Genomic DNA, 50,350 nt, shown 5'->3' with positions numbered 1-50,350 from the left:
TCCATCTTCTGCTACTGTTGCTGTACTTTGTACTTCTAATGTTGGCGCATCATTTACATCTGAGATTGTTATTGCACTTGTTTGTGTTGTTGTTGCTCCATCATCATCTTTTGTTGTTACTGTGATTGTATCTGTTCCATTATAATCTGCATCTGGTGTATATGTGATTGTTCCATCACTATTTACTACTACTGTTCCATGCTCTGCAGTTGCTGTTGTTTCTACTATTGTTCCATCTACATCTGACGCATTAAATGTTATTGTTGTACTTCCATCTTCTGCTACTGTTGCTGTACTTTGTACTTCTAATGTTGGCGCATCATTTGTTCCAGTAATTGAGATAGTCAATACAGTAGTTGTTGTTGCTCCAACATCATCTGTTACAGTTAAAGGTATTGAAAAAGTTTCTTTTTCTCCTTCAGATAAATAGTCATATGAATTTGCATCAAAAGTATAAGTTCCGTCAGGATTAATTGTAAATCCTTCTGGTGCTACATTTCCAGCTGTTATTCCAATTGTTGCTGTTCCATCTATATCTGAAAATGCCACTTTTCCATTAACTATTTCATCTTCTAAAACAGCATCGCTTTTTGCTGTTGCTGTAGGTGCAAAATTACTACTATTTGTACTTGAGAATGATTGTTCATCATCTCTTATTGATCTTTGTCTCTCATCATTATTTTCATTTTCATCATTAGGATTGATAGGTTCATCAGTTAGAGGTATTTCGTTTCCAAGAATATTTAATGATGATGCTTTATTACCAGCAGCAGCTTCTTCAATTAAAGCTAAAAGTTGTTCAAAAAAGCTTACTTCTTCATACTCACCATCTTCATTCATAAAGGCAATAGCTGTTATGTCTAATTTATCCATTAGTCCATTGCTTACATCACCACTATTATCACTTATTAAATCAACTATATTTTGAACTACTACATTATGCCCGTCAGGAAATGTAATTTTTAATGAACCATCAACTATTTCAAGATTTAGAGAAGTTGCCAATTCAGGAACAAATACATAATCACCTTTTTGTACATTAATTAAATCTGTTTCACTTATTTGGTATGATGAACTTTCACCATTTGGACTTTTAACTGTAATTTGTGATGCCATAATCAATCCTTTAATTATCTTTATACATTAATTTTAATCTTTTTTGACAAGTATATTTCTTAAGTTAAACTTAAAGTAATGTTTTTTATAGCTTTTTTTGTAGGTAAGTATGTTTTAAAACATACTTATAACTACTGTTTTGTAGGGGTTGTTTTTGAGAAGATTATGTATTGTTTATTTAGTGTAGTTTTAAACTCACAAGCTTTTTCTCTAAGTATACTGTAGCTTTGTTCGAGCTTTTGAGAATCTCTCCATTTGGTATCTATAAAAATAATATTTTTAGAATCATATGCGATTATATCGATTTGAGTATCTTTATTATTCCACCAGCTTCCAATATTAGTTGGAGTAAATCCTAAAAATTTATATGGGTCTTTTTTTACCAAGTTTAATATGTATGTTTTATATGCGCCTCGTTCTATACTTCTAGTAAAGTCATTTCTTATATAGCTAATCACACTGTATATATCATCTTTTTGTAAAGCAGAATAGTTTGGATAGATATAACAAAACCAAAACTTTATAAAATTGTCCTCTATCTCATATCTTCCAAATTTACTTTTTTTGATATTTTCATTTAAAGGCACATGCTTTTTTATAATCATGATATCAATAAGTTTTTGCAAGTATCTAGTTAGATATGTAGATTTTAGATTTAAAAAGTTTGCTATGTCACCTATTTTATTATTACCTAAAGCTATAGCATAAAGTATTGAAGAGTATGTAGATATTTCATTTAAATCTTTTTTCAAGAAATCAATACCTTCACTAAAAAAGAGTCCTTCATAACTTAAAAAGTTCTCTTTTATATTTAAAAGAAAATCTTTTTTGGGATTATATAGCTTTAAGTATTCTGGGTTTGTCCCCAAGGCACTAAAGATATGAATTATATCTCCAGCTTCTATATCAGGAATAAACTCTTTGATACTTGAATATGGTAGATTATTTAGTTTTATTATATTTGAAGATTTTTTATAAATATATTCATCATCTTTATCGCTTGAATATATTGAAGATAAAAAAATTATTTGTATATTTATTGCAGATAGCTCTTTATTCCATGTTTTATAAAAAGTATTTAGTGCACCTTTTTCTACTTTTAATAGGTTTTGAAAATCATCAAGAACTAAAACCAATTTTTCTTCTATTTTTTCTTTTGTTAATATTTGAAGAAAAGACTCAAAGTTATCAAATTTTTCTATTTTTTTATCAAAAAAGTTTTCTAGGCTTTTATGTATGTTTTGAAAAGCAATAGAATTAGTCATCTCTAAAAAAGAGATATAAAAAGCTTTTTTACTATTTATGTAGTTGTTTATAAAGGTAGTTTTACCTATCTTTCTTCTTCCAAACACAAAATTAAATGAAGAGTTTGGTATAGAGAAATCATTTTCTAATATTTCAAGCTCATTTTCTCTATATAAAAACATTAATTGCCCTTTTTAAAATAATATTTTATTCTATGAACTTATGACTTAATAAAGTCTTAGATTACCTTAGTTTTTTAAATTTAGTTTTATTTAACTTAAATAATTTTGATGGAACATCTTCATAAAAGCCATTTTTATCTATTACTATAACATCTACTACACTCTTTGTATACTCTTCATCAAAGTTCTTTTTTGCTTCATTTGCTGAAGATGAATATAAGACTTTAAACTTCTTTATAAAGTTATAAAAATCAGAATCTTTTTGTATAAGCCTAAAAGACTCACCCTTTGGGTAGATAAAAGTACTATTTTTTGAGTTTCTAACTCTTTTTTTATGTTTATTGGGAATTCTTGTAAAGTTTTGTAGTGTTTTAAAAGAGTCTACTGTTCTAAGTATCTTTTGCTCTTTTGGTCTTTTTTTTATAACTGCTAGCTTTTCATTATCATTTGATGAAAAGCCAACAGTTGTATCTGTTTGTACTAAAAAAACAGAATCTGGATTCATTAGCTGTTTAAAAACTCTTGGATAGATTTAGGTGACAATCCATCTTTCTTTTTGATTTCTCTCATGGCTTCAAGACAAGCTAAAGCAGCAGCAGCTGTTGTTACATATGGTATATTCATTTTAAGAACACTTCTTCTAATAGATTTACCATCTTCTTTTGATGACTCTTTTCCATCACTTGTATTAATAGCAAGGGCTATTTCACCATTTGTTATTGAGTCAGTGATATTTGGTCTACCTTCAGAAATTTTAAGAACCTTTTCACACTCAACTCCAGCATCAACAATAGCTTTATGAGTTCCACCAGTAGCAACTACTGAGAAACCTTCTTCAACTAATCCACGAGCTATTTTAGGTGCAAACTCTTTATCTAAATCACAAAGAGAAATAAATACTTTCCCCTCTCTTGGAAGGTCATTTTTAGCTGCACTTTGAGCTTTTGCATATGATTCACCAAAGCTATCAGATATACCCATAACTTCACCCGTTGATTTCATCTCAGGAGTTAAAATCATATCTGAACCACTAAGTTTGTTGAATGGGAAAACTGCCTCTTTAATAGCTACGTGATTTTTAAGTATTGGTTTTAAAACACCATTATCTTCCCAAATAAGTTCACTATTATATGTGTCAAGGGCATTTCTTAAACTCTCTCCCCACATAACTCTAGTAGCCACTTTTGCAAGTGGCATACCTGTTGCTTTAGATACAAAAGGAACTGTTCTTGAAGCTCTTGGATTTACTTCGATTAGATAAATTTGTCCTTTATGAATAGCATATTGTGTATTCATAAGTCCTACAACACCAAGACCTAGTGCCATATTTTTTGTTTTTGTTTCAAGCTCTTTGATTAACTCATCACTAATAGAAACAGGAGGTAAAGAACAAGCAGAGTCACCTGAGTGAACACCAGCTTCTTCAATATGTTGCATGATACCACCAATATATACTTCTTTACCATCACAAATACAATCAACATCAAGCTCAATTGCTCTATCAAGGAATTTATCTATTAGTACAGGTGCATCATTTGAAACAGAAACTGCTTCGTCCATATATTGTTTTAACTCATTTGTAGAGTATACGATTTTCATCCCTCTTCCACCAAGTACAAATGATGGTCTTACAAGTACTGGATAACCTATTCTTTCAGCGATTTCAATAGCTTCTTCAACTAAAACTGCTGTTCCATTTTCAGGTTGTAATAATCCCGCATCTTCAACGAATTTTGAGAATTTTTTTCTATCTTCTGCTAAATCAATAACTTCAGCAGTTGTTCCTATGATTTTAGCTCCTGCTGCTGTTAGGGCATTTGCAAGTTTAAGTGGAGTTTGTCCCCCAAAGTGTACGATAACACCGTCTGGGTTCTCTTTTTCTACTACACTTCTAACATGTTCAAAATCAATAGGCTCAAAATATAAAATATCTGAAATATCATAATCAGTAGATACAGTTTCAGGGTTACAGTTGTACATAATAGTTTTGATACCCATTTCAGCTAAAGCAAATGAAGCATGAACACAACAATAATCAAACTCAATACCCTGTCCGATTCTGTTTGGTCCACCACCTATAATCATAACTTTCTTTTCGTTTGTTATTTTATTAACTTGTGGGATTCTATTTACGTTTGTAGTTGAGTAAAGATAAGGAGTCAAGGCTTTAAACTCAGCAGAACAAGTATCAACTTCGTTGTACTCAAAATCTACTTCTAATACTTTTCTTGCTTGATAAACATCTTCTTCAGTTTTTCCAACAAGTCTTGCAATCATAGCATCAGAGAAACCATTTGATTTGGCTATTCTCATATCTACTTCATTACTTAAAATTGATTCATCAATTGATTTTTCTATATTTATTATTTGTCTAAATTTAGTTAAAAACCATGGATCTATTTTTGATAATTCAAAAATATCTTCATTGGTAAGACCTAGTCTCATACCATCCATTAGGTATTGAAGTCTTTTGTCATTTGGTCTTCTAATCTCTTTTTTGATTAAGTCCATATCAGTAGAAATAGAATCAAAACCTATAAGTCCTGTTTCAAGTGAACAAAATGCTTTTTGAATAGACTCGTTAAATGTTCTACCCATAGCCATAACTTCACCAACTGATTTCATAGAAGTTGTAAGTGTAGAGTCTGCTTTTGGGAACTTTTCAAAAGTAAATCTTGGGATTTTTGTAACAACATAATCAATTACTGGCTCAAAAGATGCAGTTGTTCCTGTAATATCATTTTCAATCTCATCAAGTGTAAATCCAACAGCAAGTAGTGTTGCAACTTTTGCAATAGGATAACCAGTTGCCTTAGAAGCTAGTGCCGAAGAACGAGAAACTCTAGGATTCATCTCAATAACTATCATTCTTCCAGTTTTTGGACAAATAGAGAACTGTACATTTGAACCACCTGTATCAACTCCGATTTCTCTAAGAATTGCAAATGAAGCATTTCTCATATCTTGATACTCTTTATCTGTAAGAGTAAGTGCAGGAGCTACTGTAATACTATCTCCTGTATGAACACCCATTGGGTCTAAGTTTTCAATAGAACATACGATGATACAGTTATCTTTGTTATCTCTGATAACTTCCATCTCATACTCTTTCCATCCAAGCATAGATTCCATTATCTCAATTTCATTGATAGGAGAGGCTTCAATTCCAGCTTCTGCAAGTAGTTTAAACTCATCCATGTTGTAAGCAACACCACTTCCTCCACCTGCAAGGGTAAAAGATGCTCTAGATATAACTGGGAAACCAATCTCTTTTGCAAGTTTTATTGCTTCATCAACGCTATAAGCATTTGCACTTTTTGGTAAATCCATTCCGATTTTTATCATTGCTTCATTGAAAAGATGTCTATCTTCACCTTTTTTAATAGCATCTGGATGAGCTCCTAAAAAGTGTACACCTTCTAACATACCTTTGTCATACATAGAAGTAGCAACATTAAGTGCTGTTTGTCCACCCATTGTAGGTAAGATTGCATCGATGTTCTCTTTTTTGATTATTTTAGCAATCATATCTTCTGTAATTGGCTCGATATAAGTTCTGTCAGCAAACTCAGGATCTGTCATAATAGTGGCTGGATTTGAGTTGATTAAAACAACTCTATAACCTAACTCTTTCAATGTCTTAGTAGCTTGTGTTCCTGAATAATCAAATTCGCAGGCTTGCCCAATGATAATAGGACCAGAACCGATTAATAATATAGATTTTATATCTTCTCTTTTTGGCATTTATTAGTTCCCCGTATATGTAGTAAAATTTGGAAATAATATCTAAAAAGTACTTAAAAAATGGTTATCTGAGAAAAATTATTTTGAAGTTTATTTTTTTTATAGAGCAAGAATTGCTCTATAATTTATTCTGTAGGAAGTTTGAAGTTTTTGTAATTAATTACACCTTCTTCATCAAATGAAAGATAATATAAAACATCTTTTTTAACTGGCAATCCAGCAAGATATCTTAAGGCTAAATTTGCTTGAAGAGAACCCACATGCATCACAATAGGACAAGCGATACCATTTGGTTTTCTATCATTTACTTGAAAAACTGCTTCATAAGATGCTTTTTCGAAAAAGCAAACTTGACCATGAAACTCTTCAACACTACCATATATCCAAGCTTGATTGTTATTTATGCAGTATTCATTGATATCAGCTCTTGTAGGAAGATTGTCTGTTCCATCAATGATAAGGTCAAACTCTAAACCTCTTTTTGCAAAATCTTGAAAAGACTCTTTATAAGCAGTAACTTTTGTATAAGGACATCTAGCTTCAATAAGCTCTTTTAAAACCTCACACTTATATTTTCCATCATCACCAACTTTGAAACCAATTTGTCTATGGATATTGTGAACTCCCACAGTATCAAAATCCACTAAAGTAAACTCCCCTATTCCAGAAGCCCCAAGTGCGATACCAAGTGTACATCCTAGCCCTCCACTTCCTATGATAGCTACCTTTTTACCTTGAAGTGAGTCTTGAGTCTCTTGCCCCCAAAGTTTTATCTGTCTGTTAAAGTATTCGTTAAATTCTTCTTGCATATCAAATCCTTACTGTATAAGTATAGTTTATCTTTATTATTTTATTTTGTAATCATAGCAAATTTAGTTTAAATTAGTTTGACTAGAGCCAATTATTTTATGTTTAAAATCTTTTCTCTTGAAAATCTGAGATTTCCGCTTCTTCACTTTTTGGTGGCAAAAAGTAAAACAAAAAGCCACCAACGGCTGCGAAGCCAAAGGTTCCCTCACTTATTATTTTTATCTTTTCTGCTTGGTAAAACTCGCTTATTAAAACTTCCATTTAGGAACTTTTAAACACTCAAACAGTTAGCAATCTTGTTTAGAAAAGAGAAAAATAAACGCTCAGCTTCTGTAGATGTTGGGATTTTAAATAAATTATCTTTTAGCTGATACTTTGATACCATATTTTTCTCTTAAAATTTTTGCTTCAGCAATAACTTCTTTTGAGGGCTCTTTATATCCTTCAATACTTTGAGTTGTTTTTATAACTTTTTTTAAATAATCTTTATCTAAAATTCTTTTAGTCATCAATACTCCTTTAAAGCTATATTATATCAAAAAATTCAATTATACTCAGGTTTTGGTTGGGCGACTAATAAGTCATTATCATAAGTATTATTTACTATATCTTCATATAAATACTTTTGAAACCCTATAAAAGTTTCTCGGATACTTTTTATATCACCTATACTTTTTTTTGCATCTTCTAGAGCATCATATTTTATAATTAATAAATCTTTTAATCTAGCATCATCAAGTTCATTTACACCATTCTCAACATACTGACTCAACACAAAGTTTAAAAACTCTTGTTTTCCTTCATCATATCCACTAATTTTCATCTTAGCTTTTGTTGCTCTTTCTAGTCTTGGAACTAAATCTTTATGATAAGCGATATATGACAACACATCAAAAAGGTCACTATCTTCACCATGTATTACTTCTTTTAAGTTTTCAAGTTGTTCTACACTATAACCCGCTTCGCTCAACTCTTCAATCAATCTTTTTCTTGTATCAGGTAAACTCCAAATTCTTCTTAGTTCTTCTTCATTTCCAAAAAACTCTGGTATTTTATCAAAAAGTTTACTCACAAACTCAGATGAAGAGATAGGTTTTCCCTCTGGTGAATAAAATAGTGTTTGAACCATAGAGTCAAGTTCTCGTGCTTTTCCATTTGAAAGTTTTACTCTTATCATTGTTCTTGGATTATCACAAACACAAGGTAAATTATCGCATATAGGACAAGGGACTGGTTCAGGTTTAGGACAAGTACAAGGTAACTGACCGCATAGTTTACAAGGCTCTTTTGGTGGCTTTGGAGTTGGTTCTTCTGGGTCTATTTGTTCACCATCCCAATCAGGGTCATGAAAATGTGTATGATTTTTATAAAAATCAAAAATAGTAAAATAGTCTTTCCCATCAAAAAGTCGTGTTCCTCGACCAATGATTTGTTTGAACTCTACCATTGATTTTACTTTACGCATTAGTACAATATTTTTTATCTCAGGAGCATCTACACCAGTACTAAGTTTTCTCGATGTTGTGAGTACTGTTGGGATTGATTTTTCATTATCTTGAAATTGCAATAAAAACTTCTCTCCACGACTTCCCTCATCAGCTGTAACTCTATGACAATAATCTATGTTTTTACTTTTAGCTTTTTGATTGATAAGGTTTCTTATAGCAGAAGCGTGAGCTTGGGTTTCACAAAATACCAAAGTCTTTTGACTTTGATTCATCATCTCCATAAAAAGTTTTACTCTGTACTTCTCTATTCCCATGATTTCTATGATTTTATTTTGTTCATCTAGTGTGTATTCTTTTCCCTCTTCTATTTCACCTTCTAGTACTTCATCATCTTTAGTAAAGATATAACTATCTCCTGTAGTTGAGATGTTTTTCACTTTAAAGGGGGTCAAGAAACCGTCATTTATCCCCTCTTTTAAGGAGTATTGATAAACTGGCTCTCCAAAGTAATCATAAGTATCTCCGTTGACATCTCTTTTTGGAGTGGCTGTTAGTCCTAGCTGATAAGCTGGGCTAAAATACTCTAAGATAGCTCTCCATTTACTCTCGTCATTTGCTCCACCTCTATGACACTCATCTATGATGATAAAATCAAAAAAGTCATTTGGATACTGTCCAAAATTTGGTGTGTCACTCTCTCCACTCATAAAAGTTTGAAATATAGTAAAAAATACATTTCCATTGGTTGGAACTTTATTCTTTTTTCGTATCTCACTTGGGTCGATTCTAACTAAAGTCTCTTCATCATCGAAAAAATTAAATTTATTGAAAGCTTGATTTGCCAATATATTTCTATCTGCTAAAAATAGAATTCGTGGAATTCTTGAAAAATCTTTTTGAATATTCCATTTTGCATGAAAAAGTTTCCATACTATTTGAAAAGCAATATCAGTTTTTCCTGTACCAGTTGCAAGGGTGAGTAAGATTTTTTTCTTATCTTGTGCTATTGCTTCAAGAGTTTTATTTATTGCGTTGTTTTGGTAATATCTTGGATACCAAGTTCCACCTTTATCGTTTAGTGGTATATCGTAAAACTTGTCTTGGAGAGTATCTTCTTTTGGGAAAGTCATATTCCACAATTCATCTGGTGTTGGAAAATGTGCTACATCACCCTCTAGGCTTTCATCCATATCTATTTGGTAGATAGCTTTTCCATTGGTTGAGTAGGTAAATCTTATCTTTAAGCGCTCGGCATAATCTTTGGCTTGTGTTACACCATCGCTGTAGTGCAGGTCTCTTTTTTTAGCTTCTACTACTGCTAAATTTCTATTTTTGTAAACAAGAACATAGTCAGCACTCAAAGGTTGTGCTCGTCTTCCATTTCCAAGAAGTCTCCCTTTTGAGATAGGAAACTCTCTTCTGATACGACTATTTTCCACTACTCCCCAACCAGCTTTTACTAGCTGTGGGTCTATGAGTTCGGCTCTTGTTTCTGTTTCATTCATGGTATAAGTTCTCCACTAAATGCTTTTTGTAAGATTGATTTTTTTAGTTCTTCTAGATTTTCTAGCTTTTGTTTATAATGTTCTTTTAGTTGTTTTGTTTGTTCATTTAATTTATCAATATTATTAATTAAAATTGTTTGAATATCTATATTCGGATAAGGGACAGGAATTAAATTTAATTTAGTTTGATTTAATTTTGGTTGAGCCATTCCACTTATATAATCATCAAGTTTAATAGAATTCAAATAATACTCAACAAATTTTTGATTTATCTTATTTTCAAATTTCAATATATGTGCATGATTATTTACCCAACATTTGCCACTAACTGAAAAAGCAATAGGATAAGTTCTAGCTAGTAGATTTGCACCATCTTCAGAAACCAATAATAAATCTTCATCAAATATATAATCTTCAACATAATCAACAATACCTGATGCACCGTAATAAGGAATTTTTCCTTCAGTTCTTTTACTCTTAGTAATAGGTATTCTTTTATTATCAAGATTTAAACTAATCTGATTTAATTTTTTTTCTTCCCAACCATCACCTTTTTGAGAAAATATTTCATTTAATCTACTTTGAAAAAGCTCTTTAGTATTTTGTATATTTTTTTCAATGTTTGTTTTTGCTTGTTCTATAGATTCAAAAGCTTTATCTAAAATCTCTACAATTTGTTTTTGCTCTTCAATTTTAGGAAATGCTATTTTTATTCTTCTTAAATCATCATTGTAGAGCCTCGAAATTGTAGCACCTCTTGAAGGATTCCAATCGCAAAAACCATAAAATTTATATAAATATTCATTCAATACTTTTTTTCCATCATTATCAATCCAAACTATATTTGAATCTTGAAAATAAGCGGGTTCTCCATCATATATTACTCTTCTACCAATAGTTCCTGAAGCAGATAAAAGAATATCTCCTTTTTTAGGAAAAGAATATTTTTTTTTAAATTCATTATAAATTTCTTCAGATATAAAGGCATTTGCATGTTTTCCAAATGTTCCGATTTTATAAAATGGAATTCCACTTACAGCATTTGTTTGTTTTTTCAAAATTCGCTTACACATAGAAACTTTACCTATTTCACCTAAAGTTTCTTCTCTCCAACCTTGTTTCATACCAACTCTTTAATAGAAGCTAAAATTTTATTTGTCTCTTTATCTAAAGTTTCCATCTCTTCTAAAATCTGTCGAGGAGTTCTTAGTTCAGCTTCATCAGGAGTATTCGCATTTTTTACACTTAAGTCATAAGTGGTTTCATCTATATTGTGAATATCTACACTCCAAGAGTTTTCACTCTCTTGTTTACTTTTTTGTAAAGTTTTAAAGTCCAACATATCCTTATCATTTAAAGGATTTGTTTTCCCCATATTTCGCCCAGCATTGAGTGAGTAGTACCAGATTTTTTTAGTAGATTCACCTTTTGTGAAAAACAGTACCACTGTTTTCACTCCAGCCCCAGTAAAAGTACCTGCTGGCATATCTAAGATGGTATGAAGATTACAACTCTCTAAAAGATGTTTTCTCAAAGTTATAGAAGCATTGTCACTATTACTTAAAATAGTATTTTTGATTACAATTGCTGCGCGACCGCCAGCTTTGAGTGACTTAATAAAGTGTTGCATAAATAAAAAGGCTGTTTCACCTGTCTTTATATCGAAGTTTTGTTGTACCTCTTTCCTCTCTTTTCCACCAAAAGGGGGATTTGCTAGGATTACATGGTATCTGTCTTTTTCTTGTATATCACGGATAGGCTCACCCAAAGTGTTTGTATGTTTGATATTTGGTGCTTCTATACCGTGCAGAATCATATTCATAATACCTATGACATAAGCTAAGTTTTTCTTCTCTTTTCCAAAAAAAGTTCGCTCTTGTAGGATTTTTAGATTATCTACATTTTTATTCATTCTCTCATACATATAATCATACGCTTCACATAAAAACCCAGCACTTCCAACTGCACCATCATAAACTTTTTCACCAATTTGAGGGTTTATTATATCTATCATAGCTCGAATAAGTGGTCTTGGAGTATAGTACTGACCTCCATTTCTTCCTGCATTTCCCATGTTTTTAATTTTGGTTTCATAAAGGTGGCTTAGCTCGTGTTTATCTTTTGATGAGCGAAAAGGGAGTTGGTCGGCATACTCTAAGATTTCTCGTAAGTTGTATCCACTTTGGATTTTGTTTTTCAGCTCAGAGAATATCTCACCGATTTTGTACTCAATAGTTTGAGCATGTTCAGCAGTTTGTTTAAACTTTGCTAGATAAGGGAAAAGTTTACCATCTACAAATTGAACTAAATCAACCCCAGTCATAGCTTTATGATGGTCAATCTTTCCATCAACTTTTGGCATAGCCCAAGAGTTCCAACGAAACTCTTCATCTAAAATATAAGTATATTCTTTGCCTTCAAGTTCTGCTATTTCTGCTTTTTCATTTTCAAGTTCATCAAGATATCGTAAAAACATTATCCAAGAGGTTTGCCCTATATAATCGAGCTCACTATCAGCACCAGAGTCTTTCCATAAAATGTCGTCTATATTTTTAAAAGTTTGTTCAAACATTCATTTCCATTTATATATTATTTAATTTTGTAAGATAGATATTATAGCAATATTATATTTATTTCTTGTTAGAGTTTGTAAAAGAGAACTTTTAAATCAAAAAATTTCAATATCCCAGCCCAACATCTACAGAAGCCGAGCGTTTATTTCTCTTTTCGGAAAAGACTTGCAACTGTTTGAATATACAAATATGCTAGAGAGCATATTTGTATATGAGTTTTGTAAGGCAGGAAAGATAAATAATAAGTGAGGGAACCTTTGGCTTCGCAGCCGTTGGTGGCTTTTTGTTTTACTTTTTGCCACCAAAAAGTGAAGAAGCGAAAATCTCAGATTTTCAAGAGAAAAGTTTAAAAAGTCTAAGACGGTTAAAGAAGAGTAAAAGCGGAGATATTTATATCTTCAAGAGCAAATTTCAAGCATAAAAAAAGGGCACCTTTTCAGTACCCCTGCCATCGGCGAGCCCGCCACAAATGTGACCGCCCAAATTCTTTATGTGATATTATATAAGAATTAAGAAAAAAAATCAACCATAATGAAATACCTCTTGAACTTTTTTTAATATTAAATTTTTTAATGTTTTATTGATATACTTTTTCTCAACTTTTAAAACTCTTGATTTATCTATAAATCTAAGTTGGTCAAGTTTTATAGTACTCTTTTTAATCAAATTTAAACCAAAATCCTTTTTTTCTAAAACTATATTTACATCAGGATAGTCATTGTCTCTATCTTTATATTCTGTTATAGGTACAACAGCAACAACTTTATTAACCTTATTAGTTAATAAAAATGCCATATGATAATACGAAAACTCATGCAAAAGGTTTAGCCCATGAGGGTAATCTTCTAAAGAGAAACATTCTTCTTTTAATTGTCTTTGCATTTGTTTTAAAAATATATGTTTAGTTTCCCCAAATTCTACCCAAACTATGAACCTATTTCTATATCATAAAGTTTTATTCTTTTATTAAACATCTTCACAATACGCCCTCTTCTTGTAAACTAACAAAGCCCTCATTTGTAAATATCACATGATCAAGAAGTTCTATACCTAGAATCTTTCCTGACTCTTTTAGTCTTTGTGTTACATTTATATCTTCAGTACTTGGTTTTAATATTCCACTTGGGTGATTGTGAGCTACTATTATGCTGGCACAGCGTTTTTCTATAGCATGGCTAAATACTTCTCTTGGGTGAACTAGGCTTTGATTTAGAGTTCCTATTGTGATGATTTTAGTTTCTAGTAGATTGTTTGCTCCGTCTAAATATAGAGTTAGGAAGTATTCTTGGCGTTTGTTTTTGTAGGGTTTTAGCTCTTCGTATACATCATTTGCGCAGTTTATTTTGTAGTTTTGTGTATCTATTAAATATCTTTTTGATAGTTCTATTGCGGATATTATTTGACTAGCTTTTGCAGTTCCTAGTCCGTGTATTTTAAGTAGGGTTTTTAAATCTATATTTTCAAAGTTTGAGTCAAAGAATTTTTCTATTTCGTGGGATAGTTTTATGACATCTTTGCCTTTTACTCCACTTCCAAGTAATACAGCTATAAGCTCATAGTTTTTTAAAGAACTAAGACCATACTTTAGTAGTCTTTCTCTTGGTTTATCTATACTTTGTAATTGATTTATTGTCTTCATAAACTCCTCCTAACCCTTAAGAAAAGTTTATCAAATATTTTTAATAGTTACAAAAAATATATCAAATTGTTATATTTTTACTTGTCAGATAGTTCTTCGAATTTTAATTTTGCAGTTTCCAGTAGTTTTTGAGCATCTTCTATCTCTTTCATACCATTTTTGTATATTTCAACAGAAGAACTTAAAGTAATATCTGGGTTTGATAACTTTTCTAACAACTCTTTAGCACTTTCTATTTTTTCTTCGAAGCTTAACTCTTCTTTTGTCTCTTCACTCATATTTTTCCTTCTAATATATCAACTACATAGTCTTTAAATTTATCAAGTTCCACTAAAAATGAATCATGTCCATGAGATGATTCTACCATTTTATAGGTTACATTTTCCATATTCATATCTTTCATCGTTGTATATATCTCTTCCATCTCTTTTGGAAAAAACAAAACATCATCAGAAAATGAGATAAGATGAAGAGTAGATTTTATCTTTGCTAGGGCATCAGGTAACTTGTCTGTACCCCTTGCTGCATCAAAGATATTCATAGTTTTACAAACATATAAATATGATAAGGGGTCAAAGATTTTTGGGAAATTGTAGGCGTTATATTCTAAATATCTCTCCACCTCAAACCTTCCAAAAAGTTCATAAAGTCCATCTGTTTCTACATAATTTCTACCAAACTTATTTTCCATAGATGTAGGACCTACATAAGCTATAAGTCCTGCCATTCTTCCAATAGCAAGTCCTGGTAAACCGTTTGCTATAAGGTCATCTTTTGTATAGTTTCCATCTTTGAAAGCTGGGTCGTTTCTTATGGTTTCCATTGCTATTTTATTTACAGCAATAGCCCAAGGTCTTGTATATGCCGTTGTTGCCATAGCGATAATTGTATCTGCAAAGTTTGGATACTCTATTGAGTAACAAAGAGCTTGCATCCCACCCATACTTCCACCAATGACAGCTTTTACATGATGTATTCCAAGTGAGTCAAAAAGTATTTTTTGGGCTTTTACAATATCACTTACTACTAAAACTGGAAACTTAAATCTGTAAGGTTCATCTGAGGGTAACATAGGACTCATAGGTGATGTTGAACCAAAAGATGAGCCTATATTGTTTGTACATATTACAAAGTATTTGTTTGTATCTACTGTTTTTCCATCGCCAATAAAATTATCCCACCAGCCAGGCTTTGCTTCATTTTCATAACGTCCTGCTGCGTGGTGCGAGCCACTTAGGGCATGGCAGATTACTATTACATTTGATTTGTCTTCGTTTAGTTCACCATAAGTTTCATATTTTATTTCATAAGGTTGGAGTATTCTTCCACTTTCAAGGTATAAGGGGCTTGTAAATTTAGCTGTTTTTGTCTCTATTTTCAAAAAAATCCATTTTATTTAATTGTTATATTCTAACAAAAGAATTCTAAAACAATTATTTCAATAAAAAGCTTGTTTAAAATTAATAAAATTTATTAAGTTTTATATATTGAAAAAAGATGTAAGATTTTTTAAATATACAAGGAGAATAAAATGAAAAAATTTATATTAATATTTTTATTTTCTACTATTTTTGCCTTTGCAAATGGTAGTTTTGTAAGTTATGAAGTTGATGGGAAAGAGTATGAAGGGTATTATAGTTCACCTTCAAAAGATGCTCCTCTTATTTTTATGGTTCATGATTGGGATGGGCTTACAGATTATGAAGTAAAAAGAGCAAAAATGCTTTATGATATGGGCTATGCAACCTTTGCAGTTGATTTGTTTGGAAAAGGTATTAGACCAAATGAAACTGCTGAAAAGAAAAAGTTAACAGGTGAGCTTTATCAAAATAGAGCAAAAATGAAAAGACTACTTTATGCTGGTTTAAACAAAGCAAAAGAACTAAAAGCCAATGTATCAAATGCAGTGGGTATTGGATACTGTTTTGGAGGGTCTGCAATTTTGGAACTTGCAAGAAGTGGTTCTGATTTAAAATCATATATTCCTTTCCATGGAGGATTAACAACACCTGAGGGTGAAGACTATAGTAAAACAAAAGGTTCAATTGTTGTCTTTCATGGTAGTGCAGATAAATCTGTTAGTATGCAAGATTTTGCAAATCTAACTATGGAGTTAGAAAAAGCAGGAGTAAGTCATGAAATGATAACTTATAGTGGTGCACCTCATGCTTTTAGTGTTTTTGGCTCAAATAGATACCATAAAAAAGCAGATGAAAGTTCTTGGAAAAGATTTACAGAAATATTAGAATCAACACTTAAAAAATAAAAAGAGAATCTCTCTTTTTATTTTAGCTAAGTTCCTCAAAGCTTGTTTTCATAAGCTCTTGCCATTTTTTATCAGGAGACCACTCTTGCATCATTGATAAATCAATTTTATCAAAAGGTGTTTGTAAAAAATATTTGTGATATACATACATAAAAGCACTGGCTCTATAGTTTAAAGCACAATGTACAAGTACTTTTTTATCCTCAAGTGAAGATAATAAAGTTAAAAAGAGTTTTAAATTCTCAATTGTAGGATTTTCAAAATCCACAGGAATATGAATATACGTCATACCTAAAGTTGAAACTATTTTATCTTCATTATCTAAAGCATTTGTTGCAGTTGATAAAGCTAGATTAATAACAACATCAAAATCATCTTTTAAGATAGTCTCAAACTGCTCTTTTGTAGGCTGACCAGAAGTTGATATCATGTCATTGATTTTAATATAGTTTAAAATAGTTTCAGAATTCATATTACATTAACTCTTCTAATTTGATTTTATCCTTAATAATATCGCTTTTAGTTTGAAAAACATCTAAAAATAATAAACTTGGGCTTAATTGTTTTCCCAAATTTATTATCTTTTTTATAAAGTTTTTGATTTAACTTTCTTATATTCCAAAGGTATCTTTAATTTTTTGTTCAAAATCTTTATCACTTAACTCTTTTCTCAATGGAACAAATGTTTCAGCTTCAACTCCAACTGGAATCGAAATATAACTTTTTTCATCTTCAATAATATTTTTTATTGCATCTGCAATTGGTTGTGGACGTGGACCTTCATTTATCGCTTTTCCTACTATTGGAACAAAATGAGCTACTAAATCTTTATATGGTGAATTTTCATTTGTAGTTTGAGGATTTGCTACTAAACCATTTTTTACAAAATTTGTACCAAATAATCCAGATTGAATAGAATGCACTCTAATGTTAAATGGTGCTACTTCAAACCTCAAAGAATCAACAATACCTTCAACTGCATATTTAGAAGCGTTGTAATGTGCAAGTAGAGGTAGTCCCATTTTTCCTAAAAAAGAGCTAATATTGATAATTATACCCTCTTTTGCTTTTCTCATATATGGTAGAACTTCTCTTGTTGTTTTAATCAATCCAAAAACATTTACATCAAATTGATTAAATATCTCTTCGTCTGTTCCTTCTTCAACTGTAGCTAATAACCCGTATCCTGCATTATTAACTAAAATATCAATTTTACCTTCATTTTGAATGACTGTATTAACCGCACTTTTAATTGAATCTGTTTTTGTCACATCTAAATAAACGTAATTGATATTTTGAATTTCTGATTTTGCTTGGTTTTTATTTCTAGTGCCTGCGTAAACTGTGTATCCATTTTGAGCTAAATAACTAGCTGTTATTTCACCCATTCCTGAAGTCGCTCCTGTGATTAAAACTACTTTACTTTTTGACATATCTTTTCCTTTTTTATTTTGATAGTAACAGAATAAAAAAGTAAAAAAATTGTCAAAAATCAATTTTTACAGTTATTTAAAATATTTTTACATTAACTCTTCTAATTTGATTTGATATTCGTCATTTATAGTATCAAGTTTTGTTTGAGAGATTTCTAAAGATTCAAATTTAGTTTCTGCTTCTTTTTCTAAAGTGGCTATCTCTTTTGATAGTTCCATTACTTTACTATTGTCACCTTTGTTTGTGAAATCTGCCAACTCCTCTTTTTTTGTATCTACTAAAGCCTCTATAGATATGATTTTTTTCTCTAGGGCTGAAATCTCTTTTTTTATAGGAGTTGCTATTTTACTTTTTTCTTGTACAAGTAAGGCTCTAAGTCTTTTGCTCTCTTTTTTATTTACTTTTGGTTTAGATTTTTTCTTTGGTCCTTCATCTTCATCTTCCCAACCTATTTTTTCTAAGAACTCATCATAAGTTCCATCAAAATAATCAGCACTCCCATTTGAGAAGATAATCAATCTATCACAAACTTCTCTTAAAAGTTCTTCACTATGCGTTACAATAATAGAAGAACCTTCAAAGTTCTTAATAGCTTGGGTTAAAGCTTCTATTGAACTCATATCAAGGTGGTTGGTAGGCTCATCTAAGAAAAGAACGTTAACTTCTTTTGCTAAGATTTTACCTAGCATTACCCTACTTTTTTCACCACCTGAAAGAAGTGAAACTTTTTTCTTAGCATCATCCCCTGAAAACATCATACCACCACAAATACGTCTAACTGTTCCTTCACCTAATTTGTTATTTGAAAGGTAAACTTCATCCATAACTGTATTATCTGGGTTTAGGTGTGAAATATTTGTTTGACCAAAGTGTCCAAAGGTTGTACTTGTATGTAGTTCTGTAACTCCATGTAAAGCTTTTAATTCACCTGCAATAGTATTTAGAAGTGTAGATTTACCTTTTCCATTTTTCCCTATGATTCCAAGTGTTTCACCCTTTTGTAGAGTAAATGAAATATCTTTAAAAAGTATTTTGTCTTTTTTGTATCCAAAGCTTAAATCTTTTACGTCAAGTAATACTTTTGCAGGAGTATCTTTATAATTGAAATCAAAACTTAGTGTTGAATCAAAATTCAAATCATCTAAAATATCCATCTTTTCTAGCTGTTTTACTTTTGATTGTGCTAAGTTTGCTGTTGATGCTCTTGCTTTATTTTTGGCAATAAACTCTTCTAGCTGTTTTACTTTTTTATCTTGTGAAGCTTTTTGTTTCTCGTGGTGTTCATCTTCTTCTTTTAACTTGTCATAAAACTTATGGGTATCACCTTTTACTACTTTTAAGTTACGTCTAACTAATCCCATAGTGTGAGTTGTAACTGCATCCATGAAGTCTCTATCATGGGTGATAATAATAACTTCACCATCAAAGTTTTTTAAAAATATTTTTAACCATCTTAATGAAACAATATCCAAGTAGTTTGTTGGCTCATCAAGAAGTAACAGATTTGGCTCTGTTAAAAGTAGTTTTGCTAGGTTTATTCTGATTTGGTATCCACCTGAAAAAGACAGAGGATCTTTCAATAAATCCTCTTGTGAAAATCCAAGTCCAAAAAGTATCTTTTCTACTTTATAAATATCATATTTATGCTCTTCACTAAGAGCAAGTGCTGCTTCATCAGTGATAGTTTTTTCTGTAAAAACAAGATGCTGTTTTAAAGCACCTATTCTATAGTTTTTTGGTTTTAATACTTCTCCAGCATCTGGGTGCTCTTCATCTAAAATCAATTTGAAAAGAGTAGATTTTCCACTACCATTTCTTCCTACTAATCCAATCTTATCTCCAGAGTTTAATCTAAAGGTTACTTCATCGAATAGTGTTTGTTTACCAAAGCTCTTTGACACGTTTGAAAGTTCTATCATATATTCTTCTTTTTTATTAATTGAAAGGGGATTATACGCAAGGGGAGTTTATAAGCTTATTAGAAGAGAACTTTTGTGTATAATTACGGATTAATTTTACTGCTAAAAGGGAAAAAAATGAGAAATCTAAAAAATATAACAATACTTATTGTTTCACTATTTTTAACAACACAGCTAATAGCAAAAGATAAAGTGTATAAGCTAAAGATGGCTACAACATGGGGTCCAACACTATCTCCACTAATTGATGCTGCACAAAATATGGCAAAATATGCAAATGAAATGTCAAATGGTAGATTACAAATAAAAGTTGATAGTGCAAATAAACACAAATCACCTTTTGGTATTTTAGATATGGTAAAAGCTGGGCAATATGACATGGGACATAGTGCTTCATACTACTTTAAGGGTAAAGATATAAATACTTTGCCATTTACTTCTATGCCTTTTGGTTTAACTGCACCTGAACAATATGCTTGGTTTTATGAAGGTGGTGGATTAGAACTTATGCAAAAAGTTTATGCAAAACATAATGTTTTATCATTTCCAGGGGGAAGTACTGGTGTTCAAATGGGTGGTTGGTTTAGAAAAGAGATAAAATCACTTGATGATTTACAAGGTCTTAAAATGAGAATCCCAGGTTTTGCAGGTGAGATTATGGCAAGAGTTGGAGTTCAAGTTACAAATATAGCTCCAGGTGAGCTTTATACTGCACTTGATAGAAACTCGATTGATGCTTTAGAGTGGGTGGGACCATCAATGGATATAAAAATGGGCTTTCATAAAATAGCACCTTTTTATTATACAGGTTGGCATGAACCAGCAAGTGAAATGAACTTTATGGTAAATAAAAGAGTATTTAATAAGCTACCAAAAGATTTACAGAAAATATTAACTATCTCTATGAGAGTGGCTGCTTATGATATGTATATTCAAAATTATGATATGAATGCAACAGCTTGGCAAAAGATGAAAAGTGAATATCCAAACATAAAAGTAACAACTCTACCAAGTGATGTTATGAAAGCACTTAAAAAAGCAAATAGTGAACTTAGAGTTGAACTTGGTGCACAAAGCCCTCTTTTAAAAGAAGTTTTAGATTCACAAGATAACTATATAAAAAGAGTTAGAGAATGGACAAAAATGTCTGACTTCTTGTACTTAAAAGATAATATATAAGGAGAATAAAGTGGATTATATAAAAAATTTAGAAAAACTACTAAAAGATGATGTTTTAGTAGAGATAAATGAAACTATCAATGGTATAAAAAGTGCATTGGATAAAAAGAAAAATGATAAGGCTTTAAAAGATGAGTTAAAGTATATGAATGATGTAAAAAAATACTTTGATGAAGTCTTAATTGATATAGAGAAACAAACCATCACTCAAGAGGAAGCGTTAGATATTCTTGAGGGATTGGAAGATATGAGAGTAGAAAACCAAGAGGTCTAATTTTAAATAATCACACCATAAAATAATTTAATTTTTTTAACTAACTTATTTTATAGTTTTTATTTAATATAATCCCTTTTTATTACAATAATAAATTATAATTATAAGTTAGGAAAAATATGTTTGAATTAGAAATTTACGAAACTATAAATATCTTAGGTCTAATACTTGGAATGGTATTTGGAATGATTGCCCAAAAAAATCAATTCTGCTTTAGTGGCTCTATTAAAGATTATATCTTAACAAAATCTACAAAAAGAGGTGCTTCTGTTGTCGTAGCAATGATTGTAGCTATAATTGCTACAACATTAGTGAGTTCATATTTTGAATTGGATTTAACAAAAACAGTCTATTATAAACAAGATGTAAACTACTTTATTATCATATTTGGTGGACTTCTATTTGGTACTGGTATGATGATTGCTGATGGATGTAGCAATAGACACCTTATAAAATTTGGACAAGGTGATTCAAGATCACTTATTACATTGGTTTTTATAGCTATATTTGGTTTTGCAACTGCAAAAGGGCTTATTCAAGGTTATCTAAGCCCAATAACTAATAATGAAACATTATTGGAAATATCATCTATGATTGAAAATAGCACTATGAATATTTATGTAGTTTTAGCTGTTTTATTTGTGATTTTGTTTTTATTGACTAAAAGTATCAAAAGAATTTTTACTTTAGTAGATGGTTTTTTAATAGGTTTACTAATAGCAGCTGCTTGGGCAATAACTGGTGTTATGGGTGAAGAGAGTATGGAAAGACTAATTGAGCTTTCTGGTGTCTCTTTTATATATCCAACTGCCAAAAGTTTAGAACTGTTTATGTTCTACCAAGTAAATGAATTCACTTTTCCTATTGCTTTAGTATGCGGTATGATACTTGGTGCTTTTACCATGTCATATTTTAACAAAAAATATAGCTTTGGATGTACTGCAACTCAAAAAGTAAATAGAGTAACATACAATATGATTGGTGGAGCTTTAATGGGAACTGGTGGTATTTTATCTATTGGTTGTACAGTTGGACAAGGGTTAACAGGTATGTCAACTTTAGCTTTTGCTTCATTTTTAGCTATTAGTTCAATCTTTATTTCAGGAGTAATTACTGCAAAGATTTTAAACAAATCTGGCAAACTTCCTATGTGTTTTCTTTTTGAATGGAATGACACGCCACCTGATTATACTATATAAAAAACTCTAGTTATAAAAGTTTACTTCTTATTAAAGTAAACTTTTGTACTTTAAACTTATGAATTGGCTTGCACATATATTTTTATCAGAACATAATATAGATTTTCAAATAGGCAACTATTTAGCTGATCCCTTAAAAGCAAAAGCTTGGATGGGAGCAAATGAAAATATAAAAGATGGAATGAAAATACATAAACTAATAGACTCCTATACTGATAAGCACCCTACTTTCAAACAAAGTAAAAATAGACTTGGAAACACTGGCTTACTTAAAGCTGTTGTTATTGACTTGACATATGATTATTTACTTACAAAAAATTGGCATAGATACTCAAATATAACTCTTGATAAGTTTTTAGAAGACTTTTATATAAAAGCAAATGCAAATATGCATACTCTGCCAAATGAAGCAAAACAAAAACTACAAAAGCTAATAGAGTTTGACTTATTAAATAAATATCAAAACTTAGAGCACTTAAATCAATCATTTAATAGAGTTGATAAAAGAATCTCTAATAGAGTGTTAAAAAGAGATAATGTTAGTAGATATTATGAGATAGTATGCGAAAATATCGATAAAATTGAAGATGATTTTTTACTATTTTTTCCACAACTTTGCAATAAAGTTAAAGAAAATGTAAATAGTAGTAAATTGAGGCATTGGAAGATTTAATATCTTTATGTTTTATTTTGTATACTTCGATAATTAAATAAAAGGAATGTTCAAATATGGATATGACAAAAGTAGCAAATGTAATTTTATATATGTTACACAAGCAAGTAAAACTGTTAAACGATAAAAAGCTTTCAATACTTCTTTTTTTGATGGATTATAACCATCTTAAATATTGTGGTAAAAAGATATTTGGTGATGAGTATATAAAAGGTGCAAGAAGTCCTGAACCAAAACTACTATCAGAACTTTTTGATGTGATTATAAGTGAAGAGATTTTAGAAGATGATGATGAAAGAGTTTTCTTCATCCAAGAGATACTTGACAATGTAGATATTGATATTATTGAAAGAGAAACTTTCACTGAGATAAAATTTATAGAGATTGGTATAGAGTATGATGAAGATTTATTTGATGATGACGAGTTAAAAACAATCAATAAATTAGTAAATCAATACAAAGACTCAACACAAAGAGTTATTGCAAATGACACCTTTAAAATAGATGAATATAGAGCAAAAGAAAAAGGTGAAGTTATTATTTAAAGTGTAGAACTTAGGTTCTATACTTTATTTTTTATTTTTCTTTTTAGAAGCCTTTGCCATTTTTGCTTTTTTCTTTGCTTTTTCTTTTGCTAGGGCTAAATTTGCAGCTTTTCTAGCATTTACTTTTTGTTCGTTTTCATATCTTTCTTGAGAAAATCCAACTTTTACTGCATTTTTATTTTGGTTTGCAGTTGCAGCTATTTTTTCTGATTTTACACTTTTTACACTATTTGTATTTAAACTTTTTGACATACTTTGACCTATTTTGAAATTATTGTATTATATTTAAAAGTTGGTAAGAAAATGATTACTTTTTATAGTAAGAAGCTATCTATGAGTGATTTTATTTTTATTTTATCCCTATCACATATTATAAAATGTCCTTGAATAGATAAATCTGAAATATCCCCCAATAATATCTTATCCTCACTATTTGTAAATAGATGAACATTTGTTCCAGAGATACCACCAATTGATATTTTTAGTGAACTTTTATCTAACTTATTTAAATAACGTGAACCCCTTGAAAAACCAATATAGACCTTTGCTTTAGGTATCTTAACACCTGACAAGTTTTTCTCTTGAGAATCAATGACTTCATATGAATATGATTTGATAAGTTCGATTACTGAGTTATTGATTTGATCATGTTGTAGGAGTGTTCCAGAAGATGGATTTCCTTTGATATAGACGATGTCGTAATTTTGCATAAATACTCTTTGTTTATAAAATACTATAAACAAATAAAGAATCTATAGAGTGAAACTATATCCAAATAATATTAAGAAGGGAGTATTTTACCTGTTCTTAATGTATATGCCCAGTCATCTCTTCCATGACTTTGAGCTTTTAGGGCTGCATTTTCAAAATCATATGCAACTTTTACTAACTCAATATTATATTGGCTTGAATCAACATCTAAAATTATATATGTGGCATCAGGAGAATTATTTTCTATAATATGTGGATTGGGTAACTCTTCTTTGAAGGCTTGAAGACCTACAGAGCCAGGATTTAGTACAACTTGACCTGTGCTAAGGTTTGCACATCTAGGAGTATGTGAATGACCACAAACTACAAACTTAGACTCTACATCATCAAGAAGCTCTATAATCTTTTTTTCATCCCTTAAAACAGCTTTTCCACTACTAATATCTTCAAGTAAATAAACACTATCATCATGTTGTGTACCATGGGTTACGTACAAATCAGCCCCTAAAAACTTCTCAAAAGGCAAATCCTGTATCCAATATAAAACCTCTTCTCTTAGGTCTTCATATGCATATTTTAAAATATCATCTTCTTCTAACTGTGCTAATGAGGCTTCAAGTATCTTTCTATCTTCATTTCCACAGATATTAAAAAAGTTGTTATCTCTTAGTAACTCATAAGTAGCTCTAGGCTCAATAGGACCATAAAAAGCATCCCCCGCATTTATCATCATATCAACTTTTTTGCTCTTAGCATCAGCAATAACAGCTTTTAGGGCATAAACATTTGAGCAGATATCAGATAAAATCGCTATTTTCATTTTGGGTGTTCCTATTTTGTTCAATTTTTGAAAGTATAACAAAAAAGATTTTACTTTTCATTTATCTTTATTTCAAAAAAATATTTTTTTGTAAAAGTAGTGTAATCATAAATTTTCAAAAAGAGAAAATCGTAATAAAATATTTAAGCTTAAAAGAATTCTATTTTTATACAATAATTGTAATAACTTAATTTAAAAATAAATTTTAATAAAGAATTTGTAGTTAAAAAGGAGTTTTTCAGATGGAAAAAGTAGTAATAATTGGTGGAGGTTATGCTGGGTTATATGCCCTAAGAGAACTGGTAAAAGATAAAAATATCAAGATAACACTTATAGATAGCAATACCTTTCATAATCTACAACCTGAAGTATATGACTTAATAGCAAACAAAGTAGAGATTTCTGATGTAGCAGTTGACTTGGCAACCTTATGTGTAGGACTTGATCACAGCTATTTAGAGTATAAAAACTTAAAAGTTACACAGATTGATTATGAAAAAAAAGTAATAAATACAGCCGAAGAAGAGATTATTGAGTTTGATTATTTAATTATTGCAGCTGGAACAAGAACCTCCTTTCCCCCATCTATTTCTGGCATAAATACTGCCCATGATATTAAAAAACTCAACTGGGCAATCTACTTTAAACAGTGTTTTGAAAATAGGCTTTTTAAGAAAATCCAATATGAAGTAAAAGAGTCTAATAACATCGAAATAATAGTTGTGGGAGCAGGTTTATCTGGTGTTGAAATTGCAGCTGAAATGGCATACAACTCTAAGAAGTTTTTTAAAAGGGGTAATTTTACTTGTGATAATCTAAAAATATCTCTTATTAGTAGTGCAGATACAATTTTACCAGGCTTAGATTCTGAGTTGATAAGACTATCTCAAAAAAGACTTAAATCTCTTGGTATCGAAGTTATTACAAATACAAAACTTAAAAAATGTGAAGATGAAATAGCTTACTTTACCAATGGCACAAAAAAAGAGTATTCTTTTTTAATCTTTGCAGGTGGGATAGAAGCATCTAAGCTTACAGAGGAACTTGATGTACAGAAAAATAAAAAAGGTCAAATTATTGTAAATGAATATATGCAAACTAGCAAATATGAAAATATTTTTGCCATTGGAGATGTGGCAGAAATTAAGAATGAAAAAGATGAAATAATGCCTCCAAATGTAACTATTGCTAAAATTAGCGGTATAAATGCAGGACAAAATATCCTCAATATAATAAATAACAAACAACTTATTAAATCTAAGCCAAAACTAGATGGTATCCTAATTGCTCTTGGTGGGAAATATGCAGTGGGGAGTATTTATGGACTCTTTCATGTAAAGGGTCGTATAGCATATGAAATCAAAAAATTTGTATTTTATTCATATAAAAAGCCACTGTTGAGGCTAATAAGTGAAGGATATAATAAACTAAGAAATATATAAACTCATAAGTTAGATTTAAATATAATTGGAAAAAGTTAGGATATACAATGGCTGAAAACAACAATGGATTTTTAAAAAGAGCAGATGAGCATATAGCACTTGCAAATGAGCAAATGAATGATACGACAACACAAGGTGATGTAAGTGCCTCATTTATGTATGCAGCAGCGAGATTTAATGCTTGGATGGCAGCAACCTCATTTGAAAAAGCAGAAGATATGACTAAAGAAAAAGATAAAATAGTAGAGTACTTCTTAGGTCAATATGAACTAGCACTAAAAGAACATATAGATTTTCATGTTCAAAATTATGATTTTGGTGAAAAATAATAAAAAATAAAATCTTTATCAGGTAGTGAAAAAAGAACTATAGTTTTATTTGTTTTCTTGCTGTTCTATTTGTGTATTTGTTGCTTTTATTGATTCGTATTTATTTACCAAGACCACAAACATATAAGCAACTGCAGCTACAATTATTGCTATTATAAAAATATTTCTCATTCTTAATCCTATAAAAAATTCAAAATATAATAGCAGTTTATAATTTAGGATTAGATTGCGTATGTCTAAAAGTAGGAGAATTTCACCCTATTTTAGTATTTATGAAAAGTTCATTTAAAAGCTTCTACTCATGTGGCTCAACTAACCTATACACCCAAACTGATTTGCCATCTTGCAAGAGTAGTTCTATACGCTCATAGCGCACACCCAAACGTTCATATCTATCAAGTGCTCTCAACTCATCGGCATTTACTTTTATAACTTCCCCTTTAGTTACCATCTTAGGACCTGTTTTAATGTTTAATTTATCTTTACGAAAGCCAACTAATGCTGAGGGCTCACTCTCTCCTGCCCTACCCATTACTAGCCAGCGAACCCAAGGTTTTGTTAATGTTCCATATACAAAAACTGAATAAGTAGTGTTTTCATCAATGGGAGGTAAATTCTCAGGAGGATTATATAAAAAAGGGCTAGAGAAGGTAAGCCAAAGATATGCAATAGCTAAAATAAGTAGGCAGAATAAGCTTACGAAGAGATATTTTATTGCTTTTTTTAAAGAGTTCATCTGTTTTATCTACACTAAACTCTTTTATTAAAGAAAGTGTTATTTAACACTTTCTTTTACATTTTCATAGCTATTTTCAACTTCATCTTTAACTTTCTCTAAAGTCTCTTCTGTTTTATCACTAGCATCATTTAATGCATCTTCTGCATTTTCACCAGCCTCTTCTAATGCAGCTTTTGTTTCATTGGCAGCATTTTCAATAGAGTCTTCACCATTATCAATAATATCTTCAGTTTTATCAGCAACATCTTCTGCTTTATCAGAAACATCTTCACTTTTATCTTGAATTGTCTCTTTGACATTATCCATTTTGTCTTCAACGCTATTGTCAGTACAACCTTGTAGTATAAAAAATAAGAAAGGCACTAGTAGTAATAATTTTTTCATTTTAAATCCTTTTAATGCTAATAAAATTAGTAAAAAACAATAATTTTAATATATATAAATACTGTTTTATTACTTTTTAGCACTAAATAAGAATAACATTTTAAGCTTATTTTTTTCTTAAAAAAATTATTTTAACTTAAAAAAGATTATTCTTTTTATATATAATTTTATTATTTATTCCATTTTGGCTCAAAAGCTACTCTCTCTCCATCATCTGTAGTGTACTCTTCCAATGAGTTTTCTTTTGATTGAATTACTATGTATATCATTGTCTCATCAGAATCATTTCTAATACCTCTTATGCCAGAAGGTGCTACACGAATAACAGAGCCTTCTTTTATTTCAAAGACTTCTTTATCAACTTGAAAAAAGCCAAATCCTTTTAAGATAATATATGTCTCTTCATTTTTATAATGTATATGAAAATAAGGTTGTTCTGTCTTTGCTGCTAATGAATTTAATGAAATCTCAGTACCAGTTGATTTTGTAGCCTCTTTTAAAAAAACTTTTCCCTCTATTTTGTTTTTATTTACTTTATGAATAAGTGAGTATTCCATTAATTCATCTAAGTTACCTAAGTCAACTGCTGTGTAGTTTTTATCTTCTTTTATTGTTTCAATATTTTTCATGGCTTATCCTTTTTTATACTTGACCATATAGTCAAGTATAAAAGTCTATTATATTAAAACTGAAGTATAAATAAATATAAAAATAATAAGTATAAATTATGCTACTTTAAATGTAGCACAACTTTATTTCTACCTGTCTCTTTTGCTTCATAAAGTGCACTATCTGCTCTTTTAATCATAGACTCAATTGTATCACCGTCTTTAAATATAGAGATACCAAAACTTACAGTTTTTCTTCCAACTATATCAAAATCATGGTTTTGTATATCTACTCTAATGTTTTCAATTATTTTTATTATCTCTTCTTTTTGTGCTTCAAAACAAACAATAATAAACTCTTCCCCACCATATCTTCCTGCAAAATCAGTTTTTCTAATACTATTTCTTAATATGTTTGCAATCTCAATGAGTACTTTATCTCCAATTTGATGACCATAGGTATCATTAACTTCTTTGAAGTGGTCTATATCTAACATAGTAAGACTAAAGTTGCAATTGAATCTTTCACATCTATTTATTTCAAGTTTTAATAACTCTTCTAGTTTTCTTCTGTTATATAAATTTGTAAGATTATCTATGGTTGCTAGTTTTTCTAACTTCTTGTTTTTTTCTTCAATATCTTTTTGTGCTTGTTTTAATAAATCATTGGCTTTTGTGATTTTTCTATTCCAATAAATAATAAGGAAAAATATAAAAATAGCCCCTGCAATAACTTTCCACACTAAACTATAATCAATACCTCTTTCATACTTGATTGAACTCCATTTATTTAAAATTTCACTGTACATTTCAGCAGGGATACTATTGACTGCTTTTTGCATCACGTTTAGTAAAACTTCATCGTCATTTCTTACTGCAATTCTGAACTCTAATTTTTCTGATAATTGACCTGCAATTTTTAGCTCTCCAAAATATTTAGTTTGGAATTCATGTCCTATTGCAGCCAAAGCATCAATATATGCAAAAATTTTGCCCTCTTTGACTTGATCTAATCCTTCATCAATATTGTTAATTTCCACAATATTCAAATATGGATATTTTTCTTTTAATGTCTCAACAAATCCATAACCTTTTGTAATACCAATCTTTTTGCCCTTTAAATCTTTCATTTCATTGATAAATGAATCATCTATTTTATTTGCTATAACTAATGGTATTTCCAAGTAAGAATCTGTAAAATTTATGTATTTTTTTCTCTGTGGCGTTTCCATACTAAGAGCTAACATATCACATTTTTTTTGTTTTAAATAATCTAAAGATTGACTCCAGCTTGAGGTTTTGACAAGATTAAACTTAGCAGAAAGGATTTTTTCAAAGAGTTTATAATAATCTGAACTCATCCCCGTATGTTCACCTTTTTCATTTAATCCTTCAAAGGGTAACCAAATTGGGTCTATACAGTATTTTATGACATTACGGTCTATGTATGCTGTTTCCTTTTCACTTAACTGGATATGTTGAGTGCCATACTCCCTAATAGTTCCAATCCATTTATTTGCCAGTTTATTTCTTTCATCTTTAGTAAAAGAGTCTAAAGATTTTTGTAAAATAGACTTAAGTAGTGGATACTTGGGTTGTACTCCAAACCGCAAATCTTCTACAGTTTTATTTGCAACAGTAAATTCATCAGCTAATATAATATTGGTGTAACCATGTTTTTTTATTAAATAATTTATAGCTGTTAGATTCTCAATAACTGCATCAATTCTATGGAGGGATAAATCTCTTGTTAATTCCAATAAACTTGTATAAGGTTTTATCTCAAAAGTTCCTAAACTTTCTAATTCTTCTTGATAAAATATATCTTTTGTAATACCAACTTTTTTATCTTTTAAACTTTCAGGACCATTATATACTCCAAAATCATCCCTTAAAAATATCATAATAGGTATATCATAATAAGAAGTTGTAAAAAGTGTAAAAGCTTCTCTGTCTTTTGTATATGAAACACTTGATATCATATGGACTTTTTTGTCTTTAAATGCGTTAAAAGCCATACTCCAAGAACCTATGACTTTTTCAAAAGTAAGTCCCGATTTTTTTGAGATAATTTCAAGTAAATCGTGTTCAAACCCTACAGGTTGACCCTCTTCAATAAAGGTAAAAGGTGTGTAATCTTGCATCATAGAGATTGTAATTTTAGGATGTGTTGATATAAAGTCTTTTTCCTCTTTTGTAAGATTAAGAGGTTGAGCTATAGCTTGAATAGTTAAATAAGAAATTATAATTAAATGTACTAGTATTGTTTTCAACTTAAATATCCTTAGTAATATTTTAATATTAGCTAATCTTATGTTAAAACATATAATTTATTTATCTTTTATTCTACTCTTTTTATATCAACGATTTTCTATTAGTTCAAGTTTTTTTATTCTTGTAAGTTTTTTAATTGCATACTCACGCTTTGATGCACTACTTCTATCAATTGCCGACTCTTCATAAAGCAACTTTACTGGACGTCTAGCTTTTGTATATTTTGCACCCTTATCAGATAAGTTATGCTCATCCAATCGTTTTGCTACATCTGTTGTAATTCCCGTATATAAACTTCCATCACAACACTCAAGAATATAAACAAAATAGGACATTAGTCTTTACCACTTTTCTTTTTGGGTGGTGGTAATAACTTATTAAAATCATAAGGAACAATATTATTCTCTATTCTTTCAGTAAAATCATATAACTTTATACAAACACCCAATAAGATAGGCCATACAAATATTTGATTTATTATTGGTACATCAAAGGATAAACCAATAATAACACCTAATATACCTATTAAGATCAAGTATTTATCTATTTTTTTTGCTTTTAATAATTTATAATATTCTATTATTTTGTTTTTAAACATAATATTTTCCTTCTCATCAATGCCAATATATCATTTACTATTTTCCATATTGTTCTTTGATTTTTCAATATATAAAATAAGAGATTTTTTAAAATGCATAATATATAATAATATCAAAATAACTAATACAACTGTCACAACTAAAAGATAAGTAGTATTTAAAACAGCTAAGCCAATACCTGATACTACACCTAAACCAGCTAATGATATAATAAAAAAGAACAATACCCTACCATATATACTAAAAGTATTTGAAGCAAAAATCAATAACTTTATAGTTGAATAAATACTACTATTCATATAATCCAAAAGTTTATCATGACCTTCAAGTGTTTTAATACCAGATGCAAATTCATCCATCTCTTTATCAATTTTTTTAAGCATCCAAGTTCCTAAATTATCTAATTATTTTGAAAATAGTTTACTTGAATTTTATTTTGTTTATAATTAAGTATTCTTTTCCCATAATTTCTATCATCTATACTTAATAATAAATCAAAATAACATCCAAAATGCAACACATATCAACATAGTTCCAAAAATATATCCTTGAAATTTAACAGATTTTTTAGACATAAACTTCTGAGATAAACTAGCCCCAACAAAAGCCCAAGAAATAGTGGCACATGTAGTCAAAATACAAATACCAAAGGAAAGAATACTTACTTGGAGTATTTGATTTGAATTAATATCTAAAAATTGAGAAAACATCACAAATATCACTGTCATGACTTTTATGTTTAAAAGTTGTAGAATAACTCCATCAAAAAAACTAGGTGGGTTTAGTTTTGACTCTTTACTATTAGCTTGTGATAAATAAAATAATTTATATGCTAAGTAGATTAAATATAATGAACCTGCATATTTTATATATTTAAACAACACTGGATAGTTTTTTATAAAGTCACCTACCCCTAAACCAATTGCAAAAGCTTCTAAAAGAACCATTAAATTTATACCTAAGATAAAAGGCATAGACTTAACAAGTCCAAATTGACCTCCCAAAGAAGCCATTGCAATATTTGCAGGTCCGGCTGAAAATACCAAAGGAAATAGCATACCTAACCAAAGAAAAAATTTACTTTCAAACATTTTATAATCCTCATAAAATTTATACTTTATATTATTTTATCAGAGAAAAATCTATTCATATATCAAATATGTTATAATTAACAATTCGATTTTTTAGATATAAAGGTTTATTTTGGATTTAAAATATATTAAAACTTTTAAAACAATTATTGATGTAGGTAGTTTTTCTAATGCCTCTTATACATTAGGGTGTACTCAATCTACAGTAACTTTTCATATACAACAATTAGAAAAAGAATTAAATTTAAAACTGTTTGAAAAAGTTGGCAGAAAAATGCTTTTAACTCAAGAAGCAAAAGAAATAATGCCATATTTTGACACTATTACTAACTCTATCGATGAACTAATAAACTATCATAAAAGTACCAGTGAAATACAAGGTATATTAAGAATTGCAATGCCTGAAACACTTTTAATTTATAAAATGCAAAATATATTGATAGAATTTAAAAAAAAGGCTCCAAATGTACAATTATCATTTCAAGGAACAAATTGTTATGATGTAAAAAAACAATTAATTAATGGAAACATTGATTTAGGAATCCATTATAATATAAGTAGCTATACAGACTCCATAATAACTCACAATATAAAAGATTTTAATCTTACTCTTGTAGCATCAAGTTCTTTAGAAAAGAAATATTTAAATTTTTTAGAAGATAAACAATTAAAACCTTTTTCAATTGCAAGTAACCATCCTCAAGCACCTTATAAAAAATATTTGACTAAATACTTACAAAATAAAAATATTACTATGAGAAAAACTCTAGAATTAGGAAGTATAGAAGCTGCAAAAAAATGTGTAATCTCAAACTTAGGAATTGCATATCTTCCTAAATTTACAGTTGAAGAAGAGATAAAAGATGGAAAAGTAATTGAGTTGAATCATAACATTGAAAAAAGAAAAATAAAAGCAATATATGCCTATCATAAAAATAAACATATTACAAAAGCTATGAGCTTATTTATTCAATTGTTAAATGAAATGTTATAAAACACTAACAACTTATCTTTGTTAATAATGATAGTCTTACTTTTCACTTCCAAAAATTAGCTTTAACCCAACAGCAGCAAAAATAGTTCCAACTATTCTATCAATATATTTTTTAAAATCAAAATACTTATGTACTACAGATTTACTTGAAAATATAAAGGCATATCCTACAAAAACTAAAATACCAAAAGGAAGGCATACAATAACTGGTAAAAATATAGAAGTGTTTTGAGCATTATTTGGTAAAGCGATTGCAATAATTGCAATCCATACTGCAATAGCTTTTGGGTTTAATAGATGCATTAATAAGCCAGATAAAAAATAACTAATATTAGACCCAGCTTTTAATGTAAAATCAGTCTTCTTATTGTTTACATCAAATGAAAACTTAAAAGACTTATATGCCAAATATAAGAAGTAAACTCCACCTAAAATCTTTAATATATAAAGAAAATTTGCATACTCATTTAAAATAGGTTGTAATCCACTTGTCGCTAAAAATCCCCAAAAAAATGACCCTGTAGTTATTCCCAAAGCTAAAAAAACACCTGCTTTTCTACCAGAGTAAATTGAGGTATGAGCTATGGCTAAATTACTAGGACCTGGACTTGCAATTCCTAAAAGATAAACTATCAAAGCTAAAAAAATACTAGAAAAAATATCCATCATAAAATCCTTAAAAATAAATAGATAATGAATTAATAAACTTATAGGTCTATTATAACATATTGTAAAAAAGTAAGCTAAAAGCCAATGAAGAGTTTGAATAAAGTATTGGGAATAACTTAGAGTATTATATTTTAAGAATCAGCAATTACCCAAGAAGTGGAGATTCAACCCCTGGGATGTAATTGTAATTTATTCTCCATAATGTGACCACATTCTATGGATTCTTACTACCTTGTCAGTTTCTTTTACTTCATAAACCAGTCTATGTTGAATATTTATTCTTCTAGAATATGTACCACTTAAATTACCAACTAGTTTTTGTCCTCGTGCCTGCGGGGTTACACCATAAGGGGGTGGATTTTGAAATGGATTTTTTCTAATAATCTCAATTAACTCTTTAGCATTTGGGCTTAAGTTAGCACTCGATAGTTTTTTAGCATCTTTTAATGCTAGTTTACTATAGAGTATTTTATATTTTACCATTCAATTTCTTCACTAAACTCACTATCTGGTTCATTCATCGAGTCTTGTATCGAAGATACCATATTTGGTATATTATTTAAATACAATGTCTCCTCTATAGCATTCCAATCTTCTTGGGAAAGCATAACCACATTATTTCTTTTCCCTGTTATAAGTATCGGTTCATGTGTTTGTGCCGTTTCATCCATCACATTATATATATCTGCTCTAACTTGACTTACTGACATAGTTCTTGTCATATCTGTCCTTAATAGTTAATTTTCAATATTGTACTTAATATCGTACGCTTTCTCAAGAGGTGTAAATTTTATGATAACAACCATAAAAATTAAATCTGGGAAGAGTATAATTTTTTTATTAATAGGTATTCTGTCCCCGGATTTTGTTATTATATCTACATATTTAAATGTATTTTATTTGATGCAAATTGATGTATTAAAACTTGGATAAGGTTTTGGTAAGGTACACCATTTTCTAAAGCTTTCTTCTTAAGTTCATAAATATCATTTTCATTAACTCTTATAGATATAGCTTTTTTCTTTTGGTGTTTTACATAAGACTGTAGTTCTAATAATCTTTTATCAATATTTTTTTTACTTTCCCATTCACCATTTTCAACACTTTGTAAAATGTCTTGTTCATATTCATCTAAATTAGTCATTTTGAGACTCCTTTATTATATTTCTTGTTCATTTGTCTTGAAGGAATAATTGTTTTTAAAAATATCGAAGTATCATCTTCAACATACGGGACTAAATAAACATAATTTTTTATTTCAATCAAAAGAATAAAGATATTTTGATTAGGATATTTTTCTTTATTTGGATGCTCAATATCATCCAACAAATTACCACTTTCAAGTGCCAATACCACATCTTCAAAACTTATATCTCTTTGTTCTTTTAAGAGTTCGTTTTTTTCAAGACTATATCGTATGCTTTTATTTTTAATCACTATTGATCACCTTTTTATATATACAATGTATTTTATTGTAATTAGAGAGAGATGTCAAGTTTATTTTTTTGATAACGGTTAAGGAGAGCAATATTTGACCCGCCCTTGGGTCAAATATTGGTTCCTGCGTTTTGTTATCTAATAATATATTTGATGTGCGTACCAATTTTATTATTTTTAATAATATCTATAAATTGTTTTATCGAAACTTCTTGTTCAGATTTTATATAATCTCCATTCCATATTGAAGTAAATGTTATTCCATTTTTTGAATAATTGAAAATTTTATTTAATTCATTAGATATATGAGCCAACTTACTTTCTTCAAAAATCCAAAATTCATCATTCCAATCAGCTTCATCTGAAAGAAAATCATGTAAATTAATATGCATCTTTTCGTAAGTATCCATTAAAATAATTTCAGTAATTAAACTCATGGTAATTTTTCCTTTTAGATAACGGTTGACTCTAGCCAATAAATGACCGCTAGGTCATTTATTGGTTACGAGGTTTTGTTATGTCATTTTATATGTTGCTCATAGCTTTTTAATTCTCCATTAGTAAAGTCTTGACCTACTCCATTCATACTTGTTTGTTCTATATATTCACACATTTTAGTACAAGAAAAAGTATCAATTTTATCTTCATGATGTGCTTTAGCAAATGAAACTACAAAGTCTGACAATTGTATTCCAAGACTGTTTTTTGAATCAATAAACTGAATACCATTTGAAAATATATTGTTTTTTGTCATATGAGCAAAGCTACCAAAAGCATCATCATTCATCTTATAGTTACAAGCTATATCTATGATATGATTCATTCCTTTGAAGATTTTACTATTGTAATCATGTTTAAATATTGCTTTCTTATTTGGATATGTTTTAATAGTATGCTCCATAATTAGTGGCAAGACAAAAAAATTAGGTAATAATTCTTTTTTATTAAAGTTGGATAAACACTCTTGAGGTTTTTGTTTAGCAAATTCAAAAATTGGATTCAATATATTAGTTAACTCTTCTGATTCATTTTGAATTACTTTTTTTTGTATTTTATTGATAAAATTTGATATTTCAATATAATCTTCATCTTCTATTAATGAATAAAAAGTTTTAGCATCACTATCTGTAAAATCTTCTAAAACTATGGCTAAGGCAATAAATCTATGCATTCTTTGTTGATACATATTTGACGGAACTTTAGGGTTTAGTCCAGAGTCAAAAAAAGTATTAAAAAAATGAATTTTTGGTAAATATTTTTTTTCAATAATTGTCAAAAGGCTAGTGATATTATAATGCTCAAAAAGTTGAAGTATTTGTTCTGAAATTATAGTTAAATTATTTTTATCTAAATCATTAAAATGTAATTCATTTTCATTATTTAAAATATTCATGAAATCATTTTTAAATTGTTCATTTTTATCAATATCAATTGGTGAAAATAAAGTAGCCATATAAAAATAAGGTTGGCTATTATCAAATAAATTTGTACCAGTATTTCCAGACTCATCTGCATATAGGTATATATTACTCATGTATTAATATTTCCTTTGACATAACGTTTAAAATGAGCTAATAAATTTCCCGCAGGGTAATTTATTAGCTCCTCTGATTTGTTAGATTTTTTTAATTTCATGGTTTACAGTTATTGTAAAATTGAATTTCTTTTTTTTGAGCTCTTCGTAATGAAATAATCCGATATCGCATTTTCCCAACTTCATCTCTGAATGTATAAATGGCAGTATAGATTTTTCCATCTATTGACCCAGTTAGTTTTGCTCTAATAGGATCAAGATTACCTTCATTCCTTTCAACACTTTCATCTAGATTACTCAGATCTTCCCATTTGTTAGGTTGCTCGACCTGTTGAACCATATGTTGATCTGCAAACAAATCGTAAATTCGATTAAATGAAATTCCATGTTTCTCTATATTCTTTTGGTTTTTGTTTTCATCCCATTCAAATTGATTGTCTTGGAATTCAACATAGTGCTCACAAAAGTATGAATCCTTTATTACCATAAAATCACCCGATTTTGGACTATTTATTTTGTTCATACATCTCAAGCCCAAATTGAAAAAAGTTAAATCTCTATAATATTGGCATGATGTACAATCCATCTTTATCCTTCTACTTCTGTTAATCTAACGCTTAGCTAAGCGGCGCGCGTTAGCGCGTCCTTGCTTGAGCGCCTTGTTATGTGCTTTTTGGTCGAGGGGGTGTGGCACTAGATATTTCCTCAATCCTTTTTTCTAATATTGTTGCATTTAACAGATGTTCAATTATGTCCGCAATCGATTGAAGTGTTTGTTCAGATGGGCTGTATCCGCGGTGCGAGGATGCATTTCCGGCATCTACTGCCACGTCAAGCAGTTTCTTTTGAGTTGAGCTAATCAGGCCCTGTTGTTCCAAAGCCTTTAGTTTAGAAACAAAGCTTCCTTTATCTCCTACTTTCTCTACTAAGTACATGTCAATAACAGTTCTAAAGCCCATTAGGGTCAACCGAAATAGGCCTCTATTAAAAGCCGAGTAGACTTCCGCAAGTATTTCAATGTACTTTCTATCGAGGCCAAATATCCAAGATGGTACTTTCCGAATAGAGCCTCCAGGGATTTTCTGGGTCCCGGTGTTTTTGTTTCCAACGTGAATAGTTTCAATATCAAGGTTCAAATAGTCACACCCTAAGCATTTTGTGATCTCCCACTCACGTTGTTCTACAACCCACCTAGGTTCGCCTTTTAGGCTTTCGAAGAAGACCTCTTGAGTATCGAACTCTGTCTCTTTGAAAACAATTTCCTGATTTGTATCACCATCGCAGTGATGGCAAAAAGCTTTTTTTCTTTCGTCTTTCAAGATTGACACCTAGGTTTGATTTTAGGACAGCACATAACTATTTATTGAATGTACATTATATAAATAAAGTACTTAAATCCACTAGTTTAGTATATATTGATATAAAGAGCATATTTTAGTATGTTTATAAATAAATATTACAAAATGCAATACTTTTTTAAGAATATTATTGTTTTAGTTATAATTTTTATGTAATTTTATATCGATATTTAGAACTTTAATATACATAATGTATGTTAAAAGTAAAAAATCCAACTTTAAATAACATTTTTTATAATATAGGAGTTATTATGGGTAAAAAGTTACTTGATATAATGAGGGATAAAATAAGAGTGAAGCATTATAGTATAAAAACAGAAAATGTATATATTTATTGGGCAAAGAAATATATATTATTTCATAATAAACGACATCCAAAAGATATGGGGAAATTAGAAATCGAACAGTTTCTTACCCATCTTGCTACGAAGTTAAATGTATCTCCAACAACACAGAACCAAGCATTTAAGGCAATATTATTTTTATACGAACAAGTTTTAAATATATCATTAAAAAATGAAAATATACAAGCTTTAAGAGCTAAAGAGAGAAAACATATTCCAGTTGTTCTAACTATAGAGGAAGTAAAAAGTATCATTCTTAATATGAAAGGCATCTATCAACTTATGGTCAAACTTATGTACGGGTGTGGACTTATTTGGGGGGGGTCTGACCCCAAATTATCCTTTTTAATTCAATACTAAAGTGTAGGTACAAAAATAATAAATGGACTTCCATTAGTTTGAAAAGCTCCTAAATTAAACTTTTTTTCTTCAACTAAAACTTTTATATTTTCTTTTTTAAATGAATCAATTTTATATTTATTCTTAAAATAATTAAAATCCCTATCTAATTGATTTGAAATAATACAATTAGTACTAACAATATTTTTTTTATTATCATATAAAGGATGTGTTCTTAATATTGGCTCAAATTTAATATCTCCAATATATACAATATCTCCTGCTTTTACTGAAACTTTTTGCTCATAATTACCTATAAATCCACCTGAACCTTTTCCTGCAAGATAATTTGTAATGTAATAAGTCCCTTCTGGAATCATTGTTGAGAATATAGAACCTTGAGAAGTTTCATATACGAAATCATTTTCAAAAGAATATGGATTATTTGCTAAACTTAGAGTTTCACCTGCAGCATCAAATACTCGTTTAACAAAATCATGATTTAGTGTAACAATATCAAAACTAGTTTTATGTATATAATTATTACCCAAGTTTCTGCTAAAACTACCTATGATTAATGCTTCATTTGTCATTTTTGACTTATCAATAAGTGCAAATTCACTTTTACTACTAGCACAACCCGATATAAATAGCATTACTATTGATATTAAAACACATATTTTAAAACTTTTCATCATAACCCTTTTAGTAATAAATTCAAAATTGTATCAAAAAAGAATTAAAAAAGTGATGTTATAAATATTAGATTTTAGTTTTAATCAAGGCGAAGTGAAAATTTTAAGCGGAGCGTACACACAAGTACGTGAGCATTAAAATTTTCAATTCAACGCAGAGTAAGGCGAAAAGATGATGTTTAGAACATCACTTTTCTTTTTTTAGATGTGGTAGTTAGGCGATTCATTCGTAATAGTCACATCATGCACATGAGACTCTTTAAGCCCTGCTGATGTAATCTCTACAAATTCTGCTTTTTCTTGAAATACTGGAATACTTTCACTTCCTAAATATCCCATAGAACTTCGTAGTCCTCCTACCATTTGATGAATAATATCACCTATGCTTCCTCTATATGGAACCATACCTTCAATACCTTCAGGTACTAGTTTATCAGCTGCTGTTCCTTCTTGGAAATATCTATCAGTACTTCCTTTTGTCATAGCTCCAATTGAACCCATACCTCTGTATGTTTTAAATTTTCTACCTTGACTTAGTACTACTTCACCTGGACTCTCTTCTGTTCCAGCCAATGCACTTCCCATCATTACACAACTAGCACCTACTGCTAAAGCTTTTGCAACATCTCCTGAGTATCTAATACCACCATCAGCGATAATTGGGATTCCAGTTTTTGCACCTTCTGCTGCACACTCATCAATAGCAGTAATTTGAGGTACCCCAACACCTGCAACGATTCTAGTTGTACAAATACTTCCAGGTCCAATTCCAACTTTTACAGCATCTGCTCCACACGCTATTAAATCAGCTGTTGCTTCTGCTGTTGCAACATTACCAGCGATAATTTGAACATCCATCTCTGCTTTAATTGCTTTTACTGTATCTAAGATACCTTTTGAGTGACCATGTGCAGAATCAAGTACTAATACATCAACACCAACAGCTACTAGTGCTCTTGCTCTATCTAATTGACCAACACCAATCGCCGCTCCAACTCTAAGTCTTCCAAATTCATCTTTACAAGCATTTGGATGTTCTCTTTTTTTGTTGATATCTTTGATTGTGATTAGACCTATTAATTTATTGTTATTATCTACAATAGGTAATTTTTCAATTTTACTTGCATGCATAATATCAGCAGCTTCATCTAAAGTAGTACCTTCTTTTGCTGTGATTAATGGCATCTTTGTCATTTTGTCAACTGCTTTTTGTGTAAAGTCTTTTGTAAATCTCATATCTCTATTTGTTAAAATACCAACTAAGATACCAGCATCATCAACAACAGGAACACCTGAGATTTTATATGAAGCCATAATATCTTCTGCATCTTGGATTGTTTGATCAGGTTTAATTGTAATAGGATCAATTATCATACCTGATTCACTTTTTTTAACTTTTTTACACTGTAAAGTTTGAGTTTCAACATCCATATTTTTATGGATAATCCCTATACCACCAAGTCTTGCCATGGCAATTGCAGCTTCATATTCTGTAACTGTATCCATAGCAGCACTTATAAAAGGAATATTTAAATCAATCTTTTTTGTAAGTTTTGTTTTTATACATACCTCTTTTGGTAAAATCTCTGATTTTGCTGGTACTAATAATACATCTTCAAATGTTAGTGCTCTTGTTTTAATTCTCATTTTATAATCCTATATTTTGTTATTTCGTATAATTTACTGCTTTTTCTAAAGATAAAGCGCCATCAAATAGTGTCTGTTCATCATATGCTTTTGCTATAAGTTGTAATCCAACTGGCATATTATCCTCATCATTACAAACTGGTAATGAAATTGCAGGTAATCCTGCTAAGTTTACTGATATTGTATAAATATCACTTAAATACATCTCTAAAGAAGTTTTAAAACTTCCAAACTCAGGAGCAGTTGTTGGAGCAACTGGAGATAATATTAAATCTGCTTCATTAAAAATCTCTTCATATTCATCTTTTATCAAATGTCTAACTTTTTGTGCTTTTATATAATATGCATCATAATACCCTGAACTTAAAACAAAAGAACCAAGCATAATTCTCTTTTGTACTTCATCCCCAAAACCTTGTGATTTTGTTTTGATATACATATCTTTAAGTCCTGCATCACCTTGTCTATTTCCAAATCGCACACCATCAAATCTAGCTAAGTTTGCACTTGCTTCTGCTGTTGCAACAATATAGTAAGATGAAAGAATCTTATCAGTATCTAACATATTTTTATGAATTATCTTATGTCCAGCCTCTTCTAAAACTTTTACAGCTTTACCAAAAGCCTCTTGTATAGCAGGACTTGCTTGTGAAACAAAGTTATCTATTACTGCAATTGTAAGTTTTCTATCGCTGTTAAGTTTTGGAGCTACTGCTTCATATTCAACATCAGCAGATGTTGAATCCATAGGATCATGTCCTGAAATAATATCATATAATATTGCAGCATCTTCAACATTTTGAGTGATAGGTCCACATTGATCAAGGGAAGAAGAGTATGCAGTAATTCCATATCGTGAAACTCTTCCATAAGTTGGTTTCATACCTACAACACCACAATATGCTGCTGGTTGTCGCACTGATCCACCCGTATCTGTTCCAAGTGCTGCAACAGCTATTCCAGCTGCAACTGCAGCTGCACTACCACCTGAGCTTCCACCAGCTGTTCTACTATGATTGTGAGGATTTAAAGTTTTTCCATAACAAGAAGTATCAGTTGAACTTCCCATGGCAAACTCATCCATATTTGCTCTACCAAAAGGGCTCAATCCTGCTTCTCTTAAGTTTTTAATTACTGTAGCATCATAAGGACTTATATATCCTTTTAAAATATTACTACAGCAAGTTACACTCCAATCTTTAACATTTATAATGTCTTTTATCGCTATTGGTATGCCAGAACCTGAAATATTTATATCTGTATTAGTTAGTTGTTCAACATAAGCACCAATGTTATTATTTTTAATTTTTTCTGTTAGTTCGTTTCTTATATTTTTTATTTCGTCACTTGTTAATAAAAGTGCTTCTTTCAATGTTATCAATTATAACTCCTAATCATTATAAAATATCGTGATTATACAAAAAATTTGATTAAATTCTAAAAATAATTTTTAATTATATTTATATAAAAAAAGGGAAGGAGAGCTTTGCTCTCCTTCCCTTTTAGACAAACATATATATTAGTAATTATACTAATGAAATGAATGCCATAGGTGTAGCATCACCTCTTCTAATTCTTGTTTTAACTATTGAAGTATATCCACCGTTTCTACCTACGTATTTTGGTGCAATTTCGTTAATTAATTTTTTTGTAGCTTCTTTATCTTGTAATGAAGCAAATACAAATCTATGAGTATTTAAATCAGCTTCTCTTGAAACTGTAATTAATTTCTCAATATATCTACTAAGTTCTTTTGCTTTAGGAACTGTAGTTTCGATTTTTTCTCTCTCTATTAAAGCTATTGCCATGTTTTTTAACAATGCTTTTCTATGAGAAGAAGTTCTATTTAACTTTCTATATCCGTGCTTATGTCTCATAATTTACCTTTTTTATGCTTTAAACTGCTCTAGCTTTCTTCTTAAAGCTGATGCAATATTTTCTGGAAGTGTATTTTCAACAGGGAATCCTAAAGATGCTAATTTATCAGCAATCTCATCATAAGATTTTTTTCCTAAGTTTTTAATATTCTTAACTTCTACTTCACTCATAAGTACCAATTCACCTAAGTATTTTAACCCTGCTCTATCAAGAGAGTTAAAACTTCTAGCACTTAAATTTAAATCGTCAATTTTAACAATTAAATCTTTTAATTCTACAGGTTCTTCAGTTGAATCACTAACTGTTACTTCTGATAAATCGAATACTTTATTGAATACTGACATTTGAGAATACATTACAGAAACCGCTTCTTTAAAAGCATTGATTGGTGTAATTTGTCCATTTGTTTGAACTGTAAATACAGCTTTTTCAAAGTTTGGATTATCCTCAACTAGCATTTTTTCAATATCATAAACAACTTTTTTTACAGGAGTAAAGAAAGCGTCAAGTGGAATATAATCACTAGCAACCATATCTCTAATATCTTCAGAAGGCATATAACCAATACCTTTTTGAATAATTACAGAAAAAGTTAAGTTACAATCAGCATTGATTGTAGCTAAGTGAGCTTCTGGGCTCACTACTTCAACATCAGAGTTAACTAAGTCAGAACCTTTAATTTCTTTTGGTCCGTTGAAAGAATATTCAACTTCAACTTGACTTTCATCACCTACTATTTTAAATTTAATATTTTTAAGATTGATAATAAAAATAGCAATATCTTCTAACATACCTCTTAAAGAATCAAACTCATGGCTTGCACCTTCTATTTTAACTGCAATTGGAGAGTATCCAACTGAGCTAGATAGAAGAAGTCTTCTTAAAGGGTGCGCTAATGTAATTGCAAAACCACTTTCAAATGGATATGCAGAAATCTTAGCTTCAGTTTCACTTATAGCTTCGATCTCAACTTCTGTTGGTAAAAATGGAGTGTCTGCAAATTTCTTCATACTCTGCTACCTTTATTTATTATTTAGAATATAACTCTACGATTAATCTTTCTTCAACAGGAATAACTACTTCTTCTCTAGTAGGAATTCTAGTAAAAATACCAAATGCTTTGTCTTTATCAACATCAACCCACTCAACAATACCTGTTTGGTTAGTTAATTCTAAAGCTCTTACAACTTGAGGATTAGTTTTAGATTTCTCTTTAATCTCAATTTTTTGCCCTGGTTTTACTACGAAAGAAGGAATATCTACTTTTTTCCCATCAACTAAGATATGACCATGAGTTGTAAATTGTCTAGCATTTGCTCTAGTTGTAGCAAATCCCATTCTATAAACAACATTGTCTAATCTTTGTTCGATTAAAGTAATTAAGTTAGATCCTGTATTACCTTCTCTTCTTGCTGCTTCTTTAAAGTATTTTCTGAATTGTTTTTCAGAAACACCGTACATAAATTTAGCTTTTTGTTTCTCTCTTAATTGTAAACCGTACTCAGAAACTTTTGTTCTTCTTTGTCCGTGTTGTCCAGGAGCGAATGGTCTTTTTTCTAACGCAGATTTTCCGTTAAGTCTTCTCTCACCTTTTAATCCAAGGTCTGCATCAAGTCTTCTCTCGATTTTTTCTACTGGTCCTCTATATCTTGCCATGTACTACTCCTTACACTCTTCTTCTCTTAGGAGCTCTACAACCATTATGTGGTAACGGTGTAACGTCCTTTAACCATGAAACTCTAATGCCTTCCATAGCTCCTACAGCTTTAACAGCTGTATCTCTTCCTGAACCTGGTCCTTGAATTTTGATACCAACATTTTTGACACCATGTTCAATTGCTTTTGCCATTGCATCTTCAACTGCAGCTTGAGCAGCAAAAGGAGTAGATTTTTTACTACCTTTGAAACCTAAGTTTCCAGCAGAACTCCATGCGATTGCATTTCCAGCTCTATCAGTTATTGTTACCATTGTATTATTGAATGATGCCGCAATATGAACGATACCATCAGCAATATTCTTTTTTACTACTTTTTTTCTAGTTACTTTTCTTTTTGCCATTGTTTATCCTTACGCTGCACCAACAGTTCTTTTTTTACCTTTTCTAGTTCGAGCATTAGTTTTAGTCTTTTGCCCTCTACATGGTAAACCTTTTCTATGTCTTAAACCTCTATATGAACCTAAATCCATAAGTGCTTTAATATCCATAGCTACTTTTTTTCTAAGATCCCCTTCAACTTGGTAGTTTTTTTGAATCTCTAGTCTGATAGCTGCTGCTTCATCTTCTGTTAACTCATGAGCTCTTTTGTCATAAGATATACCAGTAGCATCAAGGATTAATCTTGAGTTATACAACCCAATTCCAAAAATATACGTTAATGCGTATTCCATTCTTTTCTTGTTTGGTAAATCAACACCCGCAATTCTTGCCATGGTTATCCTTGTCTTTGTTTGTGTTTTTTGTTCTCGCAAATTACTCTTACGATCCCTCTTCTTTTGACAACTTTACATTTGTCACACATTTTTTTTACCGAAGCTCTAACTTTCATAGTTGCTTTCCTTTGTGTTTATTATCCACTTTCAACAGGCAAGAAGCGTGAATAAAAAGTAAACTGCTTCACTTATATTAATTCATACTGTCCACTTGCGCTCTTCCTACCAACTCTTTATAAAACACAAAATTTTTATAAAAAACTCTTTTGTGGTTGAAAAATGGAATTGGATTATATTTAAAGTTTACTTAAGACTTCATTAATTAAATTTCCCTTACTTATGTATATAAATCACAAAAAGAAAATTATTTTAAAAATTATTTGCTATAATCTTTTAACGACATTGGAGAATATGATGAAAGTAATGAAAAATTCAATTAAAATATTAGGTGCCTATGGTGGAAAAGGACTTAAGTCAAGTACCACCTGTATTCAGATAAACCCAAACACAGTTATTGACGCAGGGAACATTTTAAGGGGTTTAGATGAAAATGCACAATATGTTGATAATATATTTTTAACACATTCTCATTTAGACCATATAAATGATATTCCATTTTTAATTGATGCATTTTTTGAAAAAAGAACAAAGCCAATAAAAATATATGGTATAGAAAAGACTATAAATGATTTGGAAAAACATATTTTTAATTGGGAGATTTGGCCTGATTTTTGTGAGATTGATTTAATATATCAAAATTTCAAAGCAATAGAGTTAATCCCAATAAAACTTAATGAAACTATTACCTTAGAAGATGATACAAAATTAACTCCAATAGAAAATAACCACACAAAATCAAGTTGTGGTTATATTATTAGTAAAAATAACAACGCCACTCTTTTTACTTCAGATACATATATATGTGACTCTATTTGGGAAAATATAAATAAAGACTTGACTATACACTCTGTAATTATTGATGTCTCTTTCCCTTCAAAGTTTGAAAAGCTTGCTTTTGATAGTAAACATTTAACTCCTGCTTTATTAAAAGAGGAACTTAAAAAATTAAAAAGAGATGATGTAAGAGTTTATATTGACCATATTAAACCTAGCTATGAAAAAATATTAAGAGAAGAGATTCACCATGAAAAGCTACTTTTAAATGAAGGTAAAATATTAGATGATGGAGATGTGATTTCTTTATCAAATGAGTATTTAGCCTACAATACTAAAAGATCAAATATTAGAAAAAAAGAGGTAAAAAACTTAATCGATATTGGTAAGTCTCTTACTACTGAAAAGAATTTTGATGTTCTTATGGAAAAGATACTTCTTGGAGCAAAAGAGTTTTCAGATGCAGATGCAGGAACACTATATTTAGTAACTGAAGATGAAAAAAGATTAAGATTTCAAGTTGTGCAAACTGATTCACTAAGTATAAAAATGGGTGGAACTGAGGGGAAAATTACTTGGCCTGAACTTCCTTTATACCTAGAAGATGGAAAACCAAATGAACAAATGGTTGCTGCACTTTGTGCACTTGAGGGAAAAATGATTAATATACCTGATGTTTATGAAACAAAAGATTTCAACTTTGAAGGTACTAAAAAGTTTGATAAATCAACAGGATATAGAACCAAGTCAATGCTTGTCATTCCTATGAAAAATCATGAAGATACTGTTATTGGAGTAGTACAACTATTAAATAAAATGGATTCTGAAGGACATCCAATAACATTTACCAATGATGATAAGCAACTTATTGAATCTATGGCTTCTCAAGCTGCTGTTTCTATTACAAACAATAGATTAATTGCAGAATTAGAAAACTTATTGGATTCTTTCATTAAGTCAATTGCAACTGCTATTGGTGAAAAGTCAGAGTATACAGGTGGACATATTAATAGAGTAGCTGAAATTGCAGAGACTCTCACAAATGCTATAAATGAGGATACAACAGTATTTAGTCATATTAATTTTAATAAAGATGAAGTAAAGCAGATGAGTAGAGCTGCGTGGCTTCATGATATTGGTAAAATTGTAATCCCAGAATATGTAGTAGATAAAGGTAAAAAACTTGAAACTATCTATGACAGAATAAATACAGTAAAAGCAAAGTTTGAGATTGTTAGAAAAGATTATGAATTGGAATATTTTAAAAATAGTTCAAAAGCAACATCTTTAAAAGAAAAAGAAGAACTAACTAAAAAATATGAAGATAAAGTTGTATCATTAAATGAAGATTTAGATTTTGTTATTGCTTGTAATACTGGTGGTGAATTTATGGAAGATGATAAAATCGAAAGAATAAAAGAAATTGCAAAAGAGAAACTTACAATTGATGGGGAAGAGACAAACTTACTAAGTGAAAATGAAGTATATAATCTATGTATCAAAAAAGGTACATTAACAAATGAAGAGAGAGATGTAATAAATAATCATGTTACAGTATCATATAAAATGTTAGAGACTATGCCTTTCCCTAAAAAACTAAAAAGGGTTCCTGTTATTGCTGGGTCTCATCATAAAATGGTTAAAGGTGGAGGTTATTCAGCTCCTGAAATTCTTGATTTACCTATGACAATCGAAGATAAAATACTTGCAGTTGCTGATGTATTTGAAGCCCTTACTGCAAATGATAGACCATATAAAAAAGCAAATTCACTTAATACTTCACTTAGAATTTTATCTTTTATGGTTAAAGATGAACATTTAGATAGAGATATAGTTAAATTTTTCGTTGATAATAATTTACACCTTGATTATGCGAACAAATATTTAAGTGAAGAACAGATGGATGAAATCACGGTTGATTTTAATAATATATAGGGATATAAATGATTTATGAAAATAGTTTAATAAAAGTAGAGATTGAAGAAAGTGAAATTCCTTGGCTAAAAATCTTTACTCAAAAAGATATAAAAGAGTTTTCCCAATGTAATAATGAAACAAAAATAGAAATTTTAAGAGCTTTAGATATCATAGAAAAAGAGATGTTAAGTTATTTTAACCCTGAGAAGATAAATATTGCATCTTTTGGAAACTATGTTCCCCATGTACATTTTCATATAATGGCAAGATTTAAGGAAGATTCTTATTTTCCTGAGCCTATGTGGGGTAAAAAACAAAGAGAAAGTGATTTGGCCTTAGCAGATATTACTGAGTTTTATAAAATAGTTTATGAAAAATTAAATCAACCATCTTGATTTAATTTTGCTATTATATCTTCTAATACTTGGTCAGCTTGGGCTAATGGGATTTGACATCCACCTGCAGCTTTGTGACCACCACCACCATGTTTAAGCATAAGTTCACCAATATTAGTATTTGATGTTTTATTTATAATTGACTTACCAGTTGAAAAAACCAATTTATCCCTATCAAAAGTATAACTTATATGAATAGAAACATTTACTTCTGGATACATTGCATATACTAAAAATCTATTTCCTGGATAAATTATCTCTTCATCTTTGTAATCAACTACAACTACATTTCCATAAATTTTTGTACACTTTTTAAGTTGCTCTTGAAACTCTTTTTCATATTTGAAGTAAAGGTCAACTCTCTCTTTTACCTCTTTTATTTCAAGAATTTCATCAATATTATGCTTAGCACAATAGTCAATTAAGTTTCTCATTAACTGTTTATTTGAAACTTCAAAATCTTTGAATCTTCCAAGACCTGTTCTTGAATCCATAATAAAACTCAATAATGCCCATGCACGTGGCTCTAGAATATCTTCTTGTGTAAAATCTGCACTATCAGCTTTGTTGGCACCATTCATCATACCAATAAATCTCATAGGAAACTCTTCATCACCACCATAAAAGTCATATACTACTTGTGCAGCACTAGGAGCATCAGGATTTATAATATGGTTATCTCTTTTTTCATTTCTTAAAGTTTCACTAAAGTGATGATCAAAAGCTAAATGTACACCTTCAACATATGGTACATTTGTAGTTATATCATTGGATGATACTTCTATAAGTCCATCTTGCATATCTTTTGGGTGAACAAAAAGAATATCATCAATCAAATCAAGATAGCTCAATAGTGTACCACACACTAGTCCATCCATATCACTTCTTGTGATTAATCTATATTTTTTTTCACCCATTAAGACACCTTTAAAAAATTATTATTTTTAATTCTAACATTTTAATTATAAATAAGAAATAGTTTAATTACTATTTTCTTAAATTATTTGCAATAATGTCACCCATTTCAGAAGTAGTAACCACTTCTTTAGCATCATAAGCAGCTAAATCTT

Annotated in this window: 60 protein-coding genes; 12 read left to right on the top strand and 48 right to left on the bottom strand. The window is 29.9% G+C overall.

Annotation, left to right across the window (positions count from 1 at the left end):
- The 14 genes from Q0617_RS09375 to Q0617_RS09310 all read right to left on the bottom strand — a co-directional run.
- Nucleotides 1-1,116: Ig-like domain-containing protein (locus Q0617_RS09375; RefSeq protein WP_298752806.1), on the bottom strand; the 1,116-nt coding region annotated here is incomplete at its 3' end.
- Nucleotides 1,117-1,247: 131 nt separating this feature from the next.
- A complete protein-coding gene (locus Q0617_RS09370) occupies nucleotides 1,248-2,543 on the bottom strand; it encodes an ATP-binding protein (RefSeq protein ID WP_298752804.1) in 1,296 nt (431 codons plus the stop codon).
- A 61-nt stretch (nucleotides 2,544-2,604) separates the two neighbouring features.
- The gene (locus Q0617_RS09365; protein WP_298752802.1) at nucleotides 2,605-3,048 is read right to left on the bottom strand and encodes a Sua5 YciO YrdC YwlC family protein; all 444 of its coding nucleotides are present in this window, start codon (nucleotides 3,046-3,048) and stop codon (nucleotides 2,605-2,607) included.
- Nucleotides 3,048-6,287 (bottom strand): carbamoyl-phosphate synthase large subunit, encoded by a 3,240-nt coding sequence (gene carB, locus Q0617_RS09360; protein ID WP_298752800.1) that lies wholly within the window; start codon nucleotides 6,285-6,287, stop codon nucleotides 3,048-3,050. The genes Q0617_RS09365 and carB overlap by 1 nt, the downstream gene beginning before the upstream one ends.
- Before the next feature lie 125 nt (nucleotides 6,288-6,412).
- Complete coding sequence (locus tag Q0617_RS09355; protein WP_298752798.1) at nucleotides 6,413-7,096, bottom strand: ThiF family adenylyltransferase; 684 nt, start codon at nucleotides 7,094-7,096, stop codon at nucleotides 6,413-6,415.
- A 103-nt stretch (nucleotides 7,097-7,199) separates the two neighbouring features.
- The gene (locus tag Q0617_RS09350; protein WP_298752796.1) at nucleotides 7,200-7,358 is read right to left on the bottom strand and encodes a hypothetical protein; all 159 of its coding nucleotides are present in this window, start codon (nucleotides 7,356-7,358) and stop codon (nucleotides 7,200-7,202) included.
- 95 nt (nucleotides 7,359-7,453) lie between these two features.
- Nucleotides 7,454-7,606 (bottom strand): hypothetical protein, encoded by a 153-nt coding sequence (locus Q0617_RS09345; RefSeq protein WP_298752794.1) that lies wholly within the window; start codon nucleotides 7,604-7,606, stop codon nucleotides 7,454-7,456.
- Nucleotides 7,607-7,641: 35 nt separating this feature from the next.
- Complete coding sequence (gene hsdR / locus Q0617_RS09340; protein ID WP_298752790.1) at nucleotides 7,642-10,050, bottom strand: EcoAI/FtnUII family type I restriction enzme subunit R; 2,409 nt, start codon at nucleotides 10,048-10,050, stop codon at nucleotides 7,642-7,644.
- Nucleotides 10,047-11,174, bottom strand: a complete 1,128-nt coding sequence (locus Q0617_RS09335) for a restriction endonuclease subunit S (RefSeq protein ID WP_298752788.1) — start codon at nucleotides 11,172-11,174, stop codon at nucleotides 10,047-10,049. Before Q0617_RS09335 ends, hsdR begins: the two co-directional genes overlap by 4 nt.
- Nucleotides 11,171-12,622 carry an N-6 DNA methylase gene (locus Q0617_RS09330; RefSeq protein WP_298752786.1) on the bottom strand — a complete coding sequence of 484 codons (1,452 nt, stop codon included), beginning with the start codon at nucleotides 12,620-12,622 and terminating at the stop codon, nucleotides 11,171-11,173. Before Q0617_RS09330 ends, Q0617_RS09335 begins: the two co-directional genes overlap by 4 nt.
- Nucleotides 12,623-13,145: 523 nt before the next feature.
- Nucleotides 13,146-13,505, bottom strand: a complete 360-nt coding sequence (locus tag Q0617_RS09325; protein ID WP_298752784.1) for a type II toxin-antitoxin system PemK/MazF family toxin — start codon at nucleotides 13,503-13,505, stop codon at nucleotides 13,146-13,148.
- A gap of 94 nt (nucleotides 13,506-13,599) precedes the next feature.
- Nucleotides 13,600-14,262: a DNA repair protein RadC gene (radC, locus tag Q0617_RS09320; RefSeq protein ID WP_298752782.1), complete on the bottom strand. Its 663-nt coding sequence runs from the start codon at nucleotides 14,260-14,262 to the stop codon at nucleotides 13,600-13,602.
- Nucleotides 14,263-14,339: 77 nt separating this feature from the next.
- Nucleotides 14,340-14,540: an exodeoxyribonuclease VII small subunit gene (gene xseB, locus Q0617_RS09315; protein WP_298752780.1), complete on the bottom strand. Its 201-nt coding sequence runs from the start codon at nucleotides 14,538-14,540 to the stop codon at nucleotides 14,340-14,342.
- A complete protein-coding gene (locus tag Q0617_RS09310; RefSeq protein WP_298752778.1) occupies nucleotides 14,537-15,643 on the bottom strand; it encodes a homoserine O-acetyltransferase in 1,107 nt (368 codons plus the stop codon). The genes xseB and Q0617_RS09310 overlap by 4 nt, the downstream gene beginning before the upstream one ends.
- A gap of 150 nt (nucleotides 15,644-15,793) precedes the next feature.
- Between Q0617_RS09310 and Q0617_RS09305 the strand changes: the two genes are divergently transcribed.
- Nucleotides 15,794-16,528, top strand: a complete 735-nt coding sequence (locus tag Q0617_RS09305) for a dienelactone hydrolase family protein (protein ID WP_298752776.1) — start codon at nucleotides 15,794-15,796, stop codon at nucleotides 16,526-16,528.
- A gap of 22 nt (nucleotides 16,529-16,550) precedes the next feature.
- Here Q0617_RS09305 and Q0617_RS09300 read toward each other — a convergent pair whose 3' ends face one another.
- The 3 genes from Q0617_RS09300 to Q0617_RS09290 all read right to left on the bottom strand — a co-directional run bounded on the left by Q0617_RS09300 (nucleotide 16,551) and on the right by Q0617_RS09290 (nucleotide 19,881).
- A complete protein-coding gene (locus Q0617_RS09300) occupies nucleotides 16,551-17,000 on the bottom strand; it encodes a protein tyrosine phosphatase family protein (protein WP_298752773.1) in 450 nt (149 codons plus the stop codon).
- Nucleotides 17,001-17,139: 139 nt separating this feature from the next.
- Nucleotides 17,140-17,961, bottom strand: coding sequence for an SDR family oxidoreductase (locus tag Q0617_RS09295; protein WP_298752771.1), 822 nt, complete (start codon nucleotides 17,959-17,961; stop codon nucleotides 17,140-17,142).
- Nucleotides 17,962-18,048: 87 nt separating this feature from the next.
- Nucleotides 18,049-19,881: an ABC-F family ATP-binding cassette domain-containing protein gene (locus Q0617_RS09290; RefSeq protein ID WP_298752769.1), complete on the bottom strand. Its 1,833-nt coding sequence runs from the start codon at nucleotides 19,879-19,881 to the stop codon at nucleotides 18,049-18,051.
- A 117-nt stretch (nucleotides 19,882-19,998) separates the two neighbouring features.
- Between Q0617_RS09290 and dctP the strand changes: the two genes are divergently transcribed.
- From dctP to Q0617_RS09265, 5 genes are all read left to right on the top strand, one after another.
- Nucleotides 19,999-21,060: a TRAP transporter substrate-binding protein DctP gene (dctP, locus tag Q0617_RS09285; protein WP_298752767.1), complete on the top strand. Its 1,062-nt coding sequence runs from the start codon at nucleotides 19,999-20,001 to the stop codon at nucleotides 21,058-21,060.
- Between the two features lie 10 nt (nucleotides 21,061-21,070).
- Complete coding sequence (locus Q0617_RS09280; protein ID WP_298752765.1) at nucleotides 21,071-21,334, top strand: hypothetical protein; 264 nt, start codon at nucleotides 21,071-21,073, stop codon at nucleotides 21,332-21,334.
- A gap of 119 nt (nucleotides 21,335-21,453) precedes the next feature.
- A complete protein-coding gene (locus Q0617_RS09275) occupies nucleotides 21,454-22,533 on the top strand; it encodes a YeeE/YedE family protein (protein WP_298752763.1) in 1,080 nt (359 codons plus the stop codon).
- A 58-nt stretch (nucleotides 22,534-22,591) separates the two neighbouring features.
- Complete coding sequence (locus Q0617_RS09270; RefSeq protein ID WP_298752761.1) at nucleotides 22,592-23,206, top strand: acyl carrier protein phosphodiesterase; 615 nt, start codon at nucleotides 22,592-22,594, stop codon at nucleotides 23,204-23,206.
- Nucleotides 23,207-23,262: 56 nt separating this feature from the next.
- Nucleotides 23,263-23,751, top strand: coding sequence for a type II toxin-antitoxin system antitoxin SocA domain-containing protein (locus tag Q0617_RS09265; RefSeq protein ID WP_298752759.1), 489 nt, complete (start codon nucleotides 23,263-23,265; stop codon nucleotides 23,749-23,751).
- Nucleotides 23,752-23,775: 24 nt separating this feature from the next.
- On the opposite strand, the gene Q0617_RS09260 is transcribed toward Q0617_RS09265, so the two are convergent.
- The 3 genes from Q0617_RS09260 to Q0617_RS09250 all read right to left on the bottom strand — a co-directional run bounded on the left by Q0617_RS09260 (nucleotide 23,776) and on the right by Q0617_RS09250 (nucleotide 25,282).
- Nucleotides 23,776-24,003: a hypothetical protein gene (locus Q0617_RS09260; protein ID WP_298752756.1), complete on the bottom strand. Its 228-nt coding sequence runs from the start codon at nucleotides 24,001-24,003 to the stop codon at nucleotides 23,776-23,778.
- A gap of 62 nt (nucleotides 24,004-24,065) precedes the next feature.
- A complete protein-coding gene (locus Q0617_RS09255; protein WP_298752754.1) occupies nucleotides 24,066-24,461 on the bottom strand; it encodes a hypothetical protein in 396 nt (131 codons plus the stop codon).
- A gap of 71 nt (nucleotides 24,462-24,532) precedes the next feature.
- Nucleotides 24,533-25,282: a metallophosphoesterase family protein gene (locus Q0617_RS09250; RefSeq protein ID WP_298752752.1), complete on the bottom strand. Its 750-nt coding sequence runs from the start codon at nucleotides 25,280-25,282 to the stop codon at nucleotides 24,533-24,535.
- A gap of 242 nt (nucleotides 25,283-25,524) precedes the next feature.
- On the opposite strand from Q0617_RS09250, the gene Q0617_RS09245 reads away from it, so the two are divergent.
- Nucleotides 25,525-26,724, top strand: a complete 1,200-nt coding sequence (locus tag Q0617_RS09245; RefSeq protein ID WP_298752750.1) for an FAD-dependent oxidoreductase — start codon at nucleotides 25,525-25,527, stop codon at nucleotides 26,722-26,724.
- 47 nt (nucleotides 26,725-26,771) lie between these two features.
- Entirely contained in the window at nucleotides 26,772-27,053 is a 282-nt protein-coding gene (locus Q0617_RS09240) for a DUF3144 domain-containing protein (RefSeq protein WP_298752747.1), read from the top strand.
- 45 nt (nucleotides 27,054-27,098) lie between these two features.
- On the opposite strand, the gene Q0617_RS09235 is transcribed toward Q0617_RS09240, so the two are convergent.
- The 9 genes from Q0617_RS09235 to Q0617_RS09195 all read right to left on the bottom strand — a co-directional run bounded on the left by Q0617_RS09235 (nucleotide 27,099) and on the right by Q0617_RS09195 (nucleotide 32,748).
- The gene (locus Q0617_RS09235) at nucleotides 27,099-27,224 is read right to left on the bottom strand and encodes a hypothetical protein (protein WP_298752745.1); all 126 of its coding nucleotides are present in this window, start codon (nucleotides 27,222-27,224) and stop codon (nucleotides 27,099-27,101) included.
- Nucleotides 27,225-27,348: 124 nt separating this feature from the next.
- Nucleotides 27,349-27,789 (bottom strand): gamma-glutamylcyclotransferase family protein, encoded by a 441-nt coding sequence (locus Q0617_RS09230; protein ID WP_298752743.1) that lies wholly within the window; start codon nucleotides 27,787-27,789, stop codon nucleotides 27,349-27,351.
- Nucleotides 27,790-27,828: 39 nt separating this feature from the next.
- Nucleotides 27,829-28,176, bottom strand: coding sequence for a hypothetical protein (locus Q0617_RS09225; protein WP_298752740.1), 348 nt, complete (start codon nucleotides 28,174-28,176; stop codon nucleotides 27,829-27,831).
- A 170-nt stretch (nucleotides 28,177-28,346) separates the two neighbouring features.
- Entirely contained in the window at nucleotides 28,347-28,805 is a 459-nt protein-coding gene (locus Q0617_RS09220) for a cupin domain-containing protein (RefSeq protein WP_298752738.1), read from the bottom strand.
- A 101-nt stretch (nucleotides 28,806-28,906) separates the two neighbouring features.
- Nucleotides 28,907-31,057: a transporter substrate-binding domain-containing protein gene (locus tag Q0617_RS09215; RefSeq protein WP_298752736.1), complete on the bottom strand. Its 2,151-nt coding sequence runs from the start codon at nucleotides 31,055-31,057 to the stop codon at nucleotides 28,907-28,909.
- A gap of 87 nt (nucleotides 31,058-31,144) precedes the next feature.
- Nucleotides 31,145-31,393: a GIY-YIG nuclease family protein gene (locus Q0617_RS09210; RefSeq protein WP_298752735.1), complete on the bottom strand. Its 249-nt coding sequence runs from the start codon at nucleotides 31,391-31,393 to the stop codon at nucleotides 31,145-31,147.
- Nucleotides 31,393-31,656, bottom strand: a complete 264-nt coding sequence (locus tag Q0617_RS09205; protein WP_298752733.1) for a hypothetical protein — start codon at nucleotides 31,654-31,656, stop codon at nucleotides 31,393-31,395. The genes Q0617_RS09210 and Q0617_RS09205 overlap by 1 nt, the downstream gene beginning before the upstream one ends.
- A 30-nt stretch (nucleotides 31,657-31,686) precedes the next feature.
- On the bottom strand, nucleotides 31,687-32,040 hold the full coding sequence (locus tag Q0617_RS09200) for a hypothetical protein (protein ID WP_298752732.1): 354 nt from the start codon (nucleotides 32,038-32,040) through the stop codon (nucleotides 31,687-31,689).
- 111 nt (nucleotides 32,041-32,151) lie between these two features.
- A complete protein-coding gene (locus Q0617_RS09195) occupies nucleotides 32,152-32,748 on the bottom strand; it encodes a LysE family translocator (RefSeq protein ID WP_298752731.1) in 597 nt (198 codons plus the stop codon).
- Nucleotides 32,749-32,860: 112 nt separating this feature from the next.
- Here Q0617_RS09195 and Q0617_RS09190 point away from each other — a divergent pair, with 112 nt between their 5' ends.
- On the top strand, nucleotides 32,861-33,742 hold the full coding sequence (locus Q0617_RS09190; protein WP_298752728.1) for a LysR family transcriptional regulator: 882 nt from the start codon (nucleotides 32,861-32,863) through the stop codon (nucleotides 33,740-33,742).
- Between the two features lie 36 nt (nucleotides 33,743-33,778).
- Here the strand turns inward: Q0617_RS09190 and Q0617_RS09185 are convergent, their stop codons facing one another.
- From Q0617_RS09185 to Q0617_RS09145, 9 genes are all read right to left on the bottom strand, one after another.
- On the bottom strand, nucleotides 33,779-34,408 hold the full coding sequence (locus Q0617_RS09185) for a LysE family translocator (protein WP_298752726.1): 630 nt from the start codon (nucleotides 34,406-34,408) through the stop codon (nucleotides 33,779-33,781).
- A gap of 192 nt (nucleotides 34,409-34,600) precedes the next feature.
- Nucleotides 34,601-34,894, bottom strand: a complete 294-nt coding sequence (locus Q0617_RS09180) for a Txe/YoeB family addiction module toxin (RefSeq protein ID WP_298752724.1) — start codon at nucleotides 34,892-34,894, stop codon at nucleotides 34,601-34,603.
- The gene (locus Q0617_RS09175) at nucleotides 34,888-35,133 is read right to left on the bottom strand and encodes a type II toxin-antitoxin system Phd/YefM family antitoxin (RefSeq protein ID WP_298752723.1); all 246 of its coding nucleotides are present in this window, start codon (nucleotides 35,131-35,133) and stop codon (nucleotides 34,888-34,890) included. The genes Q0617_RS09180 and Q0617_RS09175 overlap by 7 nt, the downstream gene beginning before the upstream one ends.
- Nucleotides 35,134-35,288: 155 nt before the next feature.
- The gene (locus Q0617_RS09170) at nucleotides 35,289-35,555 is read right to left on the bottom strand and encodes a hypothetical protein (RefSeq protein ID WP_298752721.1); all 267 of its coding nucleotides are present in this window, start codon (nucleotides 35,553-35,555) and stop codon (nucleotides 35,289-35,291) included.
- Nucleotides 35,552-35,848 (bottom strand): toxin, encoded by a 297-nt coding sequence (locus Q0617_RS09165; protein ID WP_298752719.1) that lies wholly within the window; start codon nucleotides 35,846-35,848, stop codon nucleotides 35,552-35,554. Before Q0617_RS09165 ends, Q0617_RS09170 begins: the two co-directional genes overlap by 4 nt.
- A 134-nt stretch (nucleotides 35,849-35,982) precedes the next feature.
- Nucleotides 35,983-36,285 (bottom strand): hypothetical protein, encoded by a 303-nt coding sequence (locus tag Q0617_RS09160; RefSeq protein WP_298752718.1) that lies wholly within the window; start codon nucleotides 36,283-36,285, stop codon nucleotides 35,983-35,985.
- Between the two features lie 83 nt (nucleotides 36,286-36,368).
- Nucleotides 36,369-37,382: a DUF3800 domain-containing protein gene (locus Q0617_RS09155; protein WP_298752717.1), complete on the bottom strand. Its 1,014-nt coding sequence runs from the start codon at nucleotides 37,380-37,382 to the stop codon at nucleotides 36,369-36,371.
- 97 nt (nucleotides 37,383-37,479) lie between these two features.
- Entirely contained in the window at nucleotides 37,480-37,968 is a 489-nt protein-coding gene (locus Q0617_RS09150; protein WP_298752715.1) for a BrnT family toxin, read from the bottom strand.
- A 76-nt stretch (nucleotides 37,969-38,044) separates the two neighbouring features.
- Nucleotides 38,045-38,701, bottom strand: a complete 657-nt coding sequence (locus Q0617_RS09145) for a DUF4145 domain-containing protein (RefSeq protein WP_298752713.1) — start codon at nucleotides 38,699-38,701, stop codon at nucleotides 38,045-38,047.
- 290 nt (nucleotides 38,702-38,991) lie between these two features.
- Here Q0617_RS09145 and Q0617_RS09140 point away from each other — a divergent pair, with 290 nt between their 5' ends.
- On the top strand, nucleotides 38,992-39,444 hold the full coding sequence (locus Q0617_RS09140; RefSeq protein ID WP_298752712.1) for a phage integrase N-terminal SAM-like domain-containing protein: 453 nt from the start codon (nucleotides 38,992-38,994) through the stop codon (nucleotides 39,442-39,444).
- On the opposite strand, the gene Q0617_RS09135 is transcribed toward Q0617_RS09140, so the two are convergent.
- The 9 genes from Q0617_RS09135 to rpmJ all read right to left on the bottom strand — a co-directional run bounded on the left by Q0617_RS09135 (nucleotide 39,441) and on the right by rpmJ (nucleotide 46,190).
- Entirely contained in the window at nucleotides 39,441-40,118 is a 678-nt protein-coding gene (locus Q0617_RS09135; protein WP_298752710.1) for a hypothetical protein, read from the bottom strand. The genes Q0617_RS09140 and Q0617_RS09135 overlap by 4 nt on opposite strands.
- Before the next feature lie 201 nt (nucleotides 40,119-40,319).
- Nucleotides 40,320-41,765: an IMP dehydrogenase gene (guaB, locus tag Q0617_RS09130; protein WP_298752708.1), complete on the bottom strand. Its 1,446-nt coding sequence runs from the start codon at nucleotides 41,763-41,765 to the stop codon at nucleotides 40,320-40,322.
- A 19-nt stretch (nucleotides 41,766-41,784) separates the two neighbouring features.
- Nucleotides 41,785-43,146, bottom strand: a complete 1,362-nt coding sequence (gatA, locus tag Q0617_RS09125; protein WP_298752707.1) for an Asp-tRNA(Asn)/Glu-tRNA(Gln) amidotransferase subunit GatA — start codon at nucleotides 43,144-43,146, stop codon at nucleotides 41,785-41,787.
- Nucleotides 43,147-43,291: 145 nt separating this feature from the next.
- Nucleotides 43,292-43,642 (bottom strand): 50S ribosomal protein L17, encoded by a 351-nt coding sequence (gene rplQ / locus Q0617_RS09120; RefSeq protein ID WP_298752705.1) that lies wholly within the window; start codon nucleotides 43,640-43,642, stop codon nucleotides 43,292-43,294.
- A gap of 12 nt (nucleotides 43,643-43,654) precedes the next feature.
- A complete protein-coding gene (locus Q0617_RS09115) occupies nucleotides 43,655-44,653 on the bottom strand; it encodes a DNA-directed RNA polymerase subunit alpha (RefSeq protein ID WP_298752703.1) in 999 nt (332 codons plus the stop codon).
- A 19-nt stretch (nucleotides 44,654-44,672) separates the two neighbouring features.
- The gene (rpsD, locus tag Q0617_RS09110) at nucleotides 44,673-45,299 is read right to left on the bottom strand and encodes a 30S ribosomal protein S4 (RefSeq protein ID WP_298752701.1); all 627 of its coding nucleotides are present in this window, start codon (nucleotides 45,297-45,299) and stop codon (nucleotides 44,673-44,675) included.
- Between the two features lie 10 nt (nucleotides 45,300-45,309).
- Complete coding sequence (gene rpsK, locus Q0617_RS09105) at nucleotides 45,310-45,702, bottom strand: 30S ribosomal protein S11 (protein ID WP_013135229.1); 393 nt, start codon at nucleotides 45,700-45,702, stop codon at nucleotides 45,310-45,312.
- A 9-nt stretch (nucleotides 45,703-45,711) separates the two neighbouring features.
- Nucleotides 45,712-46,074, bottom strand: coding sequence for a 30S ribosomal protein S13 (gene rpsM, locus Q0617_RS09100; RefSeq protein WP_298752691.1), 363 nt, complete (start codon nucleotides 46,072-46,074; stop codon nucleotides 45,712-45,714).
- A gap of 2 nt (nucleotides 46,075-46,076) precedes the next feature.
- A complete protein-coding gene (gene rpmJ / locus Q0617_RS09095) occupies nucleotides 46,077-46,190 on the bottom strand; it encodes a 50S ribosomal protein L36 (RefSeq protein WP_041660148.1) in 114 nt (37 codons plus the stop codon).
- 307 nt (nucleotides 46,191-46,497) lie between these two features.
- Here rpmJ and Q0617_RS09090 point away from each other — a divergent pair, with 307 nt between their 5' ends.
- Both Q0617_RS09090 and Q0617_RS09085 read left to right on the top strand, forming a co-directional pair.
- A complete protein-coding gene (locus tag Q0617_RS09090; protein ID WP_298752685.1) occupies nucleotides 46,498-48,903 on the top strand; it encodes an HD domain-containing phosphohydrolase in 2,406 nt (801 codons plus the stop codon).
- Nucleotides 48,904-48,911: 8 nt separating this feature from the next.
- On the top strand, nucleotides 48,912-49,280 hold the full coding sequence (locus Q0617_RS09085; protein WP_298752683.1) for an HIT family protein: 369 nt from the start codon (nucleotides 48,912-48,914) through the stop codon (nucleotides 49,278-49,280).
- Here Q0617_RS09085 and Q0617_RS09080 read toward each other — a convergent pair.
- On the bottom strand, nucleotides 49,268-50,197 hold the full coding sequence (locus tag Q0617_RS09080) for an exopolyphosphatase (RefSeq protein WP_298752681.1): 930 nt from the start codon (nucleotides 50,195-50,197) through the stop codon (nucleotides 49,268-49,270). The genes Q0617_RS09085 and Q0617_RS09080 overlap by 13 nt on opposite strands.
- Nucleotides 50,198-50,350: the final 153 nt, after the last annotated feature.

Source organism: uncultured Arcobacter sp., from assembly GCF_937982575.1.
Lineage (GTDB): Bacteria > Campylobacterota > Campylobacteria > Campylobacterales > Arcobacteraceae > Arcobacter.
This window is presented reverse-complemented; position numbering and strand designations above follow the sequence as displayed.

Bases quoted from the DNA above. Each gene is read 5' to 3' on its own strand.
- Q0617_RS09370 (WP_298752804.1), bottom strand. From the start codon at position 2,543: ATGTTTTTATATAGAGAAAATGAGCTTGAAATATTAGAAAATGATTTC.
- Q0617_RS09365 (WP_298752802.1), bottom strand. From the start codon at position 3,048: ATGAATCCAGATTCTGTTTTTTTAGTACAAACAGATACAACTGTTGGC.
- carB (WP_298752800.1), bottom strand. From the start codon at position 6,287: ATGCCAAAAAGAGAAGATATAAAATCTATATTATTAATCGGTTCTGGT.
- Q0617_RS09355 (WP_298752798.1), bottom strand. From the start codon at position 7,096: ATGCAAGAAGAATTTAACGAATACTTTAACAGACAGATAAAACTTTGG.
- Q0617_RS09350 (WP_298752796.1), bottom strand. From the start codon at position 7,358: ATGGAAGTTTTAATAAGCGAGTTTTACCAAGCAGAAAAGATAAAAATA.
- Q0617_RS09345 (WP_298752794.1), bottom strand. From the start codon at position 7,606: ATGACTAAAAGAATTTTAGATAAAGATTATTTAAAAAAAGTTATAAAA.
- hsdR (WP_298752790.1), bottom strand. From the start codon at position 10,050: ATGAATGAAACAGAAACAAGAGCCGAACTCATAGACCCACAGCTAGTA.
- Q0617_RS09335 (WP_298752788.1), bottom strand. From the start codon at position 11,174: ATGAAACAAGGTTGGAGAGAAGAAACTTTAGGTGAAATAGGTAAAGTT.
- Q0617_RS09330 (WP_298752786.1), bottom strand. From the start codon at position 12,622: ATGTTTGAACAAACTTTTAAAAATATAGACGACATTTTATGGAAAGAC.
- Q0617_RS09325 (WP_298752784.1), bottom strand. From the start codon at position 13,505: ATGCAAAGACAATTAAAAGAAGAATGTTTCTCTTTAGAAGATTACCCT.
- radC (WP_298752782.1), bottom strand. From the start codon at position 14,262: ATGAAGACAATAAATCAATTACAAAGTATAGATAAACCAAGAGAAAGA.
- xseB (WP_298752780.1), bottom strand. From the start codon at position 14,540: ATGAGTGAAGAGACAAAAGAAGAGTTAAGCTTCGAAGAAAAAATAGAA.
- Q0617_RS09305 (WP_298752776.1), top strand. From the start codon at position 15,794: ATGAAAAAATTTATATTAATATTTTTATTTTCTACTATTTTTGCCTTT.
- Q0617_RS09300 (WP_298752773.1), bottom strand. From the start codon at position 17,000: ATGAATTCTGAAACTATTTTAAACTATATTAAAATCAATGACATGATA.
- Q0617_RS09295 (WP_298752771.1), bottom strand. From the start codon at position 17,961: ATGTCAAAAAGTAAAGTAGTTTTAATCACAGGAGCGACTTCAGGAATG.
- Q0617_RS09290 (WP_298752769.1), bottom strand. From the start codon at position 19,881: ATGATAGAACTTTCAAACGTGTCAAAGAGCTTTGGTAAACAAACACTA.
- dctP (WP_298752767.1), top strand. From the start codon at position 19,999: ATGAGAAATCTAAAAAATATAACAATACTTATTGTTTCACTATTTTTA.
- Q0617_RS09275 (WP_298752763.1), top strand. From the start codon at position 21,454: ATGTTTGAATTAGAAATTTACGAAACTATAAATATCTTAGGTCTAATA.
- Q0617_RS09270 (WP_298752761.1), top strand. From the start codon at position 22,592: ATGAATTGGCTTGCACATATATTTTTATCAGAACATAATATAGATTTT.
- Q0617_RS09265 (WP_298752759.1), top strand. From the start codon at position 23,263: ATGGATATGACAAAAGTAGCAAATGTAATTTTATATATGTTACACAAG.
- Q0617_RS09260 (WP_298752756.1), bottom strand. From the start codon at position 24,003: ATGTCAAAAAGTTTAAATACAAATAGTGTAAAAAGTGTAAAATCAGAA.
- Q0617_RS09255 (WP_298752754.1), bottom strand. From the start codon at position 24,461: ATGCAAAATTACGACATCGTCTATATCAAAGGAAATCCATCTTCTGGA.
- Q0617_RS09250 (WP_298752752.1), bottom strand. From the start codon at position 25,282: ATGAAAATAGCGATTTTATCTGATATCTGCTCAAATGTTTATGCCCTA.
- Q0617_RS09245 (WP_298752750.1), top strand. From the start codon at position 25,525: ATGGAAAAAGTAGTAATAATTGGTGGAGGTTATGCTGGGTTATATGCC.
- Q0617_RS09240 (WP_298752747.1), top strand. From the start codon at position 26,772: ATGGCTGAAAACAACAATGGATTTTTAAAAAGAGCAGATGAGCATATA.
- Q0617_RS09235 (WP_298752745.1), bottom strand. From the start codon at position 27,224: ATGAGAAATATTTTTATAATAGCAATAATTGTAGCTGCAGTTGCTTAT.
- Q0617_RS09230 (WP_298752743.1), bottom strand. From the start codon at position 27,789: ATGAACTCTTTAAAAAAAGCAATAAAATATCTCTTCGTAAGCTTATTC.
- Q0617_RS09225 (WP_298752740.1), bottom strand. From the start codon at position 28,176: ATGAAAAAATTATTACTACTAGTGCCTTTCTTATTTTTTATACTACAA.
- Q0617_RS09220 (WP_298752738.1), bottom strand. From the start codon at position 28,805: ATGAAAAATATTGAAACAATAAAAGAAGATAAAAACTACACAGCAGTT.
- Q0617_RS09210 (WP_298752735.1), bottom strand. From the start codon at position 31,393: ATGTCCTATTTTGTTTATATTCTTGAGTGTTGTGATGGAAGTTTATAT.
- Q0617_RS09205 (WP_298752733.1), bottom strand. From the start codon at position 31,656: ATGTTTAAAAACAAAATAATAGAATATTATAAATTATTAAAAGCAAAA.
- Q0617_RS09200 (WP_298752732.1), bottom strand. From the start codon at position 32,040: ATGCTTAAAAAAATTGATAAAGAGATGGATGAATTTGCATCTGGTATT.
- Q0617_RS09195 (WP_298752731.1), bottom strand. From the start codon at position 32,748: ATGTTTGAAAGTAAATTTTTTCTTTGGTTAGGTATGCTATTTCCTTTG.
- Q0617_RS09185 (WP_298752726.1), bottom strand. From the start codon at position 34,408: ATGGATATTTTTTCTAGTATTTTTTTAGCTTTGATAGTTTATCTTTTA.
- Q0617_RS09180 (WP_298752724.1), bottom strand. From the start codon at position 34,894: ATGGTAAAATATAAAATACTCTATAGTAAACTAGCATTAAAAGATGCT.
- Q0617_RS09175 (WP_298752723.1), bottom strand. From the start codon at position 35,133: ATGACAAGAACTATGTCAGTAAGTCAAGTTAGAGCAGATATATATAAT.
- Q0617_RS09170 (WP_298752721.1), bottom strand. From the start codon at position 35,555: ATGACTAATTTAGATGAATATGAACAAGACATTTTACAAAGTGTTGAA.
- Q0617_RS09160 (WP_298752718.1), bottom strand. From the start codon at position 36,285: ATGAGTTTAATTACTGAAATTATTTTAATGGATACTTACGAAAAGATG.
- Q0617_RS09155 (WP_298752717.1), bottom strand. From the start codon at position 37,382: ATGAGTAATATATACCTATATGCAGATGAGTCTGGAAATACTGGTACA.
- Q0617_RS09150 (WP_298752715.1), bottom strand. From the start codon at position 37,968: ATGGATTGTACATCATGCCAATATTATAGAGATTTAACTTTTTTCAAT.
- Q0617_RS09140 (WP_298752712.1), top strand. From the start codon at position 38,992: ATGGGTAAAAAGTTACTTGATATAATGAGGGATAAAATAAGAGTGAAG.
- Q0617_RS09135 (WP_298752710.1), bottom strand. From the start codon at position 40,118: ATGAAAAGTTTTAAAATATGTGTTTTAATATCAATAGTAATGCTATTT.
- guaB (WP_298752708.1), bottom strand. From the start codon at position 41,765: ATGAGAATTAAAACAAGAGCACTAACATTTGAAGATGTATTATTAGTA.
- rplQ (WP_298752705.1), bottom strand. From the start codon at position 43,642: ATGAGACATAAGCACGGATATAGAAAGTTAAATAGAACTTCTTCTCAT.
- Q0617_RS09115 (WP_298752703.1), bottom strand. From the start codon at position 44,653: ATGAAGAAATTTGCAGACACTCCATTTTTACCAACAGAAGTTGAGATC.
- rpsD (WP_298752701.1), bottom strand. From the start codon at position 45,299: ATGGCAAGATATAGAGGACCAGTAGAAAAAATCGAGAGAAGACTTGAT.
- rpsK (WP_013135229.1), bottom strand. From the start codon at position 45,702: ATGGCAAAAAGAAAAGTAACTAGAAAAAAAGTAGTAAAAAAGAATATT.
- rpsM (WP_298752691.1), bottom strand. From the start codon at position 46,074: ATGGCAAGAATTGCGGGTGTTGATTTACCAAACAAGAAAAGAATGGAA.
- rpmJ (WP_041660148.1), bottom strand. From the start codon at position 46,190: ATGAAAGTTAGAGCTTCGGTAAAAAAAATGTGTGACAAATGTAAAGTT.
- Q0617_RS09090 (WP_298752685.1), top strand. From the start codon at position 46,498: ATGAAAAATTCAATTAAAATATTAGGTGCCTATGGTGGAAAAGGACTT.
- Q0617_RS09085 (WP_298752683.1), top strand. From the start codon at position 48,912: ATGATTTATGAAAATAGTTTAATAAAAGTAGAGATTGAAGAAAGTGAA.
- Q0617_RS09080 (WP_298752681.1), bottom strand. From the start codon at position 50,197: ATGGGTGAAAAAAAATATAGATTAATCACAAGAAGTGATATGGATGGA.